The organism is Candidatus Gracilibacteria bacterium (genome assembly GCA_010119145.1).
Lineage (GTDB): Bacteria > Patescibacteriota > Gracilibacteria > BD1-5 > UBA6164 > JAACSU01.
On sequence record JAACSU010000009.1, the window covers coordinates 1 to 57,671 of the forward strand.

The 57,671-nt window shown below is 31.7% G+C and carries 58 protein-coding genes and 2 pseudogenes; 41 read left to right on the plus strand and 19 right to left on the minus strand.

Features of this window, described 5'->3' with window-relative positions; translation table 25 throughout:
* Nucleotides 1-1,190, plus strand: a 1,190-nt coding sequence (locus GW846_05130; GenBank protein NDK10129.1) for a hypothetical protein, incomplete at its 5' end; no start/stop codon positions are given.
* A 102-nt stretch (nucleotides 1,191-1,292) separates the two neighbouring features.
* Complete coding sequence (locus GW846_05135; GenBank protein ID NDK10130.1) at nucleotides 1,293-2,912, plus strand: hypothetical protein; 1,620 nt, start codon at nucleotides 1,293-1,295, stop codon at nucleotides 2,910-2,912.
* A 49-nt stretch (nucleotides 2,913-2,961) separates the two neighbouring features.
* On the opposite strand, the gene GW846_05140 is transcribed toward GW846_05135, so the two are convergent.
* Complete coding sequence (locus GW846_05140) at nucleotides 2,962-4,017, minus strand: hypothetical protein (protein ID NDK10131.1); 1,056 nt, start codon at nucleotides 4,015-4,017, stop codon at nucleotides 2,962-2,964.
* Nucleotides 4,018-4,110: 93 nt separating this feature from the next.
* Nucleotides 4,111-4,728: a hypothetical protein gene (locus GW846_05145; protein NDK10132.1), complete on the minus strand. Its 618-nt coding sequence runs from the start codon at nucleotides 4,726-4,728 to the stop codon at nucleotides 4,111-4,113.
* Between the two features lie 378 nt (nucleotides 4,729-5,106).
* Here GW846_05145 and GW846_05150 point away from each other — a divergent pair, with 378 nt between their 5' ends.
* From GW846_05150 to tsaD, 4 genes are read left to right on the plus strand one after another with little or no spacing between them, the layout of a single operon-like run.
* Nucleotides 5,107-6,231 carry a prepilin-type N-terminal cleavage/methylation domain-containing protein gene (locus tag GW846_05150; protein NDK10133.1) on the plus strand — a complete coding sequence of 375 codons (1,125 nt, stop codon included), beginning with the start codon at nucleotides 5,107-5,109 and terminating at the stop codon, nucleotides 6,229-6,231.
* Nucleotide 6,232: 1 nt separating this feature from the next.
* Nucleotides 6,233-7,129, plus strand: coding sequence for a hypothetical protein (locus GW846_05155; GenBank protein NDK10134.1), 897 nt, complete (start codon nucleotides 6,233-6,235; stop codon nucleotides 7,127-7,129).
* A 6-nt stretch (nucleotides 7,130-7,135) separates the two neighbouring features.
* Nucleotides 7,136-8,140, plus strand: coding sequence for an RluA family pseudouridine synthase (locus GW846_05160; GenBank protein NDK10135.1), 1,005 nt, complete (start codon nucleotides 7,136-7,138; stop codon nucleotides 8,138-8,140).
* Nucleotide 8,141: 1 nt separating this feature from the next.
* Nucleotides 8,142-9,146: a tRNA (adenosine(37)-N6)-threonylcarbamoyltransferase complex transferase subunit TsaD gene (gene tsaD / locus GW846_05165; protein ID NDK10136.1), complete on the plus strand. Its 1,005-nt coding sequence runs from the start codon at nucleotides 8,142-8,144 to the stop codon at nucleotides 9,144-9,146.
* Between the two features lie 40 nt (nucleotides 9,147-9,186).
* Here tsaD and GW846_05170 read toward each other — a convergent pair whose 3' ends face one another.
* Nucleotides 9,187-9,789 carry a hypothetical protein gene (locus tag GW846_05170; GenBank protein ID NDK10137.1) on the minus strand — a complete coding sequence of 201 codons (603 nt, stop codon included), beginning with the start codon at nucleotides 9,787-9,789 and terminating at the stop codon, nucleotides 9,187-9,189.
* A 67-nt stretch (nucleotides 9,790-9,856) separates the two neighbouring features.
* Nucleotides 9,857-10,252, minus strand: a complete 396-nt coding sequence (locus GW846_05175) for a hypothetical protein (protein NDK10138.1) — start codon at nucleotides 10,250-10,252, stop codon at nucleotides 9,857-9,859.
* Between the two features lie 78 nt (nucleotides 10,253-10,330).
* Here GW846_05175 and GW846_05180 point away from each other — a divergent pair, with 78 nt between their 5' ends.
* A complete protein-coding gene (locus tag GW846_05180; GenBank protein NDK10139.1) occupies nucleotides 10,331-11,608 on the plus strand; it encodes a tyrosine--tRNA ligase in 1,278 nt (425 codons plus the stop codon).
* Between the two features lie 42 nt (nucleotides 11,609-11,650).
* Here GW846_05180 and GW846_05185 read toward each other — a convergent pair whose 3' ends face one another.
* Together GW846_05185 and secA are read right to left on the minus strand one after the other, a co-directional pair.
* Nucleotides 11,651-12,898: a PKD domain-containing protein gene (locus GW846_05185; protein ID NDK10140.1), complete on the minus strand. Its 1,248-nt coding sequence runs from the start codon at nucleotides 12,896-12,898 to the stop codon at nucleotides 11,651-11,653.
* Nucleotides 12,899-14,533: 1,635 nt separating this feature from the next.
* Nucleotides 14,534-17,173: a preprotein translocase subunit SecA gene (gene secA, locus GW846_05190; protein ID NDK10141.1), complete on the minus strand. Its 2,640-nt coding sequence runs from the start codon at nucleotides 17,171-17,173 to the stop codon at nucleotides 14,534-14,536.
* Nucleotides 17,174-17,303: 130 nt separating this feature from the next.
* Here secA and GW846_05195 point away from each other — a divergent pair, with 130 nt between their 5' ends.
* Genes GW846_05195 through GW846_05205 form a run of 3 tightly spaced genes read left to right on the plus strand, consistent with a single transcriptional unit; the run spans nucleotide 17,304 to nucleotide 18,999 of the window.
* Nucleotides 17,304-17,687, plus strand: coding sequence for a hypothetical protein (locus tag GW846_05195; protein NDK10142.1), 384 nt, complete (start codon nucleotides 17,304-17,306; stop codon nucleotides 17,685-17,687).
* The gene (locus tag GW846_05200) at nucleotides 17,680-18,375 is read left to right on the plus strand and encodes a hypothetical protein (GenBank protein NDK10143.1); all 696 of its coding nucleotides are present in this window, start codon (nucleotides 17,680-17,682) and stop codon (nucleotides 18,373-18,375) included. Before GW846_05195 ends, GW846_05200 begins: the two co-directional genes overlap by 8 nt.
* Nucleotides 18,376-18,384: 9 nt before the next feature.
* Nucleotides 18,385-18,999 (plus strand): histidine phosphatase family protein, encoded by a 615-nt coding sequence (locus GW846_05205; GenBank protein ID NDK10144.1) that lies wholly within the window; start codon nucleotides 18,385-18,387, stop codon nucleotides 18,997-18,999.
* On the opposite strand, the gene GW846_05210 is transcribed toward GW846_05205, so the two are convergent.
* Complete coding sequence (locus tag GW846_05210) at nucleotides 18,996-19,736, minus strand: TrmB family transcriptional regulator (GenBank protein NDK10145.1); 741 nt, start codon at nucleotides 19,734-19,736, stop codon at nucleotides 18,996-18,998. The two genes, GW846_05205 and GW846_05210, sit on opposite strands and share 4 nt — an antisense overlap.
* 160 nt (nucleotides 19,737-19,896) lie before the next feature.
* Between GW846_05210 and GW846_05215 the strand changes: the two genes are divergently transcribed.
* A complete protein-coding gene (locus GW846_05215) occupies nucleotides 19,897-20,892 on the plus strand; it encodes a hypothetical protein (protein NDK10146.1) in 996 nt (331 codons plus the stop codon).
* Here GW846_05215 and GW846_05220 read toward each other — a convergent pair.
* Nucleotides 20,881-21,999, minus strand: a complete 1,119-nt coding sequence (locus GW846_05220) for a glycosyltransferase family 4 protein (GenBank protein ID NDK10147.1) — start codon at nucleotides 21,997-21,999, stop codon at nucleotides 20,881-20,883. The genes GW846_05215 and GW846_05220 overlap by 12 nt on opposite strands.
* A gap of 79 nt (nucleotides 22,000-22,078) precedes the next feature.
* Between GW846_05220 and GW846_05225 the strand changes: the two genes are divergently transcribed.
* From GW846_05225 to GW846_05240, 4 genes are all read left to right on the plus strand, one after another.
* On the plus strand, nucleotides 22,079-22,369 hold the full coding sequence (locus tag GW846_05225; GenBank protein ID NDK10148.1) for a hypothetical protein: 291 nt from the start codon (nucleotides 22,079-22,081) through the stop codon (nucleotides 22,367-22,369).
* A 79-nt stretch (nucleotides 22,370-22,448) separates the two neighbouring features.
* On the plus strand, nucleotides 22,449-22,763 hold the full coding sequence (locus tag GW846_05230; GenBank protein ID NDK10149.1) for a hypothetical protein: 315 nt from the start codon (nucleotides 22,449-22,451) through the stop codon (nucleotides 22,761-22,763).
* 144 nt (nucleotides 22,764-22,907) lie between these two features.
* Complete coding sequence (locus GW846_05235; protein NDK10150.1) at nucleotides 22,908-23,537, plus strand: hypothetical protein; 630 nt, start codon at nucleotides 22,908-22,910, stop codon at nucleotides 23,535-23,537.
* Between the two features lie 110 nt (nucleotides 23,538-23,647).
* The gene (locus tag GW846_05240) at nucleotides 23,648-24,034 is read left to right on the plus strand and encodes a hypothetical protein (protein NDK10151.1); all 387 of its coding nucleotides are present in this window, start codon (nucleotides 23,648-23,650) and stop codon (nucleotides 24,032-24,034) included.
* 74 nt (nucleotides 24,035-24,108) lie between these two features.
* Here the strand turns inward: GW846_05240 and GW846_05245 are convergent, their stop codons facing one another.
* Nucleotides 24,109-24,291 (minus strand): hypothetical protein, encoded by a 183-nt coding sequence (locus GW846_05245; protein NDK10152.1) that lies wholly within the window; start codon nucleotides 24,289-24,291, stop codon nucleotides 24,109-24,111.
* 79 nt (nucleotides 24,292-24,370) lie between these two features.
* Here GW846_05245 and GW846_05250 point away from each other — a divergent pair, with 79 nt between their 5' ends.
* From GW846_05250 to GW846_05275, 6 genes are all read left to right on the plus strand, one after another.
* Nucleotides 24,371-25,216, plus strand: coding sequence for a WecB/TagA/CpsF family glycosyltransferase (locus GW846_05250; GenBank protein ID NDK10153.1), 846 nt, complete (start codon nucleotides 24,371-24,373; stop codon nucleotides 25,214-25,216).
* Nucleotides 25,200-26,264: a prephenate dehydrogenase/arogenate dehydrogenase family protein gene (locus GW846_05255; GenBank protein ID NDK10154.1), complete on the plus strand. Its 1,065-nt coding sequence runs from the start codon at nucleotides 25,200-25,202 to the stop codon at nucleotides 26,262-26,264. The genes GW846_05250 and GW846_05255 overlap by 17 nt, the downstream gene beginning before the upstream one ends.
* 2 nt (nucleotides 26,265-26,266) lie before the next feature.
* Nucleotides 26,267-27,082 (plus strand): hypothetical protein, encoded by an 816-nt coding sequence (locus tag GW846_05260; protein NDK10155.1) that lies wholly within the window; start codon nucleotides 26,267-26,269, stop codon nucleotides 27,080-27,082.
* Between the two features lie 168 nt (nucleotides 27,083-27,250).
* Entirely contained in the window at nucleotides 27,251-29,329 is a 2,079-nt protein-coding gene (locus GW846_05265) for a BspA family leucine-rich repeat surface protein (protein NDK10156.1), read from the plus strand.
* Nucleotides 29,330-29,331: 2 nt separating this feature from the next.
* Nucleotides 29,332-29,784 carry a 23S rRNA (pseudouridine(1915)-N(3))-methyltransferase RlmH gene (locus tag GW846_05270; protein NDK10157.1) on the plus strand — a complete coding sequence of 151 codons (453 nt, stop codon included), beginning with the start codon at nucleotides 29,332-29,334 and terminating at the stop codon, nucleotides 29,782-29,784.
* 23 nt (nucleotides 29,785-29,807) lie between these two features.
* On the plus strand, nucleotides 29,808-31,874 hold the full coding sequence (locus GW846_05275; protein ID NDK10158.1) for a M3 family metallopeptidase: 2,067 nt from the start codon (nucleotides 29,808-29,810) through the stop codon (nucleotides 31,872-31,874).
* A 41-nt stretch (nucleotides 31,875-31,915) separates the two neighbouring features.
* Here the strand turns inward: GW846_05275 and GW846_05280 are convergent, their stop codons facing one another.
* Nucleotides 31,916-32,368 carry a DUF2127 domain-containing protein gene (locus GW846_05280; protein NDK10159.1) on the minus strand — a complete coding sequence of 151 codons (453 nt, stop codon included), beginning with the start codon at nucleotides 32,366-32,368 and terminating at the stop codon, nucleotides 31,916-31,918.
* Nucleotides 32,369-32,437: 69 nt separating this feature from the next.
* On the opposite strand from GW846_05280, the gene GW846_05285 reads away from it, so the two are divergent.
* The gene (locus GW846_05285; GenBank protein NDK10160.1) at nucleotides 32,438-34,435 is read left to right on the plus strand and encodes a M3 family metallopeptidase; all 1,998 of its coding nucleotides are present in this window, start codon (nucleotides 32,438-32,440) and stop codon (nucleotides 34,433-34,435) included.
* 9 nt (nucleotides 34,436-34,444) lie between these two features.
* Here GW846_05285 and GW846_05290 read toward each other — a convergent pair whose 3' ends face one another.
* Nucleotides 34,445-34,951 (minus strand): hypothetical protein, encoded by a 507-nt coding sequence (locus GW846_05290; GenBank protein ID NDK10161.1) that lies wholly within the window; start codon nucleotides 34,949-34,951, stop codon nucleotides 34,445-34,447.
* 135 nt (nucleotides 34,952-35,086) lie between these two features.
* On the opposite strand from GW846_05290, the gene GW846_05295 reads away from it, so the two are divergent.
* From GW846_05295 to GW846_05310, 4 genes are read left to right on the plus strand one after another with little or no spacing between them, the layout of a single operon-like run.
* Entirely contained in the window at nucleotides 35,087-35,638 is a 552-nt protein-coding gene (locus GW846_05295; protein ID NDK10162.1) for an RNA polymerase sigma factor, read from the plus strand.
* Complete coding sequence (locus tag GW846_05300; GenBank protein NDK10163.1) at nucleotides 35,639-36,460, plus strand: hypothetical protein; 822 nt, start codon at nucleotides 35,639-35,641, stop codon at nucleotides 36,458-36,460.
* A 24-nt stretch (nucleotides 36,461-36,484) separates the two neighbouring features.
* The gene (locus tag GW846_05305; protein ID NDK10164.1) at nucleotides 36,485-38,752 is read left to right on the plus strand and encodes a hypothetical protein; all 2,268 of its coding nucleotides are present in this window, start codon (nucleotides 36,485-36,487) and stop codon (nucleotides 38,750-38,752) included.
* 9 nt (nucleotides 38,753-38,761) lie between these two features.
* Entirely contained in the window at nucleotides 38,762-39,721 is a 960-nt protein-coding gene (locus GW846_05310; protein ID NDK10165.1) for a PrsW family intramembrane metalloprotease, read from the plus strand.
* Here GW846_05310 and GW846_05315 read toward each other — a convergent pair.
* Entirely contained in the window at nucleotides 39,699-40,727 is a 1,029-nt protein-coding gene (locus GW846_05315) for a TraB/GumN family protein (protein ID NDK10166.1), read from the minus strand. The genes GW846_05310 and GW846_05315 overlap by 23 nt on opposite strands.
* 76 nt (nucleotides 40,728-40,803) lie before the next feature.
* Between GW846_05315 and GW846_05320 the strand changes: the two genes are divergently transcribed.
* The 10 genes from GW846_05320 (at nucleotide 40,804) to GW846_05365 (ending at nucleotide 47,063) form a co-directional block, all read left to right on the plus strand.
* Entirely contained in the window at nucleotides 40,804-41,229 is a 426-nt protein-coding gene (locus GW846_05320; GenBank protein ID NDK10167.1) for a hypothetical protein, read from the plus strand.
* 16 nt (nucleotides 41,230-41,245) lie between these two features.
* Nucleotides 41,246-41,773 (plus strand): hypothetical protein, encoded by a 528-nt coding sequence (locus tag GW846_05325; protein NDK10168.1) that lies wholly within the window; start codon nucleotides 41,246-41,248, stop codon nucleotides 41,771-41,773.
* Between the two features lie 19 nt (nucleotides 41,774-41,792).
* A complete protein-coding gene (locus GW846_05330) occupies nucleotides 41,793-42,359 on the plus strand; it encodes a hypothetical protein (GenBank protein NDK10169.1) in 567 nt (188 codons plus the stop codon).
* Between the two features lie 11 nt (nucleotides 42,360-42,370).
* Nucleotides 42,371-43,447 carry a type II secretion system F family protein gene (locus GW846_05335; protein ID NDK10170.1) on the plus strand — a complete coding sequence of 359 codons (1,077 nt, stop codon included), beginning with the start codon at nucleotides 42,371-42,373 and terminating at the stop codon, nucleotides 43,445-43,447.
* A 9-nt stretch (nucleotides 43,448-43,456) separates the two neighbouring features.
* On the plus strand, nucleotides 43,457-43,981 hold the full coding sequence (locus GW846_05340) for a prepilin-type N-terminal cleavage/methylation domain-containing protein (GenBank protein NDK10171.1): 525 nt from the start codon (nucleotides 43,457-43,459) through the stop codon (nucleotides 43,979-43,981).
* Between the two features lie 5 nt (nucleotides 43,982-43,986).
* The gene (locus GW846_05345) at nucleotides 43,987-44,598 is read left to right on the plus strand and encodes a prepilin-type N-terminal cleavage/methylation domain-containing protein (GenBank protein ID NDK10172.1); all 612 of its coding nucleotides are present in this window, start codon (nucleotides 43,987-43,989) and stop codon (nucleotides 44,596-44,598) included.
* 8 nt (nucleotides 44,599-44,606) lie between these two features.
* Nucleotides 44,607-45,233, plus strand: a complete 627-nt coding sequence (locus GW846_05350; GenBank protein NDK10173.1) for a type II secretion system protein — start codon at nucleotides 44,607-44,609, stop codon at nucleotides 45,231-45,233.
* A 1-nt stretch (nucleotide 45,234) separates the two neighbouring features.
* Nucleotides 45,235-46,017, plus strand: coding sequence for a hypothetical protein (locus tag GW846_05355; GenBank protein NDK10174.1), 783 nt, complete (start codon nucleotides 45,235-45,237; stop codon nucleotides 46,015-46,017).
* A 135-nt stretch (nucleotides 46,018-46,152) separates the two neighbouring features.
* Nucleotides 46,153-46,425: an HU family DNA-binding protein gene (locus GW846_05360; protein NDK10175.1), complete on the plus strand. Its 273-nt coding sequence runs from the start codon at nucleotides 46,153-46,155 to the stop codon at nucleotides 46,423-46,425.
* 95 nt (nucleotides 46,426-46,520) lie between these two features.
* Entirely contained in the window at nucleotides 46,521-47,063 is a 543-nt protein-coding gene (locus tag GW846_05365; GenBank protein ID NDK10176.1) for an ATP-binding protein, read from the plus strand.
* Here GW846_05365 and GW846_05370 read toward each other — a convergent pair.
* The gene (locus GW846_05370) at nucleotides 47,029-48,000 is read right to left on the minus strand and encodes a hypothetical protein (protein NDK10177.1); all 972 of its coding nucleotides are present in this window, start codon (nucleotides 47,998-48,000) and stop codon (nucleotides 47,029-47,031) included. The two genes, GW846_05365 and GW846_05370, sit on opposite strands and share 35 nt — an antisense overlap.
* Before the next feature lie 4 nt (nucleotides 48,001-48,004).
* Entirely contained in the window at nucleotides 48,005-48,346 is a 342-nt protein-coding gene (rbfA, locus tag GW846_05375) for a 30S ribosome-binding factor RbfA (GenBank protein ID NDK10178.1), read from the minus strand.
* 121 nt (nucleotides 48,347-48,467) lie between these two features.
* Between rbfA and GW846_05380 the strand changes: the two genes are divergently transcribed.
* The 5 genes and pseudogenes from GW846_05380 to GW846_05400 all read left to right on the plus strand — a co-directional run bounded on the left by GW846_05380 (nucleotide 48,468) and on the right by GW846_05400 (nucleotide 52,712).
* Nucleotides 48,468-48,668, plus strand: a complete 201-nt coding sequence (locus tag GW846_05380; protein ID NDK10179.1) for a hypothetical protein — start codon at nucleotides 48,468-48,470, stop codon at nucleotides 48,666-48,668.
* 128 nt (nucleotides 48,669-48,796) lie between these two features.
* Nucleotides 48,797-49,999, plus strand: coding sequence for a prepilin-type N-terminal cleavage/methylation domain-containing protein (locus tag GW846_05385; protein NDK10180.1), 1,203 nt, complete (start codon nucleotides 48,797-48,799; stop codon nucleotides 49,997-49,999).
* 5 nt (nucleotides 50,000-50,004) lie between these two features.
* Entirely contained in the window at nucleotides 50,005-51,294 is a 1,290-nt protein-coding gene (locus GW846_05390; protein ID NDK10181.1) for a prepilin-type N-terminal cleavage/methylation domain-containing protein, read from the plus strand.
* Between the two features lie 10 nt (nucleotides 51,295-51,304).
* Nucleotides 51,305-51,406, plus strand: a pseudogene (locus tag GW846_05395) (prepilin-type N-terminal cleavage/methylation domain-containing protein).
* Nucleotides 51,407-52,616: 1,210 nt separating this feature from the next.
* Nucleotides 52,617-52,712, plus strand: a pseudogene (locus GW846_05400) (prepilin-type N-terminal cleavage/methylation domain-containing protein).
* A gap of 1,268 nt (nucleotides 52,713-53,980) precedes the next feature.
* Here GW846_05400 and GW846_05405 read toward each other — a convergent pair.
* From GW846_05405 to rpoD, 5 genes are all read right to left on the minus strand, one after another.
* On the minus strand, nucleotides 53,981-54,163 hold the full coding sequence (locus GW846_05405) for a hypothetical protein (protein ID NDK10182.1): 183 nt from the start codon (nucleotides 54,161-54,163) through the stop codon (nucleotides 53,981-53,983).
* A gap of 76 nt (nucleotides 54,164-54,239) precedes the next feature.
* Nucleotides 54,240-54,785, minus strand: coding sequence for a ribosome recycling factor (gene frr, locus GW846_05410; GenBank protein ID NDK10183.1), 546 nt, complete (start codon nucleotides 54,783-54,785; stop codon nucleotides 54,240-54,242).
* 52 nt (nucleotides 54,786-54,837) lie between these two features.
* Nucleotides 54,838-55,347: an adenylyltransferase/cytidyltransferase family protein gene (locus GW846_05415; GenBank protein NDK10184.1), complete on the minus strand. Its 510-nt coding sequence runs from the start codon at nucleotides 55,345-55,347 to the stop codon at nucleotides 54,838-54,840.
* Nucleotides 55,347-56,279, minus strand: a complete 933-nt coding sequence (locus GW846_05420) for a manganese-dependent inorganic pyrophosphatase (GenBank protein NDK10185.1) — start codon at nucleotides 56,277-56,279, stop codon at nucleotides 55,347-55,349. The genes GW846_05415 and GW846_05420 overlap by 1 nt, the downstream gene beginning before the upstream one ends.
* Before the next feature lie 24 nt (nucleotides 56,280-56,303).
* Nucleotides 56,304-57,377 carry an RNA polymerase sigma factor RpoD gene (gene rpoD, locus GW846_05425; protein NDK10186.1) on the minus strand — a complete coding sequence of 358 codons (1,074 nt, stop codon included), beginning with the start codon at nucleotides 57,375-57,377 and terminating at the stop codon, nucleotides 56,304-56,306.
* Nucleotides 57,378-57,671 lie beyond the last annotated feature (294 nt).

The following is a 57,671-nucleotide window of genomic DNA, read 5'->3' on the forward strand; positions in this document are numbered from 1 at the left end:
ATATTTGAGATGGTTCAACTATTACAAATATTGATGGAGCAAATATACAAAATGGAACGATTACTTGAAACAAGATTGCGAATAACTCAATCAATTCAAACCATATAATTGATAGAGCTATAGCATCAATCGATATTGCACTGAATGCTATTACAAATAGCGAATTAGCTCCAAATTCAGTAAATAGTTGAAATATTATTGATGGACAAGTAAATTCAGCAGATGTAGCAACAAATGCTATTTGAAACAGTGAACTACTTAATACAGACACATTTGATGTAAATTCAATCAGAGCATCAAATGGAAGATATAGAATGTGAAGTTGAGATCAACAACTTGCGTGAGACAATAATAGTGCTATTTATGCAGATTCAAATAATGACACAAATACTCAAATGGTATTTAGAGATAGACAATGAACGCAATATGGGAGAGTGTTTTGATCATGAGATGGAAGTACTTTCTGACTCTTAGATGGAGATGGAAACTGGAGTTATCAAGCAGAAAAAGATACCTTTACTTGATTTAGGGTTAATAATGATGAAAAAATGAGAATTCTTTCAAATGGAAGAATTGGTATAGGAACAAATAATCCAAGCCAAATGCTTGAGGTAAATGGAAATGTACAAGCAATATGATTTAGAGGAGATGGTGCAAATGTTACAAATATAAATGGTGACAATATTCAAGATGGAACTATAGATTCAAGTGAAATCGAAAATAATTCTATAACATGAAATGATATTGCTCCCAATGCAATTAGAAATAGTGAACTTGCTACTGGAGCTGTTGAAAGTATAAATATACAAAACTACTCTATAGAAGGTATTGATATAGCTGCAAATACTATTACAGCTTGAAAGATAGCAGCCAATAGTATTAGAGGGAGTGAACTTGATAATACTTCTGGTTTTACTATGGCAGGTCTCACAGTTACTGGGACTATAAAATGAAAGTTTGCTTGTAGAGTAGTAGATTCAGGTTGGAACTTCCCTGGAAATTCTACAGCTTCATGTGCAGCAAATGAATTTGTAATGTCATGATGAGCACAGTGTTATGTTGCTCGAGATGACATGATTTCTTTGAGTCAACCACTCTCAGATTTATCTTGATGGACTGCAGATTGTAGTACATATTTATGAAATAATGCTTCACAAAGAGCCTACGCAGTATGTTGTGATAAAAATTAATAATATTAAATCCCCATCAGTGGGGATTTTTTTGTGCAAATTTGATTTAAGTCTCATTAATATGATATACTTTAAGTAAGTTTATATATTTACATATTTTATATGAAAATTATTATCTCGATATTTGTGCTACTTTTTGTTTGTACAAATACTATCTACGCAGCGACTGATGCTGAAGTAAATACAAAGATTCAAAAAGTACAAGCTGTTGCTACTTGAGTTCCTGCAGCCCCAACGTGAATGGATCAAAAAGGTTTTGTCTGAGAAATTATAGCAAATATATTTGATACAAGTGCTGGAGTCAGAGCAATAAAAAATGTTTTTATTGCAGCCCTCCGAAATCTCTGAACAGGACTGAATAACAATGTCCCAAAATGGAATGGAAATGCTTTTGCTCCTGGTATTATTACTGATACCTGAACAAGAATTGGTATAAATGATACGACTCCAAGTTTTGAACTGGATGTGAATGGAAGTGTGAGAGCAATATGAAATATTACCGCAGCAAGATATATTTGAGATGGTTCAACTATTACAAATATTGATGGAGCAAATATACAAAATGGAACGATTACTTGAAACAAGATTGCGAATAACTCAATCAATTCTAATCATATAATCAATAGAGAAATCGCTACCTTAGATATAGCACTGAATGCAATTACCAATAATGAACTTGCGAACAATTCTGTGAATAGTCTCAATATTATAGATGGACAAGTATCTTCAGCAGATGTCGCATCAAATGCTATTTGAAACAGTGAAATAAATAACACTGCTACATTTGAAGTAAATTCTATAATTGCAGCTAACGGAAGATACAGAATGTGAACAGGAAATCAGCAAATCGCATGAAACAACGATAACAAACTCTTTGTGGATTCTAACAATGATACTAATACTCAGATTGTACTGAGAGATAAACAAAGTACTCAATACGGAATAGTTTACGGTTCAAATAATGGTTCAAGTTTTTGACTATTGGATGGAGATGGAAACTGGAGTTATCAAGCAGAAAAAGATTCTTTTACTTGATTTAGAATAAATAATGATGAAAAGATGAGAATCCTCTCAAATGGGAGAATTGGTATTGGAACAAGTAACCCAAACCAAATGCTTGAAGTAGCCTGAAGTATTCAAGCTGTTTGATTTGTGGGAGATGGTTCAAATATTACAGACATCAAAGGTGATAATATTAGAGATGGTACTATAGATACTTCAGAAATCAAAGATGGTACATTAACATGAGTAGACATCAAAGATGGTACAATTACCTGAGCAGATATTGAAGCTGGATCAATTGGGGGAGGAAGACTTGATAGTGATTCAAACTTTAAAATGAATATATTGACACTTACTTGAACTCCAACCAATGGAAATCATGCTGTTACAAAAGGTTATGTTGATAGTTTAGTATCTTGAAGAGTAGATTATTGACAAGTTATTAGAAAATCTGATTCCCCTGAAAGATATGAGGTAACATTTTATAAACCTTTTGAATCTATACCAGAAGTACAAGTTATGATATCAGACATGACTTTTGATTGAAAATGTAAGAATTCTGGTTTTAGTTTAAATCCAATAGCTACATCGATAACTAAGACTAAATTTAATATTGAAATTCCATATCGAGTTGAATGATGTGAAACATATTATTTAACAAAACTAAGTTGGGTAGCTGGGGAAAACTTGGATAAAAGTAAGATTAAAAAACTTCCATAATTCAAAATACAAAAAAAAATCTTACAGTAAAGTAAGATTTTTTTTTGTATTATGATTTTGCTGCGTAGAAGTTACGACCTACTCTTTCTATAGCTTTTTTATTTTGAAGATTCATATAGATAGTAGTCTTCTTAACGTTTCGAACTTTTAATACTTTTTTGATGATATCTTCTGTATTCATAGGTCCTCCGTTTTTAGAAAGAATATCAAGAATAACATCAAGTACTGTTCCTGGTTTGAATCACCATTCTTTCAGAGCGTATATACCACGACCGATGAGAATAAACTCTTCGTTTCTGATAAGCTCGTTGTGGATTGTATTAATTTTAACAGCTTCTCATAAATATTCTGAAATCTTATTTGAAATATCGATAAAGTGCATTGGGACTTTCTCTTTTTTCATAACATAGATTACTTTGTCTTTCAGAGTTTTTGGATTGAGAATTTTCCATCTTGTGAGACCGATGAGTACTTCTTCTCATTTTACTATATCTTCAAAAATATCTAAAACACTATCTATAAATACATTTTCTAGTTGAGAGTGTTCTTCTAAAAGAGATTCTTGTATTTCACAGTAGAGCTCAGTTCGCTCCATAACATCTTTTTTTCTCTTGAGTATTTTTACAGCTTCTCTATGAACTGCATCTATAGTTTTTTTTGTAATATCTGGAAGAGTAAAATAAGTTTCTGTTCCAAGTCGTGGTTTTGATTTAACGATTTCAAAGTCAGATTGTACTATGACTTCTAAAATATGAGCGTTAATATCTTTTGAAAGATTGAGTTCGCTTATGAGAGCTCAAATGATTTTTTCTCTTGTGAGCACTCATCCATGATGAGCCATAAGTTCTCGAGCCATTTCTTGTATTTCTGCAAGTTCTGTAGCTTTAATAATTCTACCTACTTTTTTAATTCATGCATCTTCTATTTGTCGTACTCTCTCTCGAGTAATAGCCGGTTTAAAAGAATTTCCGATATTTTGAAGTGTTTCCTTTTCTCCGTTTAATCCTATTCTTCGTTCGATAACCATTCTTTCTTTTTCTGAAAGAGAGCTCAGCACATCAGAAAATGATTTCTCGATTGTATTACGTGTTAGAGTTGCTTGCATTGAATTAATTTAGGTATCTAATGAATAAAATATAATTGTTGTAGAGCAAAAGTCAAAGTTTTTTTCTAAAGTGTCATACTTTGTTCGTAGGCTTTAGAAAGGGAGTTTCATATTATCTCGGTTGGGCTCAAGCTCACTACCATAGTCTTGATTTTTTATTTCACTGGTATAACTTCATTTAATATTTTTTCTATATTCTTTTTTTAGAATAAGCGATCAAATGAGAATCACTATTGCTCCTGTGATACATAGAATTATTCATTTTCAATATCAAATATCACTTGAAAATGTTTGAAGTCCTCTCATATAAAATAATCATTGGAGGCAGAGTATCATAATGAGAATCGAACCATAAAAACAAGCTGCAAAATCATATATGTGGATAAGAGAGAAGGAATGAAACTTTTCTTTTTTTCGAATTGAAAATATGGAGAAACAAATAAATCATAGTATGAGTAAAATAAAAAATCATGTATATCACACCAGTGCAGAAAAACTGTTTACTCACGATATTTGTGTATTTCAAGATGAAACTATACTCACTTCTGAGTTTACCCAAATGATGAAAAGAGATACTAAACTGATTGAGACTCATGCGAGTGAGATCTTTCCTCAATCACTAATATGTGATGTTTTGAAACGAAGTTGTTCTTGAATAATTCAGAGATTTTTTTGAACTGCTCGAATGATTTTTTTATTTTTTGATGCCATTTGCTGAGATATTGAATTAATATTTTATATAAATTGAGTGAATTATCATTTACTCGTCACATCTTTTGTGTATAATGAATCGTGTTAATTTCTATCATATACTGGAGTGATAAAAACTCAAGAAAAAAAAGATATCGATAATATTTTTTTTGATATAATCTGTGTGTTCCTCAGTTTTGCTATGAGTATGTTTCGCTCGATCAAAGTTTTTTTTTGATGAAAGCATCCAAGTCGGCAATCATTTTTTTTTAGAATTTTAGATTTTTTTATTATTCACTGGCCTGCGTACTTTAAAAAACATAAAAATCTCTACAGCGTAAGTCGTTTGCTGTGAGATAGTATTCATCATTTATTTTTACATAAAAAATCTAACAACACATGATTCAATTGAAAAAAATAAATTTGTGATTCAGTCTTGTTGAGGTATTAGTTGGAATACTGATAGTCACATTTGTTATGCTTGCTTGATTTCAAGCACTGGCTTCAGTATGAGTTTGAAAAATTAAACTCATTGAACAAAGTACGATAGAAAAAGAGGCGTTTTATGCAGGTGAAAAGTTTTTTGAAATGATAAAAACAGGTTGAACACTCGATTATGAAGAATATTGGAATAGATTTAGTTACAATACCGTTTTTACGGCAGGGCATTATCAAAATGAAAGTCGTTTCTGAAATGACGGAGTAAGATACTACTGTACGAGTTGAAACTGAGTATCACAAGCATTGACGTGAAGTGGATGTTTAACAAGTTCGACGCGCAAGCGTAATGCAGATGGAACAGTATTCACAAATACTAACTTAAGACAAAGATACGGTCAATACGAAGATCAGTTTATTGATTACAATAGTGATTACGATGCATCTTGAACGGTGCATGGAGACGAAGATGGAAACGGATTTGTGTATGGGGATGCTGATGATTTATTTCTTTGAATTGGTCCTGAAGCTTTTACTAATGGAATCGACGTATGAGAACTGTATCTGATTAATAAGGCCTGAGATGAGCGAACATTTTTTAGATGGAATGTATGACTTGATCCTGATAGACCAACGTGAGCGACTTGTACTGGGACAAAAGTTATGACCTGAACGGGATGTCTTTGAACCATTGAGTTCATCAAGTTAGTAGGTCGTGATTGGTGAGATGATCACAATGCTGCAATTTCAGATATCAGTCAGGGTGATGGTAAAATCGATACGTGGCTCATAGACAATGATTTTACCAATACACCAAATACTCTTGCAAGTGCTGGAACTGATGCATATTGGCAATCTATATTTCCAAACAATATTCATATATCAAAGCTAGAGTTTTATATCGCACCATATAAAAGTTTAGAATATTCATGGAGAGATAGAGATCCGATGATAAAAATTGCACCATACGTTCAATTGCATATGGTAATTCAGCCAAGTTGGAAGGAAAAAAGAAAAATCACTGGAACTACTCCATCTGTAGAACTCTCAACGACTATACAACTCAGTAACTTAAATTTTCAATAATATGAAACATACAGCCTCAAAATCTTGATTTTCAATTGTTCTCGCACTCTGACTTACTGTTTTTTTTAGTTTCATTGGATTATATCTCCTAGAATATATGATTCCTTATAGTCGTAATGTGAGTGGTATAGAAAATGCAAGTAATGCTTTTTATCAATGATATGCTGGACTAGAACAATGAATATATGCACATTCACTTAAAACAGTGACAACATATTGAAATGAAATAAATGCTTCAGGATGAGACTTGAATATAAATTATGCGTATTCTTCTACATCTTCAGGTACAATTATACCAAGTACTGGTCAATGAGATAGTGAATATGATCAGAATTTTAATAGAATATCTCCAGATAATGTAGCTCAATTTCTCGTTGGAAATAATAGAATTAGTGCACCACTTACTCTGAGGGTACAAATTCCCGATTTAGATGGAGTTTGATGATTAAATGAACAGTTTAATACGACACAAAATGATGACATACTTGTATGGCAACTTTCATCAGATACAGCATCTCTTACGACACTTTCTTGATCTTTAATTACAGAAACACAGATTCAATGATGAAGTTCCGGGTATAGTTTCAATATTTGGCCAAGAACTTGAACGAACTTAGATGGGATATCTAATGAAACTTTTTGAAGTTTTTATGGTTCAAATTGTTGATCATGAAGTGAATGTGTTCTGACTCTGAGTATTGTTAATCCATTAGTCCTTATAAACAATCAGACACAACTTTCTTTCTTAGAATATAGACTTACTTCTAACGGAGCTATTCCACTTCCTGCTACTGCAATAGTTTCAGTTTGAAAATCAAGATGATTTGCAAAGAAGCTTGAAGTGCAAGTTCCTCAGCTTTCTACGAATTCAGCTTTTTGATTTACTATTTTTCAATAATTTTTTATGCAGTCTTTTCAAATTTTAAAAAATGATTCAGAGCAACGGCTCGATTCTTTTTTGAAAAAACTTTTTCCTCAGGCGAGTCTGAGTTTTATCTTTAAAAGTATTCGAACTGGAAAAATAAAAGTTATAACTTTAGACGAACAAAAAACGAAACAAAAACCTGAATATAAACTCTCGACATGAGAAACTGTAAATGTATATCTCGGTGAAACAGAAATACAGAGTTTGAGAGAAAATATAAAAGATAATGTTGTAGTATCTCAGGATAAAAAACTTCATAAAAAAGATATAATATTTGAAGATGAGTATCTTTTAATACTCAATAAAAATCCAGGAATCAATGTACATCCATGAGACCATAAATCAGAGGAGGTATCACTCATTGAGCAAGTTCAGGATTATTACGCTCAAAAACTTGATAGTCTGACCTTTAGTCCTTCACTTGCTCACAGAATTGATCGTGATACCTCATGAGTTATTGTCATCGCAAAACAAAAACAAGCACTCGTGCAAATAGTCCAGGATTTTAAAGAAAAAAATGCCCTTAAAAAAATGTATTTTACTGTAGTAATTGGCAAACTCTCTCATCAATCGTGAACGATTAAAAAATCACTCGCTCGAAGAGAAAAAGCTCATAATGAAAATAAAATACATATTTCAGAAAGCTGACAAGAAGCAATTACGCACTACAAAGTTTTAGATGAATATATACTCCAACTTCCAGAATGAGAAGTTACATTATCAGCTGTAGAGGTACAAATCGAAACTGGGAGAATGCATCAAATTCGAGTCCATATGGCACATATTTGAAACCCAATTTTATGAGATAAGACGTATTGAGACAAGAAACTTAATAGTTATTTTGAAAAAAATTATTACATTCAAAGACAAATGCTTCATGCTTGGAAGTTAGAGCTCATGCATCCTATAAAAAAGAAAGCACTTAAAATACAAGCTCCTCTCAAAGCTGATATGCAAAAATTTATAGATAGTATTAAAAAATAAAATGAAAATCTTAGCATTTGAGACATCATGTGATGATACGAGTATAGCTCTTTTTGAAAACGAGGTGCTTATTTGTATGCACACAAAATCTCAAATAAAAATCCATAATCTCACAGGTTGAGTTGTTCCAGAAGTTGCGAGTCGGGAACATGCAAATGTTATTTTTGACGTACTCGCGCACGTTCTGAGTGAAGCAAATACTGAACTTAGAGATATAGACTATATTGCAGTGACGACGCATCCGGGACTCGTCCCATCACTTCTTACAGGTATTACGGTTGCTTCCACTCTCTCAGAAACCCTTCAGATTCCTATACTTCCCATTGATCACATTCAGGCACATATATTTTCTAATTTTTTAGAGAGAAAAGAATCACAAATTTCTTTTCCACTTGTATGTCTCACGGTTTCTGGCTGACATAACGAAGTGTATTATATGTCAGATATGTGGACACGAGTGAAACTTGGGCAAACCCAAGATGATGCAGCTGGAGAAGCGTTTGATAAAGTAGCGAAAATGATGTGACTTGAATATCCAGGTTGACCTATTATTTCAAATCTCGCATCTCAGTTTACACAAGAATGAAAAAATCTCTTTCCAAGAGTATTTTTAGAAAAATCTGCATTTTGATTTAGTTTTTCAGGTCTGAAAAGTGCAGTAAAACGTGAAGTAGACAAAAGAGGAGTCCTCACGCAAGATGATAAAATAGAATTATCATTCGAATTTCAATCAGCCGTGAACGAAGTACTCAGCTACAAACTCATTGAAGCTGCTCAGCAAAAATGAGTATCTACTGTCATGCTTGCTGGATGAGTCAGCGCAAATGATGATTTGAATCAGAGAATACAATCATCATCTCAAAAATTATGACTAAAATTTTATGCTCCAGTGAAAAAGCTCTATTGTATGGATAATGCTGCGATGATAGGAATACTGGCGTATTACAAAATAAAATACTGAGAATTTGAACATCATATAGGTTCTGTTGAAGTGGGGAAATGGTAAAAAAATAATTTAAAAAAAACTCAAGTTCGCTTGAGTTTTTTTAATCGAGTTTTTCTTTCACTTTGAGAGTATCTTTGATAAAGATATTTCATTTTTCCCTGAGTATATTATGTATGAGTTTATCTCAATATGAGAGTCTATTGAAAAAATCCTCTGTAGAGATAATCGCAAATTTCACTTTTCTATCAAAGAATATAGATTGTAAAAATTCTGAAAATCATTCTCTCTCTATTTCTCCAATCATAAATATATCAAGTATAGCTTTGCCATCTTCAAAGAGTTTTTTTTCAATACTCTTATTTACGATGACGACTTCAAGTAGATTTTGAGTTTTGAAATACTTCTTTACTTCATCGAGTGGATTATAGGTCTTGAGAAAAATATTCTCAAATTCATCAATGAGATAAAAATTGGTATTGATAGTAAATATTTTTTTTCTCAGTTCGGTTCGTGACCGAAGAACTCACAGTTCTTCTAAGTTATCAAGTTCTCTTTTTACAGAATTTATTTGTTCATCCAATTCTCTTGCGAGTCCTCGCATATGGTATCACTGGTTTCCTCATGCATAGTAATCTAAAAAAAACTTCTCAAGAAGTTTTGCTCTACATTTTGATCAGAATATTTTCCAAAGATCGATTTTCATCGCGTTGTTCTAAAAAATTGTATGCTTGTAATATAGCATAAATATGATTACTTGCAAAAGATATGTTTTAGAATGCCTGCTTTTGCAACATAGATTCAACATCTTTATACCAAATTTGTCATGGAAGAAAATGGTAATGTAGATGTTCTAAACTTCTTCCCGAAAGAGACTCCCTCATAAAAGTGAAATAATCAGAGTTTTTAAAATAACTAAACATATAATGCTCTACATTTTTATAGTCTAGATACTGAACATCTGAAAGATCTTTTGCAAATATAACATGCTCTTTAGGAATCGCCATACAGTGATTATCTAGACCAAGAATTGGATATTTATTTTTTATTATTTTCCAATGTTTTGTTTCATAGAGTATATTTTCTGCTTCCTGACACAGTGGACAATTTGAGGCTCATAAATCTGTAGGCTTATTTTTTTCCCAGTATTCTCGACTTTGCGTATTCATAAATTTTAATGCTTAGTTTGCGATAGTATTATTTTTGTTTATTATAAGAGAAATACTTTTAACTCGCAAGAAAATATTATGAAACTCAAAGAACATTTACAAGAAAGGGGATATTTATACCAATACTCTAGCGATGATATATTTGAAAAATTAGAACAATGATCTGAAAAATTTTATGTGTGATTTGATCCAACAGCTGATTCGCTTCATATGTGAAACTTTATAGGATTTATGACTGCTGTGCAACTCATGCTTAAATGAAACAAATATTATGCACTTGTTGGTGGAGCTACAGGTATGGTATGAGATCCAGGAGGAAAAGAATCTGAGAGAACATTTCTCGATGAAGCAACTCTGGAGAAAAATGTCGCTGCTATATGAAATCAATTTACAACTATTTTAACAAGACTTTCAGAAAATACTGGAAAAAAACTCGATTTTGAAATTGTAAATAATCTTGATTTTTACGTGTGAGTATCATATCTAGATTTCCTCAGGGAAGTTTGAAAATTTCATACCGTGAATCAAATGATGTCGAAGGATACGGTAAAAAAACGTATAGAGGATCCAACAAAGTCTATTTCTTATACTGAGTTTTCGTATATGTTGTTGCAAGGATTTGACTATTATTATCTCCATAAAAACATGTGAGTGAATCTGCAAATGGGAGGACAGGATCAATGGGGAAATCTGGTAACAGGGATTGAACTCATTCGTAAAAAAACAGAAGACGAAACCTACGTCTTTACTTGGCCACTTATTACTGATGCCAGTTGAAAAAAATTTGGAAAATCTGAATGAAATGCACTTTTTTTAGATAGAAATAAAACAAGACCATATGCTATTTATCAGTATTTTATGAATACAGAAGATGCTGATGTAGAACGCTACTTGAAACTTTTGACTCTATTAGATTCTGAGTATATAGCATCAATATTAGAGGAACATTCAAAATCACCAGAGCAGAGACTTGGGCAAAAAAGACTTGCATACGAAGTTGTGAAAATAATACATTGAGAAGAAGAAGCGAAACTTGCAGCAAATATTACTGAATTTTTATTTGGAGAGTGAGATAAAATAGAACTCCTTACAAAACTAAATGCAGATGAACTCAAGAGTTTTAGTACTGAAATAGGATGATTGATATATAGTTCTCAGAATCTCTTTGAATTATTTATAGAATCATGACTTGAAAAATCAGGAGGTAGTGCGAGACAAAGTATTAGTTCTGGGGCATTAGCACTCAATGAACAAAAAATTACAGATACAAATTATGATTTTTCAAATGATTTTATTCATTGAAAATTTTTACTCATTAGAAAATGAAAGAAAAATTATAGAATAATCTTGAAATAATATATAAAAAAACTCTTCAAGTTTGGAGAGTTTTTTTATCTATTATTTTTTTTCTATAATTTCTACTTCAATCGTATCACTAATAGAATTATTATTTACAAAGTCTGCTCGAAGTGTCACGGTATAAAATCAGGCTTTGGTATATGCGTGAGATGGATTAGCATCAGTTGATATATTTCCATCCCCAAAGTCCCAGAAATATTCAATAATCTGTCCAGCACTTTCAGCAGAAGAGAAGTCTATTCATTGGTCTACTGGAGCTCTTTTTAAACTTGGAGATATCTTTACATCTTGAGGAGCTGGTAAGAGTATAAGTTTTTTCTCAAGAGAAAATTCTTTTCCAGTTTGTCAGATAACAGTGAGTTTAATCGTGTAGTCTCAAGCTTTTGCATATCTATGACCTGGATTAATGGCATCTCTCTCCTCCACAATTCAATCTCAATAATCATAGACAAATTTAATAATGTTATCATCTTTTATATAACTCTTTGATGCATCAAATCTCACACTGACTGGAGCATAGTTACTAGAGTTCTCTATTTCTAAACTAAGAATTGCATCTTTTTTAACAGCTTGAATATATATAAATTCAGTGAGAGAAATAATATCATCAGTATTTCGACGATGTTTGAAATTGTAAGTTACGGCGAGGGTATTGTTTCATTCTCGTCCAACTTCTAGGGTATAGTTTTTACCAGTAGATTCTATATCTTTATCATTTCAGACATCCCATGAAACAGTATCGAGCGAATATGAAATATTAGTAGGTCTCACGTATCTCGCATCAAACTTTAGAGTACTTGGAACTCAAATCTCATCAATAAAGTACTCATGAGATCTCGTTTCGTATTTTAGATTACTCGGTTGTTCATTTGTAGCCTCATTTGTAATTATAAGAAACTCCTTGAGTTCTACATCTTTTTGGAGGGTGATGGTACTATTTAAAGTAAATGTTTTTCACAGAGAATCAGTCATCACGACAGATACATTTTTTTCTCAATAATTTTGAAATACATGTGTGAGAACGGGAGCTTGATTAGATTTTTCTAAATTTGAAGTCAACGAATAACTTCTATCTCATATTTTCCAATCATATTTTTCAATAAATCAGTTAGAGAAACTTGTTTGAGGATTGAGAACGCTAAATTCATATTCTAAGTCATTTTCGAGTGAAGCTTCATAAGATATTTCTCAGCTCATTTCTCCATCTATTTCAGCTTGAATTACAAATACTTTATCAATAGATTCTTCATCACTTCCATTTCTGAGAACAGAGAGTCAAATGTACATAGTTTCAAAAAATATTTTACCCGGGATAAATTCAAATCCATCATTATTGTAGGACCATTCTTCATATTCGACAGTTTCGTTATCCGTTTTTGGACTTTTAAAATACCATTTTACAGATCATATGTCTTTTATACTTGAGGCATCAAAGGCTACTTTTTTTCATCAGTTGTTTGTGATGGTTTCTGTATATTTTACGATATGAGAAATTGAAACGGTTGGAATACTTGTGAGCTCTTGAACCACTTCCTGTCCATTTCTATCTATTCCTATTGCTTCTACACGTATTTCATAGTTTCAAACTCTGTCAAAACTCTGAATAACAACTGGAGTAAATGACTCAACTACTGTCCCTCAAAAGTTCCATACATACTTATTTATAGTGAGACCGCTTCGTTCTTGGTTGTTTTGAAAATTTGTAAGATCAAAATTTAGATTTACAGGTCAGATAAGATTTTTAGTTTCGCTTAACAGTGCTTCACTGTCACTGAAATCTGGACTGACGAGTAAAGCATTATCAAATATTTTGAGATCACCGTAGGCTTGTTCTTGCCAGTTTGGAAGTTGTTTGATTTTTTGATCAACATACATCCAAGCTGTTGCCGTTGAAAATGTGATAATGAGTAAAAATACTGAAAGTAGAGCGTAGAGTATTTTCTTTCTTTTAAATACTTTTTTAGTCAGAAAGAATTTAAACAAACATACTGATAGAATCAGTGTGAGAATAAATAAGAGAATAGAAAATATAATGGTAACAATTTGAGATATAAATGAGTTTATATCATTGAGACTTATCCCAAGACTGGAAAAGAACTGTACATCGTCAACGGTTTTAGCGTTTATAACAATAAAACTTATAAAACTTCATCCTAAAATGAGCATTACAAAAAATATTGCTGCAAAAAACCACAAAATAGTAGAAAGTGGAACTTTCTTTTTTACTTCGTTACTCGTTTGAGTATTAAGTTTCGTTTTAAGCCATATTCTCTCTCCATTTTTTCATGGAACTGTTTTAGTTAATAAGATATAGTTCTTTTTTCAAATGGTGAGTTTTCATTTTCACTCTTGAGTATTTCATGTATTTTCAACTACTAGCCCTGCAAGTTGTTTTATTTTAAGTAAAATATTGGTATAGGTCGCAAATTTAATGTAGGTCGTAGCTTTATTACTATTATTTTCTCTAAATGTTACTTTTACTTTTGTTTCTTCTGGTTCTATGAGTACATAGTCATATTCTTTATCTTGAATTTTTGATACTATATCTTCTAAACTCAACAAGTTTATCTCTTGATTTTCTCCTAAGTTGAGAGTTTTAGAATCGTCTTGTATGATATTGTTTATTGAGATTCCTTCTTCCGCTCCTTCCTCCCAAGGAAGAGGAGCTACTTTTGAAGGATCTTGAACTGGAACAAGAATAGTTTCTTGAGATTCTTTAGAATTTGCAGGACCTTCGACTTCTAAAGCCTCAAGAATATCTGTTACTTCAGGAATTGAATTGTTGTTTGTATCTTTAATATCAGCCATAAAAAAAGTATAATAGTAAGAAATTCTGCATTTATAACAGACTTATTTATATACTATCATACTTTTTCCAATATAAACAGAAATTTACTTGACTCTAACAGCTTTATTGAGCAATTAAACGCGTATTTTTTTCCGAGGAGTTGTTTGATTCCTATTTTGAGCAAAGATAGGATTTCACTGGCTCGTATTTCAAGAGTTTTTAGGTGAGTCTGATTGTCAAACTCCCATATTTTCTATTTCACTTGAAGACACTTGAAGTGTTGAGTCATCCACTCGAGCTATCTGAACTTCTGTTGCTGGAGTAATAGCGAATACTGACTTCACAATTCGAAGTTCAATTTCATCAACAAGTCCTTTGAACTTTTTGAATGCCTCTTCTTTATACACCATAATTGGTTGTTTTTGAGCATATCATACAAAAGCTACTTGTTCTCTGAGTTTACTCATTCAGTCGATATGATTCATCCAGAGTCTATCTATAGATTGAAGCATTATTTTCTTTAAAAGACTATAATATGCATCATTATCTGGAGCCTCGCTTCGTATCATTTCAAGTTCAGCAACAGCTCTATGTGCTATATAATCAGCAAGAGTGAGATCTCACGTGATAGCTGTGATATCTTGTTTTTCTAAAAAATCATCTATGATAGGTCGACCGAGATACTCGTGTACTCTTTTTACAAGTTTATTTTTATTTACTGCTTCACCTTGTTTTGCTTCTTCAGCTAAAACAAGATTTTTAACTCTGTTGTACACCATTTCTGAAATAGTTTTTTCAATTTCTGGGCTCGCTTCTACGTGAGAGAGAACAGCATCTCTTCTCTTATAGATAATTTCTCTATGTTTATTAATCACATCATCATATTCTAATACATGTTTTCGAGCATCAAAGTGGTGACCTTCGACTTGTTTTTGAACTCAGGTAACTTTTTTTGTGAGCATACCACTTTGCGCGAGTGGTTGGTCATCTGGAAGACTTGCAAACATTGCTGAGTTGAATATTCAAAAGAGTTTATCTCCTCCAAAAATTCTCATAATATCATCGTTTGGAGATATCAGAAACTGTGTAACTCCTGGATCTCATTGTCTCCCAGCTCGACCTCGAAGTTGATTATCAATTCGTCTCGTTTCATGTTTTTCTGTCCCGAGTATAATCAGACCTCACAGTGCTATAACTCCTTCTCAAAGTTTAATATCTGTACCACGACCTGCCATATTAGTAGCTATCGTTACAGCTCATCTTTGTCCAGCAGCTGCAACCGTTTCAGCTTCTGATTCGTGTTGTTTTGCGTTGAGGACTTTATGAGGAACTCACACTTTATGAAGCTCTGCAGAGAGATATTCTGACTTATCAACTGACACGGTTCAAACAAGAATAGGTTGCCCAGTTTTATGGAGTTCCTGAATATAGTTTACAACATATTCAAATTTTCATTTTTCATTTTTAAACAGCAAGTCTGCTTTATCCTCACGGGCGATTGGTTTGTTCGTTGGGATTGCAAGTGTTTCAAGTCCATACACCTTGTAAAATTCTTCTTCTTCAGTTTTTGCCGTTCCTGTCATACCTGCAAGTTTCCAATACGTTCGGAAATAATTTTGAAAAGTAATACTGGCAAGGGTTTTTGATTCTTGTTGTATTTTTACTCACTCTTTCGCTTCAAGCGCTTGATGGAGACCATCACTGTATCGACGTCCAGGTAATACTCTACCAGTATGTTCATCTACAATCATAACTTCCTCATTTCGGATGATATAGTCTTTATCCTTTAAATACACACTACTCGCTCTCAGAGCATTTTCTATATGATGAATGTCATTATATCTATCAGAAACATATATATTTTCAACTCAAAGCATCGTCTCTACTTTTTTGATTCACGCTTCAGTGAGTGTTGAAGCTTTTTGTTTTTCATCAATTTTATAATCTACTCCTTTTTCAAGTTTCTTTGCAAGTGCTGAAAATCTTAAGTATTTCTCAGTAGGTTCATTATCTGGTTGTGAGATAATCAGAGGTGTTCTTGCTTCATCTATTAGAATTGAATCTACTTCATCGATAATCGCATAAAAACGAGGATTCATAACTTTGTTTCCCATTTCACTTGCCATATTATCTCGCAAGTAATCAAATCCCAGTTCATTATTTGTAGCATAAATGATATCACTTGCATAGTTTAGCTTTTTTTGATCTCGTGATTGATTATGTGTGATAACTCATACTTTGAGTCAAAGTGCAGTATAGAGGATTCACATCTCTTCAGCATCTCTAGAAGCAAGGTAGTCATTTACTGTAACTATATGAACAGCATTTCCAGATAATGCATTGAGGTAAGCAGGGAAAGTTGCTACAAGAGTCTTTCATTCTCATGTTTTCATCTCAGCTACATTTCCTTCGTGTATTGCGAGTCATCAAATTACTTGAACATCATAGGGAAGCATATTCCATGTGACTTCTTTTCCACTTTCTGTTGTAAATGTTTTTCCAAATAAAAGCTTACACGTTAAAATCCATAAAGCTGCTGCTTCATGTTTCACACTTTCAAGTCACTGACTCAGTGCTTTTGAATCTTCTGGATTTTGAAAGTCTAAATGTGAGAAACTTGCTTTAATTTCCAAATTTCTTTTTTCAATATCCTCCAAAGTCATGTCTTGAAATTTTGCTTCAAGTTCTCTTACATGCTTGAGTTCTCTCGTGAATTTTTTTATTTTCTTTGTATCAATATCTCAAAATATTGCTTTAATTATCTTTTCAATCATAAGTTTTGTATCTTTGTATAAATTAACCTGTGTATTATATGAAAAAATATAATATTTCAACACGAAAAAACTTGCATTGCATCGTATTTTTTATACTATTTTTATGAATTCTTTTTTTTAAAAACGTAGTATGAAATATATATCTATTATCGCTATCATCCTACTGAGTATTGTACTCAGTTCTTGTTTTGAGCAAAAACCAAATGAGGAAGAAAATACGCTCTCTTGATCAACAAGTACTTGAGTGACTTCCTCAGGCACATTATTTCAAGACACAATGACGTGATCACAAGATACAATCTTTGATGATGAATTAGAAAATACTGATGAAGCTAATATAGATACTCCTGCAGAGTCCAATTCTCAAAATACCAATACTGTACAAGCTCAGGGGTCTTGAAAAGTAAATACTCAAGCTGATACACCAACTATGACACAGGATGAAAATGAAGTATTGCAAGAATATGAAGCTGATTTAGAAGCCCTTTTCCAAGATATACTTAAAGATGAATAATAATTTTTCAGAGGTAAAAAAACAGATACTAGCATGAGGTGAGATATCACCTTTTTTGTTTCTTGAAAACAATATGCAGCTCATGCATCATGAGATTTATAGTTTTATTCTAGAAATCTTGAGAGAGAATGAAATGGATAAACAGAGTCTTTTTCATCTCGTTGATACTTGAGAATCTCTCAAAATTGATGAGATGAAACGATTTATGACTCAGTGAGATGTAAAACCTAGATTCGCGTTTCAAGTTTTTTTTATAGAAAATATTTCTCGTATGACCCTTCAAACGCAAAATGCTTGCTTGAAGTTTTTTGAAGAACCATGAGCGTGAAATATAATATTTCTCTCAAACGCTTCAGAGTCTGGAGTTATTGATACTATCCTATCAAGAGTGCAAAAAAGAGAGCTTAAATTAGGATGACATTCACAGGAGAATAGTTTCTATAGTTCAATTTTTGAGTGACTTATTGTATGAGAATCACTTGAGTGTATTACATATTTTTTTAGTGCAAAGCTTGAAAAAAATGAGTATTTAATAGCACTGAAAACTCTCATGCAGGTACTTATGTCATCGGGATGAAAGTATATTAAAATACTCTCAAAGTTAGAGAAAGATATAAATGGAGTAGAAAAAAATAATCTTAGTCCGAAATATATTTTGGATAGCTATATAGTTTTATTATCCACATAAAAATAAAATATGATAGATGTATTTCTTGTAAGACACGGACAGTCTGAATCTAACGCACAATGAATCATCGCGTGAATTACAGATGTTCCATTATCAGAAAAATGAAAACAACAAGCTCAGTTATTAAAAGAGTATCTTATATCTCAAAATCTTAACGTAGATAGGATCTATTCAAGCCCTCTTATTCGAGCCTATGATACTATTTCACCTTATGTAGACTCTCAAAATATAGAAATAACTCAAGATGATAGGCTTAAAGAAAAATACCTTTGAGTCCATGAGTATAGACCAGCCTCAGAATTATTCAATGATTGATTTCATGCAGATCCATATAACTATAATGATCCAGAATGATACGAAAGTTATGCTGAGTGTGTTGAGAGATTACGATGATTCTTTGAAGATAAAATATTTTATGAAAAAGATTCTAAAATACTTATAAGCTCCCATGCATGAGTCACTCGCGCTATGATTGCAGTCCTTAAAAATCTCACACACGAGATTCCATATTTACGAATTCAAAATGCTAGTTTTACGCACTATAGAATTGATGAAACAACACTCAACGCAGAGTGTGTTACATTTGCATATGATATGTACCTGAGAGATAAGAATTTGATTTAATCATTTCTCAAATATTTAAATAAAAGCTTAAAGATTTTCTTTTCAAAATCTGCGAGTTTTTTATTTTCGATTATAAATGAAGTTTCTGATTCATAATCGATGATTGCTACTTTATTTGCATATATTATCTTAGATATATTATCTTCAAATAAATCATAAAGTTTGGGAATACTCACTATTTCTCTATTAAGTTTATTGTTTCATTTTTCTTTAATTTTTTTTAGCTCATCGCTGGTTATAATCATTCTTTGAATTTCTTTCATATCTCTTTTTTTCTTATAGTCTTCAGATAGAAATCACCTGAGATTATCATGCTTTCTTGAACTATATCTATAGTAGGTATCTCAGGTATTGAGCGTCTCTACCACATCATAAAAAATATGCTTCATCGCATCTTTTGTATAAAAAGTTCTGAGTTCAGGTTTCGCTTGTTTCTTTTCGTACTTTGATTTTAAGAGTGAGATAGTATTTTGAAATAAAAGCTTTTTTTCATAAAAAATATTCTCAAGATTTTCTGGATTTTCTGCAAAATAATATTTTCTTTTTCATCGAACCGTTTCTCAAATCAATTTATTCTCTGTAAGCCTTGGTATTGATGCATAGACTTGCATTCTATTGCATCACGATACAATCGAAATACCTGAAATGCTTTGAGTTCATTTTTCTAGTAAGGAAATATAAATTTTTGCTTCCGTTTCACTGAGTCCTATATTTTCTAATATTTTTATATCAATCATAAAGTGTAAATTATTTTTACAAATATTTTCTCTCTAAATAATAAGTATATCAGTGAAAAATAGCAATAAATAATTTATTTATTTTACATATATGACATATAAACAAATAAAGCTAGGTGAGCTGTATAAAATGTAATTGTTAATTTTTAATTATAGAGCTATGAAAAATATTGAAATGCATTGTCACTCTACGAACAGTGACTGAAGGAACTCTCCCGAAGAAGTCGTTTGAGAAGCGAAAAGGCTTTGACTTGATTTCCTAACACTTACAGATCATGATTTTATATCTCCGAGTGATTTTAAAGATTCACTGAGAATCAATGGAATAGAAACATGTGATTCAGTAGAAATTTCTGCAAGAAATTATGATGTAGATAAAAGTCTTCATCTCGTCAGTTATGCAGCTATATTGAGTGAATCACTCCAAGATATATTAGAAAACACTCGATTTAAAAAAGCAAATATCTATGATTGACAGATTTCTAAACTTTGAGTATTTTGAATAAAGTGAGATGTGAATGATTTTGAAAACTATATGCAAAGAAAATATCAGAGAGGATTAAAGTCTGCAAACAAATGGTTTTTAGCTTATTATTTATATTCAATTCCTTGAAACAAGGAAAAAATGAAACACATTTTATGAGATAGATTTGATGGAGATCAGAACTTAATTGAAGTTTTTTACCTCGAATGTCTCAAAAGAGAATGATCACTTTATGAGGAATATTGATATGAAATTGAGGAATACGAACCAAGTGTTGAGACAACAGTTCATGAAGTTATCCACAAAGCTGGATGAGTCGTTTCTATGGCTCATCCAAACGTTACCTTTTGATGAAATAAATGATGAATTGCAGAATTTGAACGAACTATATGAAGCTATGTCGACCAATGAATAAACGCTATTGAGATTAATACAAAGGCATCATATGAATGGGTACAAGCTATTTTAAAAGTGAGACGAGAATTTGACTTGATTCTTACATTTTGAAGTGATTGTCATCAAATTGGATATGATGGCAGAGACGGAAAGCATGCTACAATTTGAGAAAGAAATCGAGATATGTTTTCTTTAGATATATGGAAGTCATTTTATAGATGAACTTCAATAACTGATATTGAATTCGCAAAATTTAAGGACAAATTATGAATCTAGTTTCTCTTCAATAAATCAAAGTAACTCATTTTTAAAGATTTTTTTATCAAATTTCTCAGCGTGTTTTCGAATAGTAAATGCATCAAAAGTCATGGATTCAAATTGGTCTATGGCTTTTTGTAAGCTTTGATAAGTTTGTGTTTCGAAAAAAACTCACGTTTTTCAATCTATTACTGTTTCAAGTGCTCCTCATTTTCCGTAGGCAATTACTGGTGTTCCGCTTGCTTGAGCTGCAATAGGCACCAGTCAAAAGTCCTCTTCAGGAGGGAATATAAATGCTTTTGCTTTTGAGTGCAATATATTGATTTTAGTATTATCTGTTTCATATATCCACTCTATGTTCTCTTTTGAAATGCTTTTAAGATATTCTGATAATTTATTTTTTGTATTTGCTACTATTTTAAGAGGGAGTCAGTTTTTATTAAAAGTCTCTACTAATAGATCAAATTTTTTATAGGGAATCACTCTTCCAGCATAAAAATAATAATCTTCTTTTTGAGAACTAAAGGGAATACTTTGAATCTCGAGACATGGATAGAGAACAGTGCTCTCACGGTCATAATATTTAGAAATTCTAGATTGTGTATTTTTTGAGTTTGCGAGAAAATAGTCCGGTCGTTGTGCAGCTACAAAATCCCATAATCTGAGTTTATGAATCATTTTTGGCATAAGCCACTTTGCGAGTGGATTAAGCAATCCAAATTCCATCATAGAGAGATACTCATGATAGTGACTCCAAAAATAGCGTGTTGGAGTATGACAATAACAAATTTGTAGACAGTTAGGTTTTGTAATTACTCATTTACTTTCCGCACTCGTGCTAGAAATAACAATATCATATTTAGACAAATCAAAGCTCTCAAATGCAAGAGGTCGGAGCGTAAGCGCGAGTTTATGAGACTTATTGAGTACAGGTATTTTCTGAATATAACTTGTTGTTATTTTTCGTCACTCAAAAAGGGGATTATCTTGTTGCCAAAATACGCTCGTAAATATATCAGCGTCTGGGAAAATCTCAAGGAGTTGCGTGAGTACAATTTCAGCTCACCCCCAATCTTTTATCCAATCACATACTATGGCTATCCGTTTATTTTTAAGACTTGTCATTGTTTTATCGTAAAGTATATTTTTGCAATGTATTATTCTTATTATAATGATTACTCATACATTTTAAAACAATTTAATTATGAGTACTGAAATGATAGAAAAAACTATTGATAATGCTGGAGAAATATCAGCTCAATTATGAAAATTTAAAGAAATAGAAGGTCCTGCAGTTATAACGGCAATAGAATGAGAAATAAATAATATTTTCACAATACTTGAAGGTTCATTTGTTCGAGCTTCAAAGGTACTTGATAGAGAAAGACAACCACTTCGAGATGAAGAAGAAAATCCTGTATTTAGTTTAGAGGTTGATGAGCTTGTCAACGGTGTTAGAGAAGTAACTAAAATCATGGAATATAAATCAGAATAAACTTAAAATATTGTATAATATATTTGAAAAAGAAATATTATTAGCTAATATATATTCATTAATACATAATAATTAACTTATGAAAAATACAATTTATAGAAGTTACCTGGGTGATCAAGATGGAGTAGATTTCACTTTTGAAAATATTGGATTAGAAGATAGTGTAACTATTCAATGACAATGAGGTTCATCAACTTCACAATTCAAACTTAGAGGAGAAGATTCTTTAACTGCTTATTCACCAATTGACTATAAGGATGACATAGTTGTTCCTGCTAATAATAATGTGCAAAATCCTATGATTCTTGTAGCTGTTTCATCCGTTAAAGATTGAACACAGAAGTTAATCAGTCCAAGTACATATGCAATGGGTTCTTCAAATTTTCATAGCTAAGATTTTTCAAAAATTACAGAAAATAAAAAACTCCTACTTTTAGGGAGTTTTTTAAATTTTTACTTATTTATTTTAATTAGTTATTTTCATTTTGAATATGAATTCTTTTAAATAATATTTCCTTCAAAAATAATTTAAAAATACATGCAGGAAGAAAATAATATTATATGAACCGATGACGAGAGAAGTAAAGTTTTAGTTGCACTCGGATACAATAACTCTGAATTAAGGAGAGAAGTTGCCTTAAGTATTGCTCGGATAATTCAACTTCAAAAGAGAATACATGCAGAAAAAGGAGTCGATATTGATAGAATAAGTCAGGTTATTTTAACATGATGAAATCCAAGTGGTGATACTGTTTCAGAGGCAGAACATATGAAAAATATTTTGGAAAAATGAGAAATTTGAAAAATCATGCAATGAGTGGACATAGTCTTAGAAGACCAATCTAATACCACTCAAGAAAATGCCGAAAGAGTAAAACAAATATTAGCTCATGATACTTCTATCACATTAGTCTGAGAGAACTCTCATGAAGCAAGAGCTACTCAAAAATTCGAAGAAGCTTGAATTGAGGTAGAATCATATATCTCAACTCAAAGCGTGCTTCCCAGATGATTTTCTGAAAGTACATCACTTGCAAAAACTTACATATGAAGATTTTGATACATAAAAAGGCATGGAATGAGAAGTATTCAAGAAAGATGAGCAGCACTACAAAGTATAATTCCTCAGAGAGTAATTAATTTCTTAAAGAATTTTTTATTAAAATAATAAGAATATAGGCTCATTCTCAATACTTTTTAACATAAAAATAAATACAGATTGTTGTTTTTATTGTAAATATATACAATTGCATAATATCTTTTTTAAAGATGTATTAGATGACTAGAGAGATTTCAAACTTTTCAGAAGTTTCAAAATGAAATGAAAATAAACGAATCTTTGTTGCCAAGGATATAATTTCTCGTATTAAAGTGATGAAAAATTTTGATACTTGAGGTACTAACATTCAGTTTTCATTTCAGAATGAGTCTAATACCAAACTGTATTCAAAGACATTTTTATTATCAAGGCACGATTGAGAAGTTGATTGTTATGAGTCAGATGATGGATGATTAGTTCTTATGTCTCGTGGGAAAGAAGTAAATATTTCAGATAAAATACCAGTGCTCCTTGATTTTCCAGATTGGGTATTTCGCTCTTTGTCACAAGAAGTAGTAGTGAGTAATACTCGAGAAAGTGTTTCTGAACTTATAAAAGTTCTATAAAAAAATCCTTTTTAAAAAGGATTTTTTGATAACTCAAAGGGGCGCAATTTTTGAGTTAAGGGTTTAACCGTGTATTAAGCTGCTATTGCAAGTCATCTTTCAATTGCGTTATATTGATACTCAGAAAGTTGGGTAGTAGTAGGAATCTGAAGTTTTTCCACATCTGCCAAAACTGAATCCACTAATCAAGCTGCTACAGAGTTTGTAGTCAGTCACATTGCTTCTTGTGTATGCTCTGGGAGTTTGAAAAAAGACATAACTTGTTTTTAAGATTTAATTTCTATAATAAGAATATCATACATATATCTTACAGTCAAAAATAGAGACCAACTTTTTATGAAAATATTTGAACTAGAAATACACAGATACCGATATCCGAAGTTTTTTAATGAGATAACAAAGTATCTATCTAAAAAGGACATTAAAAAAGGAAAGTCTATTTTTACTCCAAATCCTGAAATGTGTCTCGCTACACTTCAAGATGCTGAGTTTTTACATATTCTACAAGAAGCCGATTATCTCACGAGTGATGGTATAGGTTTGTACTTGGGATACCAAATTCAATGAAATAATTATCCAAAAATAGTGAATATTATTTTGTTTCCGTATTACTTCTTGAATCTCTTTTTTTGAAAATTTGCTCTGTATAAAAAATACTGAGATAGAATCTGTTGAAGCGATATTACAGAGGACCTCGTGTATTTTTGTGAAGCTACCTGAATCAGTATCGCTATTTTAGATCCATTTTTCCCAGAAGATGAGGCAAAGTGTATGGCTCAAAAACATTTTTCCAAAAATCTCAAAAAAGTATTCCCCAATCTAAAATTTGATCACTATGTGTATAGTGAAAAAAATAAAAATGAAATATTTAACAAAATAGCTGATTCAAAAGCAAAAGTCCTATTTTCTACTCTCGGAATGAAAAAACAGGAAGTTTCTGTTTTAGAGTGACTGCAAAAATGTAAAAATCTCCATCTTGGTCTTTGAGTTGGTTCATCCTTTGATTACTTCGTTTGATTTCAAAAGAGAGCACCAGAAGCTTGGAGATCTGCTTGATTTGAGTGGCTCTATCGTATATTCACTAGTCCAAATAAACTTAAGAGACTCAGGAGAATATTTCAAGCAGTAGTAGTATTTCCATTTACCGTTATTTTTTACAAGAGTCATGACAAAAGTATATAAAGTAAGTATTCTGTGATGAACCGATGGTTTTTGAAAATGGTTAGCGACGTATGCCCTTAAAAACTTTTGAGATTGTATTCATCTCACGATTACATGAAATAATGTAGAAAAATGACATTGAGTTTCACAAGAGCTATGATGTATTTTTTTAAACAACAACATTGAGGCTGTTAAAGATGCTGATATTGTCATATATAGTGTTCCAATTTCTCGAACACTTTCAATTATTGAAACAACGCTTCCATATTTGAAATCTGGAGCTATTGCAGCTGATGTGACGAGTATTAAAAAATTTCCATCCAAAGCACTTCAAAAACGGGATGATATAATCGTGATTCCGAGCCATCCTATGTTTGGACCATTTTTAAGCTCAATTGCAGGACAGGTTATTGTGCTCACTCCAGATGAGAATGTTAAAAATGAGCAAAGTTATAAGTATTTGAAAGATTTTCTCATTTGAGAGCATGCAAAAGTTATAGAATCCACTCCAATATATCATGATAAAATGATGGCAATAGTTCAGTGACTAACTCACTTCAATATGTTTGTTGTGTGAGAAACGATGAAGCGACTCTGATGCAATATTTGAGATTCGATGGATTTTGTTTCTCCCATTTATAAGCTCATGATATCAAGTGTAGAGCGATACCTTGGTCAAAATCCAGCACTCTACGCAGATATTCAAATGTTTAATGATGAAATTCTTGAAGTACATGAAAAGTTTCTCGATACAGCTCAAAATTTTCATACATCTGTAAAGTCTGGGAATAAAGAAAAATTTTGCTTAGATATCGAGTCAGCTAGAGACTTTTTAGGTATAGAGAACTGCGAAATAGGTCAAAAATATACTGATAAAGTTATTTATTTGATGTGAAAACAAATAGATATATTGAAAAACAGTATCTGAAAAGAAATAGTAGCTCACAACATATATAGCTGAGATAAAATTTCATGAGTTCTAGTTTCCTTTGATTCTCAGAGTTTTACACTCGCAACTTATTGAGAATGTGTACTTGATGAGTACGATATAATTAATACAAATAAATAACTATGAAAATCTATTACCAAGGAGAGCCTGGTTCATACAGTCATCTTGCTTCTAAAAATATTGTTTCTCATCTCTCAGTTGATATTGAGGATATTATATGACAGGTTGATTTTGACTGCGTTTGGGAAAAAATAAGTGCTTGAGATATTGGTGTTCTTCCAATAGAAAATTCTTATGCTGGAAGTATACATGCAAACGTGTACCATTTCTTAAGTCATAATCATACCATTATTGGTGAATATGACTTCGAAGTTCAGCATTGTTTACTGAGTTTAGAAGATGATATTTCTAATATTTCTGAAGCCTATTCTCATCATCAAGCACTGAGTCAAACACATCAATACTTAAGAAACAAAAATATTACTCCAAAACCATTTGGAGATACAGCTTGAGCAGCGAAAATGATATCAGAAAAACAAAAAAGATGAGTAGCAGCTGTTGCTTCTACACTTGCAGCTGAGCTCTATAATCTGAATATCTTAGATGAAAATATTCAAGATCAAGAGTGAAATACTACTAAATTTTTGATAGTTATCAAAAAATGAAATGATGAAATATCATATACTCCAACAAAAAATAAAATATCATTTCTTTTTGAAAGTAATCATATTCCTGGTGGTTTATATAACTGTCTAGAAGTATTTTCAAAGTATTCAATAAATATGACAAAAATTGAGAGTATTCCACTTGGAACTGGACATTTTACCTATGGATTTTGGACAACAATAGAATGAAGCCTCAACGATACAAATGTACAAGAAGCCCTGGATGATCTTCAAGCAAAGAGCCAGTTTTTTAAAATATTATGAGCATATTAAATAAAATGTGTTTAATTTTAAATTACATAATTATTTAGCTTATAATGTTTTAGTAATTTTGATAAGCCAAAAGTTTAAATTTTATTAAGTCAATGTACTATCCTTGCAAGAAGCCTCTTAATCCTTATAAATGTAGTATAATTCTATCTTTTAAGGTCATATTCAAATATGTTATATAATATTAAGATACAAGCCTTTACACTCGTTGAACTCATAGTAGTGATAACAATCCTATCGATTCTTTGAACGATAGGATTTATTAGTCTTCAGTGATTTGCTGTTTCAGCAAGAGACAGTGCTCGATTAAGCGATATAAATACTATTTCGCGAGGTTTAGAATATTATCAACTCGAAACGGGAAGGTATCCAGATCCTGATGATAGTGTTGAGTTCTCAAATAATTGAAATGTTCTTTGGATTCAGTGAACATTTTGAGAAGAAGCTAAAAATACAGTTCAAAGGGTCTCTGAGATTCCTCTTGACCCTGTTTATAAAACACAGTACCAATATGCTGTGACTCAAACAAGGAGAGAATTTGAACTAGCTGCTCTCATGGAAAAACAGAGCATATTTTGAGTTGAGTCTTCCATTTTTACTCAAATTCATGCAGACAACCCATTTTCTGTATATAGTAGTTGAAACTATAATAAAAAATATATATCAGATATCCAAAATGGTAATATTCAGATTTTTTGAGTTCCTACTTTGATCACAAATACGAATCAAGCTACTGATATCTCTTCACTTATATCCCAAAATAATTTTTCACTTCCAGGATGAAATAATCTTCCTGCAGTATATGCAGGTAAATTAAAATGAGAAAATTCACATACTTGAACCGTTAATTTTATTCCTGGAAGTGTTTCTTGATATACAATTCCACTCGTTTACTCTTGAAGCTTACAGTGACTCTCATGAATCGGTGGAAAAGTTAGTTTTTGAACGAATTTGCGAGATTATTATGTTGATTCTAATGCATCTAGCATTAATGATTATAATAGTTTTAGAACGTATAACACTCAATCAAAGATAGTTTGATTTGTAAATTCACTCATTCAATCTGAAAAATGATGACTCAATACTGATTTAATCACTATTTCTGAAATTATAGATGTCAGTTCTGTTGTAGAAGCTAGTTATCCAGCGAATACCTTTGTGTCAATTTGGGATTCCTTATGAACCTCAACTCTCACAATTCCAGTTGCTGGTTGAGGAGCAAATTATAATTTATATTATGAAAAAATCACTGATAAAACTCAGACATGAAGTTTGACTTGACTTACAGCAGCTGCAAATATCAACCTCCCAAGTCCTTGAAAATATAGAATTGAAATTACGTGAAATATGCCTCAGCATCTTTGTAATTCAAACGTAGCTTGTGAAAAAATTGAATCGGTTATCCAATGGTGAAATGTCTGATGGACATCTGCGTGATCATCATTTTTTTGAGCAACGAACCTTCTGAGTGTTCCAAACAATACCATCTGACTTGAGTCGGTTACTAACATGTCTCAAATGTTTAGAAATGCTTCCAGTCTCAACTCAAACTTATCTGCGTGGAATCTATGAAGTGTTACTAATACCTCAAATATGTTTTTTTGAGCAACTGCGTTCAACTGAGATGTTTCCTGATGGAACATGTGAAGTGTCGTAAATATGTCTCAAATGTTTAGAGATGCAGCTAGTTTTAATTCCAGTTTATCTGCGTGGAATATTGCAAATGCTACGAATACTTCATGAATGTTTTTTGCTGCAAGTAACTTTAACTCTGATTTATCCTCTTGGAATCTTACCAACGTTACAAATACTAGTCAGATGTTTAGAAATGCTGTTACATTCACTTCTGATCTCTCAAATTGGAATGTATCTAATGTTACAAATATGTCTTACATGTTTAATGGAACTACACTCTTCACTTCTGATTTATCATCGTGGAATGTTTGAAAGGTTACTAATATGCTTCAAATGTTCAGATCAGCCAACAATTTTAACTCCAATCTCTCAACTTGGAATGTTATAAATGTGACCAATATGTATCAAATGTTTTTCGCAGCAGTAGCGTTTAGCTCTGATTTATCATCGTGGAATGTTAGCAAAGTTACTTCAATGCAGCAAATGTTTAGAGGGGCTACAATTTTTTCTTCAAATTTATCATGATGGAATGTAGCAGCAACTGATGTGGCTAATAACTATGATTTTGATTATAATACATCTTGACTTACTGCTGATCAATACCCGATTTGGTAATTATGATTAAAATATATATATTCGCCGATTCACATAAGCATTTTAAAGATGCTATTTTAGAGTATCAAAAAAGACTGTGAAAAACAATAGAGCTCATAGAGTTGAAACCAGTAAAAAGATGAACTCCGGAGCAAATTATTGACTCTGAGAGCAAGATTTTAGGGGGTAAACTTGAGAAAGAATCTTGATACAAGATAATACTTTCTCCAAATGGGAATAATATTTCAACAGAAGATTTTTGAAATATTATTGAGACTCAAAAAAATTCTGGAAAAAAAATAATATTTGCTATTTGATGAGCAAATGGACTTGATTATAGTGTACTTAAAAATGCTATTGATCTTGAGCTATCATTTTGAAAAATGATTCTTCCACATAGTTTAGCTCTTACAGTTCTATTAGAGCAAGTGTATAGATGTAGTGAAATAGAAAGAGGAAGTAGCTATCATAAATAAACAAAAGTTGATTAATATTATTTATGCTACAACTTCGAGAATCTTGAATAATAGAAAATGATGGTATCTTACAAATTTGAAATACTTATCAAGCTGCTTGAGAAGTTATAAGTGTATTAGAGTTGAAAGATAGAATAATAAGTGAAATTAAAAAGGAATGTTTTCCAGATTTAGAATTTTTATTCTCTGCTCAAGCTCTCTCAGTTTCTATTGATGCTTTTAAATTAATTCTCGCTGAGGAATCTGAGGTTTTTGAGACAGTATTACAAAAGAATGTAAATGACTTAGAGTTTGAGAATTTTATATATTTCAGCTATGCAGAATGTTTTTATAACTTTTTGTATCATATTAAAAATTGTAGAAAAACTGAGATAAATGAAGATGTACTTAAAAATATTGAATGAATTTTTATAGAATTTCAAGATAGAAAATACCAAAGCTATAGTTATTTTGAAAGAATTTGTTTCGTTTTAGCTCATAGAGAATTAAACTCAAGTCAAACAAGAGTACTTAATTTAGAAAAAGAAAAATGTGAACAAAATGGAGTACATCTCAATGATCAACAAAAGACAGACTATCTAAAGCATAAAAAAACTTTATGAAGCCTGTCACAAGAATATATGAGTAATATTACGAATAGTCGAAGTGAAATTTCATTTCATATTATTGATGATAGTGTTTTATCTGATATGCCGGAACATCTTATAAAAGAGGCTCTTATGCTTGCTGAAAAAGAATGAAAAAAAGGGTATATTTTTTCATTTAATATGGCAAATCAATGAGCTTTACTAAAATTTTGTGATGATGAAAATATTCGTAGAGAGGTGTATATTGCAGGAGCAACTCTTTGATGAGATAATAATGCGGAAATAGCTCTAAAAATGATTCAGCTCCGATCTGAAATAGCCCAATTAATGTGAAAGAAAAGATACTCTGATGTTTCTTTTTCTACAAAGATGGCAACTAGTCCTGAAGAAGTTGTTTCAATGTATAGTGAATATGCTCTTGAATATAGCGAGACGGGAAAAAATGTTGTAAAAGAAATATGTAGTTATTTTAGCTTGAATGAGTTGAATGTCGTTGATTATCAGTATTATTTTAGAAAATACAGTGAAGATAACTATTGAATTGACCAAAAAGAGCTTCAAAAACATCTAGAATTCGAAAGTATAATTCAATGAATTTTTGAAGCCTTGGAAGAAGTTTATGGTGTAAGATTTGAGAAAACAGATATACGTACATACGATAGAGATGTTCAGGTATTTAGTGTTTCATATCAGTGAAGAAAACTTTGATACTATATGCCTGATTTTTTTGCTGATTCTGGGAAAAGACCTGGTTGATGGGCTGATGCATTAAAAAAATCTACTGATTGACATAAGATAATGACAAATGTATGTAATTTTTCTAAATCTACACATGGAAAAAACTACCTCTCAGCTTACGATGTACGAGTAATATTTCATGAACTTGGACATATGCTTCATGAATTTTTGTCACCTCAAAACTACTCTCAGTTATCTGGATTTGAAGTAGAAGCTGATGCAATTGAACTCCCAAGTAAATTTAATGAAAATTTAATTTTGGATAGATGAGTAGTTAATCTTTATATGAGACATGAAGATACTGGTGAGTCTATATCTGATGAAATATTGTCCTCTCTCCAAAAATCAGCGAGTTTAGGGAAGGAAATATCATTTTTAGATGGAATACAGCGATCACTTTTTGATTTAGAAATTCATTGAGAATTTCCTCCAAAGAGTATAGAAGAACTTCGTAAAATAGGATATCGTTATTATTCTCAGCTAACTCCACTACAGACAGTAGACAGGACTGATTATGATTTAGCAAGTAATTTTTATAACTTATTTCATAGTCCTCTTTGAACCTATGTTGCTTGATTTTATAGTTATATTTGGAGTGATATATTACAGGAAAAACTGTGGAATAAAGTTCAGCAATCAGGAGGGATTATAGAGAGCCCAGTTATGAAAAAATACATTGGTGAGATGTTATCTAAATGAGCAAGCAAGCCAAGTATGGAACTTTTTGAGGATGTGATGCATAGTTCTATTAGAGCAAGTGTATAGATGTAATGAAATAGAAAGAGAAAGAAGCTATCATAAATAGTCTAAAATTTATTTAGTATTTTTTTGTACTCTTTCCAAATAACCCAAAGCAAGAGAGAGTCAAGAAGTATAAATCATATAATATAGAGAGAGTGTCATGTAATTAATAGATAAACTTGATAAAGTATAACTAAGCCGAAAATAATAAATGCAATTGGTATAATAATCTTATTTTCCTTATACACTCCCCAAATAAGTAAGAGCTTTGTGGCTCACTCCACTATAATATAGAGTGCTATAAATGTCCCTACACTGAGTGATATATTATTCGCAAAATCGAGCATATGCAGGGCTATAAAGTCAGTTGAATCTTCACTTAATTCTCTTCACGCTATAAATATGAGAAATGATTGAATTTTCTCAAAACCTATAAATAGAGCAAGTACTCAGGTTCAAATTTGAACAGCACTAAAAAGTCATTTGAGGAAGAGAATTGCCGTATCATTTTTGTGCATAGAGTGAATTGAGAAACAAAAAAAACTGAGTAGACTACCACTATTATATTATTCAAACTATTATTAGCAATGCTCAGTCTTAAACAACAAATAAGAGATGAACTCAAAAATACAGATTTTCCTAATCTGAAGTTTTTTTATACTAAAGAAGCTTTACTTTGTGCTCCAGAAATACTTCAAGAACTACTTGAAGAAGAAAAACAGGATTTTGCCATTAAATTAGCGACTCCTGATACTGAAATAACATATGAGTTATTTGAAGAGTTTTCAGAACTTGGGTATTATTTTAGTATTCTTGGTCACTATCAAGGAGTGAATAATGATGAGCAGATTCGAAAAATAATTGAAGATTTTGAACCTGAATATATAGACTTTGGAAATGAAATTTCTTATTCAAAGAGATATTTCGAGATGGTGAAGATTGTACGAAATGGTACTGATTTAAGCCAAGAACAAATAAAAATCCTAGATCAAGAGATAGAATCATATGAAGTCAGATGAATAGCGCTTGATCAAACGAAGCAAGAAATACTCAAAAAAATAAATAAAGATCTCTCAGAACTTTCACAAAAGTTTTCCAATAATGCACTCGATTCACAAAATGAATTTGAATACATAATTACAGATGAATCTATTATTTCAGAAGTTCCAGATGACGATAAGGCAGTGGCACAGAAGAACGCTGAGAATAAGAAAGTAGCATGATACCTCTTTGATGCTTCTGGATCTTCCTATGGTACTATTATGAAATATTGCTCTGATAGTTCCGTGAGAAAGCACTTTTACGAGTCTCGAAATAGTTTTGCTACTACAGGGAAATACAACAATAATCCGATAATTTTAGAAATACTGAAACTACGGGAACAAAAAGCAGTGCTACTTGGTTTTAAAAACTACTCTGAACTATCGCTTCATTTTAAAATGGCAGAATCACCAGAACAAGTTAAGAACCTATTTTGAGAAATAGCTGAACAAGCACGACCAAAAGCTATACTAGAATTACAGGAAATACGAGAATATTTCAATCTTAAAGAACTGGATATATGGGATTTAGGGTATTACGCAAATAAACTCAAACAAGAAAAATATACCTTTGATAGTAGAGAGCTCAAGAAGTATTTTGTGTATGAAAATGTACTCGCTGGACTCTTTGAAACAACTCAAAGACTCTATAATATAGAGATGAAAAAAACTGATATAGTCAGTTATAGTGAGGATGTAGAAATATATGAAGTATACAGAAATGGAACATTTCTGTCTTATTATTTTACAGACTTTTTTTACACTCCACTTAAGAGACAAGGGGCTTGGGCTGACCTATTAAGAGAGAAACATGGAGCATATAAAAAGATAGTTTTAAATACCTGTAATTTTCAAAAATGAACAGATGGAGTTACACTTCTTACTCTCTCTGATGTTGAAACACTATATCATGAATTTGGTCATGCTATTCATGAAATGCTTTCTATTTCTGAGCATTCAGAACTTTCTGGATTTCATGTAGAACATGACTTTGTGGAGCTCCCAAGTCAGCTTCTTGAGAACTGGGCACGCGATGAAGTAGGAATGAAACTCTTTGCAAAACACTTCGAAAACTGAGATGAAATACCAAAAGCTATGTTAGAAAAACTTAAAATTCTTGAGATGTTTTGAAATGCTCAGATGATACTTGCTCAAAATACCTACGCGATGCTTGATATGAGTCTACATAGTGAAGGTATTCCAACTTCTGAAGCTGAACTCGATGCAAGAGTTAGAAAAAATGCTGAACAAAACTCAATATTTCCAGTTTCAGATACCTATTCTCCACACACTACCTTTACCCATATATTTGACTGAGGCTACGCTGCGGGATATTACAGCTACATGTGGGCAGAAATCATCGAAAAAGAAGTGTGGCAAGCATTTAAAAGCTCTTGAGATGTATTTTCACCAGAAATAGCAACTAAATTTCACGACCTCATGCTCTCAGCCGGAAGTACAAAAAAAGCCTCTGAATTATTCCAAGACTTTTTTGGCAGAGAGGTTTCTATTGATGCGTTTTTGAAAGAGAAGGGATTAGTGTAATGTATCTTTTTATTTCGTGAGAAGATTTATATAGATTTCTACTCTCTCTTTACTGAAAGATTTAATTTTTTTAATCAGTTCAATTTCTGTGATTATTGATCAAACTCAAATTTCGATAAGTATGAGGTTTTTTGGTGAACTCATGAGAAGCTTAAGAAGCGTAGCCTTTAGGAGTATTTCTTCTAACTTCTCTTCGTTTCAATGTTCTATTCAGTGAACTCAAAAGTCTACAGCTTTAAATTTTCATAGAAAACTTTTAATCGAGGCAGGGTATGATATATTATTATTAAGACAATAACTTTCTATTAGTTCCAATACAATAGTGTCTGTGTCTCAAATAATTGATACTATAGAATCTTTGTTTTGTGAAGTAGTTACACCGAGTATTGCACTGAGTACCGTATTTTCTTTTCAAGCTCTATCCTGAATTCTTTCAAGATTTATTGTTGGCACATTTTCTTGACTGAGATCTTGTACTGATTGTTGATTGGAAGTTATATTTTTGCTTGTTGTCATATTTTTTATTTATTGAATGATAAATTAATATTAATAAATAATATTATTTGTCAAATATATTTCCTTCTCATTTCTGTGAAATCATTATGATAAGAATGATTTTGTCACTTTATTTGTACTTTTTCGTTGTAATATATGCAAGAGCGAGATTACATAACTAGATATCAGAACTGAGATTTTTCTGCCTTTTGAAGCTTATATGATTTGTATATTGATCAAATATTTGCGTATGTACTGAGAAAAACAAGTCAGAGAGAAGTAGCAGAGGATTTGACGAGCCAGATTTGGATGAAGGCACTGAAATGAATTGAAAACTTTGAGACTCAAGAATGAGCAAGCTTCAAGAGTTGGATTTATACAATAGCAGCTAATATGGTTATAGATTACTATCGCTCTGCAAAAGAACAAGTACAACTGGATGATATCGCCGAGATGTGAATAAGTGAGAATATAGGGAGTCAAATTGACAACAAAGATACACTTGCAAAAGTGTTAGTATTTTTGAAAAATCTGAAACCAATTGAGGAAGAAATAGTTATTTTGAAAGTATGGGATGAACTCAGTTATAAAGAAATTGCTGAAATTACTTGAAAAAAAGAAGATAATTGCAAACAAATATACAAAAGAACGCTTGAGAAGATACAGGCAAATGTATCACTTCTCATAATATTGATATTTTTTATATAAATGAATTTACCTAATAAAATACTCCAAGAATACAAAGAACTTTTTCCAGATATCTCTGAGTGAGATATTTCTCGTGAACTAGAAAACCTTAAGTGACTTCAAAACGATCTGTCACCTAATAAGCAGTTTAAAAACCAACTGAGAAATAAGTTAGAACATTTACATGAACTTCAATCTGATTTAGAACCAAAATGATTCTCGTGGTTCCAATATGCAGGTGTCATATTTACAACTGTTTTTGCATTTTCTCTCTTGTATTCACTCTACGATATTCAAAAAACTTGATTTGACCCATTGAAACGTGCTGAACGATCTAATAGTTTGCAGATTGAAATGAAAGGGTCCCAAGAATTTGATGCTCAATTTGAAGATATAGTTGATTCAAGTATTGAGATGTTTGAGAATGAAATAATGTGAATAGAGAATGATACTCCTCAAGAAAATATTGAAGTTCCCACACAAAAGAAAGTAGCCAAATCAAATCCGAGAAACATAGAAAAACCAAAAGATTCTAATCCAGTTCAAGCGCTCCCTCCTGAAGAAAACAGAGATGAAATAATGAAACCCATTCAAGATGTTTCTAATTCTCCCTCTGCTGCAAGTATGATGGATACTCAAGCTGATGATATGCAAGACACTCCTGCAGAGAATTTAAATATGATGGAGAGCCGTATGATGATGTCAGATGCTCCTCCCCAGTGAGATAATACACTTGTTTGTGAAGAAAATATGTGAGTGGTATCTGATGACGGAAACTATTGTAGTTTCCCAAGTAATAAAGTATGTTTCCTTGAAGAAATAGAAAGTTGTCTCCAGAAATAATTTTATTTTCTCATTTTACTCCTTATGAAAACATTTTTTAAATATATTGTCCTCTTAGCTTTATTCTCACCAAGTGCGTTTGCAGTGAGTGAAAATACATCAGTTATAGATGCATTAGATAATGAAAATACTGAGATACTTTCTCGTGAAATTACACTTGAAAGTTTTGAAAGTTGTCAGGCATTTGAAACAGTGATGCAGGACTATTATAAAAAATATTGGAAAGAAAATCAAAACCCATATCCGATATATAATTATTTTGGTGGTCCAGAAGTAATGGAGTCTATTGCTGACGATGCAGTATCAAGTCCAAGTTCAAAGGATTGACTCTCAAATCAATGATGAGGCTATTCTGAGACAAATACTCAAGTAAAGGGAGTTGATGAGGCTGATATTATTAAAACTGATGGGAAGTATATCTATTATTATAACCAAACAGAAAGCTCAGTTTCTATTATAGAGGCCTGAAATCAAGAAACAACTCCTAAGGTTTTAAATACCATAACACTCCCAAAATCATTTTATAATCCTGAGCTCTATATATCAAATGAGAGACTTATAATTGTCTCATCAGGATATAGTCAGACTGATTTTACAAGTTTTTGATATTATATAAACAGAAATGCTAAAACCTATAGTATCATATTTGATACGAAAAATAAATCTAAACCAGAACTTATAAAACTCTATAGTTCAGACTGAGATTATAAACAATCTCGACTTATAGGGGAAACCCTTTATGTTATTTCAAGCAATTCATTTCAATACCCATATTATAATCTCAATAGTTCAGAAGATATAGATTTTGATGTAAAAAAAATGCTTCCTCAAAAACTAGAGATAACACGAACCCAAGATAGTGCTAAACAAAACCTCATCATTTCAAAAAAATCACTTCCGTTTCAAGCAATTGGTTGAAGTGTCACAAATTGTAATAATATATCATATAGTTTCCCGGATGCAGAGACTATAAAAAATAATGGTTTTAATCCCGGATATAATATTATAAGTACTATCAATATTCAAGATATAGAAACAAAAGTTGAAACTAAAGTTATAGCTTGAAATAATAGTGAAATACATATGAGTCAGGATAACCTCTATATGACAGAGTCTCTGTATTCTGCTTGAGACTTTTCTTGTCCAATAAATGCAATCTGTGCTCGACCATTCTTTTGGGGATGAAATCAAAATACCCTTATTCATAAACTCAGTATCGACCAGCAAAAAATTAAATACCTAGATTCAACGCTCATCCCAGGAGCTCCACTCAGTCAATATTCAATGGATGAATTTAATGGTAATTTTAGGATTATAACAAGTTCATTTTTTCCTGAGCGATCTACTTCACTATATGTATTAAACAAAGATCTCAAGAAGATATCTTCACTGGAAAATCTTGCTCCTTGAGAATGATTTCAATCTAGTAGATTCATATGAGATAAACTATTTCTTGTGACATTTGAACAAATTGATCCACTATTTGCAATTGATATTTCCGACACGCTCAATCCAAAAGTTTTATGAGAATTAAAGATTCCAGGATTTTCTACATATCTTCACCCATATGACGAAAATCATTTGATAGGTCTTGGGTATGATACAGAAACAAATTTGAATGGTTGAACACAAAGTTCTTGAATCAAAGTTGATTTATATACTATTAATTATGATAAAAAATGTGGTGACGCGTGACTGAGTGTTGAGCAAGTAAAAAAATGTAACAATTGAGATTATAAAGGAATCATTGTAGAACAAACTCACACAAAAACTCTTGGTTGAAAATGAAGTTATAGTGAAGCTCTCACTAATCCAAGAATGTTTATATGGAATGATATGAGAAAAACTCTCTTACTTCCAGTTACTCTGAGTGAAAGAGATGATAGTTATACTTTAACTGATTATTTTAATGGTATGTATGCCATAAAAATAGATCTCGAATCTGGTATTGAGGTTCTTGGTAAAACTACTCATATAGATATGACTGGACTAGAGGAGGCTCGAACAAAAGAATGTTTACAATATAGTGCACAAAGTAGCGAACCGATTTGTCGTGAGCTCTTAAATGGGGAAATAGTTTGTGAGTCACCATCAATACGTCAATATGTACCAAATTATTGTTATAAAGATAGTAGTATTTGGCAGTATGTTGGAGATAAATCTTGGGAATTTCAAGATAAAAATATTAAAAGGGCTCTTTATATTTGAGAGAATGTATACGGAGTTTCTGATTCTCAGATTTGATTATATAACTGGAAGCTTGATGAAAAACAATTACAAGATTTTAAATAATAAAACTCAATGGATTTTCTATACTATATTTTAGCGCTTTGAATACTCCTCATGCCTTTGGCTTTTTGGATGTATATATTTGTTTCATTTTTTCAAAATGTATTATCACGACTTCAGTTTTTAATTGGGATAGCGCTATGAGCCATCATGAGTCTTCCGTTACTTTTAAGCGAGTGAAATAGTATTTGACTCCTTTTAGAGCGTTTGTTTCAGCCTATTAGTACCAATATAACATTGATGGGGATAATGCAAATAGGAGTAATTATAGTAGTTTTTTATTTGGTGTTGTGAGTGATAGAATTTATGAGTTCGCTGTATTTTCAAGACTCAAAAAAATTCTTTATATCCAGACAATTGAGAGTATGAATTTGGAGTCTACTTATAGTTCTACTCTGAATCTTGGCAATTTTCTTCTTTAAGAATGTATTCCCAGATATTTCATCTGTTCGTAGCGTGTCATTATGAAACTACGTATTTAGCTGATTGGGGAGTATCGTATGATATTATATTATTGTATCGTTGTTAGAAGAGGGTTCTAAGTATATATGAGCACTTTCATATGCAGGAAAAAAGAATTTTGAATCGTACACTTCTTATATTGTTTTATGTGCTTGTATTGCTCTTGGATTTTCATTTTTCGAAAATATCATCTATAGTTTTTTCCAGTTTAAACAGTTTTGAATCTCTTGAGCTTTTTTACAGTTTCTATTTTTTAGGAGTGTATTTTCTATAGCCTTGCATCTTTTGAGTTCGATGATATTTGCCAGCGCATTTTGGTATATACTACATCCTCAAACCCGTCGCAAAAAAAAATACATACTTTGATTTATAATGCTTGGTTTAGCAGCTATTTTAAGTCATTCACTTTTTGATGTAGCTCTGAGCTATGATAAAGTAGGTCTCATAATTTTGTATGTCATTGCTCTCTATATATTTATGAGCTCTCTTACTCACCAGGGTCAGTGATAATCGTGTACTCTTTTGTGGATGTTATTTTCCAAATTGTATCTGATGCTAAAAGGATGTTGTAAACTCAGTCAAAATGCATGAGTCAATAAATAACAAATATGTTTTTTTCTTCACTATTGATAATAGCATCTGCGAGTACTTCATTTCTCTCGTCAATAATAACTCAAAACAAATCCTGGTTTCAAACAAGTGAGAGCATAGTATTTCTAAATCACTCGTTTTTTATTATAAAATTTAAAAATGCTTGGTTAAAGGATCGTATGACGGTGAGTTCTCGAGGATTGAGTTCGGAAAGTATTTTTATGACATCTGAGTTAATGTCTACGACTTCATCATTTTGCATGAGTCACTTTTTTTGAGAACTCAGTCATTTTTCTTCATATATTTTTATTATATCATCAATGGATAAATCAATATTGTAATCTTTGTTATTTACGAGATCTAGAAACATTTCATTATCCTGTGCTACTACTCAATACAGTTCAGAGAGATTATCATATAATCATGGAGCAAAATCAATTCAAAGTGCTGAGTTAAACTTTTGTTCATTTTCAGCCGTTCAAGGTCTGACTCCTTCAAAAAACAGTACTCAATCATCTTGTTTTGCTGCATAAATATTTGCTTGAACTTGTAGATAAAAAGCACGCGAGGCTATATGACTCATGGTTTGAAATTGAACTGTTTTTTCTCAATTTGTGAGGGTATAGAGTGGAAGAGTTGCAGGATTTAAAAATGTATGATAGGATATAAATGATCCTGTGAGAAGTAGTGCTACTGCAAGTAAAATAGATGTTCTATAGAGAAAATATTCCACGAAATCCTTAAAATTATTTCTTGTTTTATTTCTCAAATAGTACCAAAGTGATTGCAGCGAGTAAAATATTACTGCGTAGAGAGCAAGAAGAATATAAAATTCTAAAAAGCTCATCCAACCAGAGATATAGAAAATAGCGAGTGAAATAGTCAGTAAAATACTGAAAGATATTAGATTTTTAGGTTCATTCATAGGAAAAATTTTAGTGTTTGAATTCCTCTTAATTTATATATAATTTTAGAAAAGTAAACGATAACTTTTTCGCATTATGAAACATGTTTTACAAATCTTCTGTCTTATACTACTTTTCCTTTGAAGTTTTATGGGGGTTGATGCTGCATTTTTTGATCAGTTTAGTGGTCAAGGTTCACCAGAAATAAGATATTGTGATGATCCTGGTGAATGTGGACTTGAGAGAGGAACACAAATTATTCGTGGTGAAGTAGATGGATTAGAGACTGATAGAAGTCTTTCTGAATATGTACAAGATGTTGTTCTTTATCTTTTAACATTTATCTCACTGATTGCTGTTATATATGTTATATATGCAGGATTTCAAATTTTGATTTGAAATGGTGATGAAGAAAAGTTGAAAAAATCGAAACTGACAATTATATATGTTGTCCTTTGAATTGCTGTCATCTGGTTGGCTTGGCCAATAACACTCTTTATTATGAGAGCACTCTCTGCTTAATAATTAATTTAAAAATATGACTACTCAAGTAGATACAAAGTTTTATAAAGATAAAAAATCAATTAATTTTTATCTTTCACTCTGATTTTTAGCTGTTGTAATTCTTGCAACACTTGGTCTTTTCTTTTATAATAATTCTATAGATAATAATATAGTTGAAATGGACGCTGAGATTGCAAATCTGGAAAAGTCTATTGATGATGTACAATCAGACCCACTCGTAATGATTTATGGAATATATTCAAAGCATAAATCCTTTCTTGATGAGAAATCAAAGCAATCACAAATTCCACTTTTTGTTTCTCATTTGAGAAAAAACTTTATCAAGTATTCAATTGATGCTACATGATTTAGTTATTCAGAATGAGAGCTTACTATAGAGCTTTCAAACCAAACCACAGACAATGGTTACGCCTATGAGAAGGTTGTGAAATTTTTGAGAGAATATCCGCAAGATGAAAAATCACTTTTTGATATTGATGATGTTGAAAGTTTTGAGTGATATGATAAAATTGGCTACAGTGCAAATTTTGTTCTTAGATAATATTTATTTATAAAGACCTATGAAAAATCCAGATTATAATCAATATACGAAAAATAATTTTCTACTTTACCTGATTCTCCTTGTTAGTTTCTTTATATTATTGTTTTTTACAAAAAACTTTTATTCAGATTTACAGGTGAAACTTGATACTCAGTCTTTGAAAGAACAACAACTTCAAAAGAAAGAATCGACACTTACTTCTCTCAATGAACTACAAGCAAAACTTAAAGACCCTAAAAGTGAAGCTGTCGAAGAAATAAAATGATTTACAGGAGTCTACAGTGATGAAAATATATTAGAATATATATATATGTACGCTCAAAAAGTAAATCTTACAGATGAAAGACTTGTTGTAAGAGATATGGTTATTGAAAATGAAGGGACCAGTGATATTTGATTTGAAAAAGCCACTGTAACTGTTTCAGCTGTCTTTTCTGCTGAATCAACGATGCTTGATTTTATTACATATTTAACAGATGTAGGAGGAAATTATAAATTTTATATTGATACCTTTGAATATGAAATGAACGCATCTACAGGAAACATTCAAGCAACTATTCCACTTATTTTGTATTACAACAAATAAATTTATATATTATGTCTCAAACACCATTTACATTTCATAGAAAAGTCTCTCTGGTTGATAAGTTCAATTTTTATGAATATTTATCAGTTATGTTAGACGGTTGAGTGACCATTTCTGAAACCCTTGATTCGGTGCAAACTAAAATCAAAAACCAAAATTTTAAGGAAAAAATCAAAGATTTACAAACCTATGTTTCTTCATGAGATTCAGTAAGTAAATCGATGAAAAAAATACCTCAAATATTTTCTAGTTGAGAAATATCAATCATTGAAGCAGGAGAAACAACGTGAAAACTTTCACAATCTCTTGGAAACTTAGCTCAAAACCTCAGAAAGAGTCATGACTTGCGATCTAAAATCAAAGGAGCATTAACGTATCCTGTGATTATTTTCTTATTTTTGATTCTTGCTGTTATTGTGGTACTTGCATATGTTATACCATCTGTAAGTCAATTATTTGAATCAACTGAAGTAGAGCTTCCTGTAGCTACTCAAGCTCTCGTAGCTACTTCTGATTTTGTTATTTATAACTGGGGATATATTATACTTTTTGTGCTTACAGCCTTAGTATTGTTTTATGGATATAAGAATACTGAAAAAGGAAGAGCAAATTTAGATTATTTTATACTAGGACTTCCTCTTATCGGAAAGGTAAACAAAAATTACCTGCTTGCTACTTTCTCAACAAACCTTTGAAGTCTTATTGCTTCAGGTGTACCTGTGGTTAAATCACTTTCTCTTTCATGACGAGCACTGAATAATCTCGTGTATGAGACTCATATAAATGAAGTTATTTGAAAAGTCTCTAATGGTCAAAAAATAGTTGATTCACTTGCTGAGGTTGACCCAGAACACAATCTATTTCCTCTAGATTTTTTACAAATGCTATCTGTGTGAGAAAAAACTGCATCAATAGATACAGTAAGTAAAAAACTGACAGAGCAATATACAAGAGAAGTTAACTACTCTCTTGACAGTCTTACAAAATGGATTGAACCTATTGCCATACTTATAGCTGGGATCTTTGTACTTTGGTTTGCATTTGCAATATTTGGAGCTATCTTAAAGGTAACTCAAACTGTTTCTTAATAGTATATTATGATTTCAAATAAGGGAGGATTTACTTTAATTGAATTGTTGGTTGTTATTACCATACTCTTTATTATTATGACGATGACGTATCTACCATATGCACATCATCAAAAAAAAACACTCTTGAAACAATGAGCAAGAGAAATAAGTCAAAGTTTATCTGAAGCTCGAAACTTTGCCTTACATGGGCTTGATACATGAGCTTGAAATCTTAGTATTTGACTGTACTTTGCTCCTGGAACAACTCAAATTGAATATTACGCGTATCCATTGAACGAAACAATAAATGAGGACTCTTTAAATCAAGATAATCTTTATAAAACTAAAAAACTTCCTAAGTGAATTGAAGTAGATTCTGTTGGATGATCAACAGATGGATATCTATTTAATTTTGAAGCTATTACTGCAAGTGGAGCCCATATGTGAGAATCTGAGATTGATATAATCATTTCATATCAAGGATCAGAAAGTCCAGTGCTACAAAAAAATATCAGCTATTACCCGAAATCATCTATTTCAGATTATAAATAAGATCTATGATATCAATACAAAATACTCATAAAGCTTTCTCCATTATAGAAGTAATGGTCGGGATTTTTATATTTTCACTCTGACTTGTTTCAATATATGCACTCCTCGCTTCTTCACTCAGCGCGAGTAGTTATAGTGAAAATGCTATTGTTGCTTCAAATCTATCACGAGAACAAATAGAACTTTTTAAAAATATTAGAGATACTAATTATAAAAAACTCAATGTTTGGAACAAGGTGAATCCATATACTGATTTTCAAATTGATAATGAAGTATTTGAGTTAGGGAAATATTACACACTTGAAAATAATTTTTGAAATTCTGACTCTTCTATCGATGTTGGTGAGATTACTTGATTTAAACAGTGAGAAGATGAGCTTTTGAGTATGAAAAAATATCAACTTTGTCTCGATGAAAATGAAGTATACACCTATGATTGTGACTCAAATAATACTCAGACGGTGTATTATAGATATCTCTATCTTGAAGAATTAAGAGATGAAGACAACACAGTTATCACTGACGCAGTAAAGGTTACTTCTAAAGTTATTTGGACAAAACGTGGATATCACGAATTTTATATCGATACAATCATTACTGATTGGAGAAGAATTTAACTAAATATATGAAATATAAAAATACTCATCCTTGATTTACACTCGTAGAACTTATTGTTTCTATTACTATTTTTAGTATTATTTTAGTAGCTGTTGTTTCAATATTTTTATTTGCTTCTCAGATGTCTACTCGGGTTGAGCTTGATAGAACCATGCAAGAGAATATAAAAAATATCATGGAGGATATATCTGAGGGAGTGAGAAAAAATACTCTTACTTGAGTGAGTTCTTGACTGGACTCAAAATGTGAAACAATCGAGCCTTGAGTATGAGATAGCATTAAACAAGCAAGTGCTGTGTGTATTTGAGATAGTATCTATACTTTGTGATATGAGAATGAAACTGGTGATGGAAGCTGGGAAAGAAGTAGTGATATAGTAAAAGATTGCCAAGATATTTCAAAAGTGTGTCGTCTTGTAAAAAAAGAAATGGGTTGAGATTATTTTCCTCTTAGTAACAGTTTCATTGCATTTCAAGATGCTGTATTTACTATATCAAATCCTGAGCTCCCAAAACTAACTATCCAACTTGTATATAGACCAGCAGCCTGAAAATGAGTTTCTGCAGCTATTATTGAACAATGAGTACAAAGTATACAGACAACCGTTAGTCAAAAACTCATAAAAACGAATTAATATGAAAAAAATACTTACATCTTCACCTCAATGATATTCTATCATAATAGCAGTTCTTACTATTGGTTTTTTATTAGTGCTAACAACAAGTACTCTCACATTGGCGCTTCAAGAAATGCAAGATTGAAAGGGAAGTCAGGATTATATGAAAGCCTACTCAGCAGCTGAGGGATGACTTGAATTAGCTTTATTAAAGATAAAAGATAACTGATATGGATATTATGGACAACTCAATGATTCTAAAATATTATGAGGATGAAATAAAGATCCAAAGATTTCATATGATTTTGACTCCAAAGTTGAATCCTATTCTGGAACTATAGATTGATTTCAAAGTGATATAGTTCCATTATTCTGGACAGATAACTCTTGAGTAATGCGTTCAACGAATGCTATAACACTTACAAGTACTGATTCTAATCTCATATGGAATATAGTTGGAGAAAAATCTTGAATATCTTGAATATGAGCAATTACAAATTCTACAACAGTATGAAAAAAAGAAATTACGACCGTGAGTGGAAATACTGATTTTACCTTTACACAATCTCAGGGAGTTCAAGATTTCGTTGCAACTAATCCAGAGAGTTATCTGATTATATATAATTCTTGAAATACGGAAATATCCTACACTCTGAATTCTTGAAACGAAGCTATAACTAAACCAAGAGCATTGGTTATTTCATCAGCTAAAGTCGGAAAATATACTCAAAATTTAGAAACAGTGATAGATAATACTGAATTTCTTTGAATTTTAAAGTACTCAATCTATTCTTGAAATTAGCTATTTCAAGCCATTTATATAATTCTATTTTCCAGTAACCGCTCAAACTAGCAAAAAAAAGTAAAAAAAACTTGAAAATGCTATTTATAGAGCTACAATTGACTTGTTTATTTTATATTAATTACTTTTTGTATTATGAAAAAACAAGATTTTATTAAAGCTGTTGCTACTGATGCAGGTCTTTCACAAGATGCAGTTTCAAAAGTTTTAAGCAGTATGATTGATACTATTACTTCTGAACTTAAAAAAGATAACGAAGTGAATATTACTGGTTTTGGTGCATTTAAAGTAGCTCATAGAGCTGCTAGAAGAGGTGTGAATCCAAGAACACAAGAATCTATCCAAATTGGACCTATGAAATCTCCAGTTTTTAGAGCTGGTAAAACATTTAAAGAGTCTATTAGATAAGCTCTTTTTATTAAAAAAGTACACGAAAGTGTACTTTTTTTGATTTCTCTGTTCAATTATGTTATACTCGTGTAGATAGTATATATCTTCTTGTGATGATGAAAGTTGATTTACATACTCTATGAGATATTGAAATTGATGAAAGTAGATTGTGTGAGTACTGTACTGACGATTCAATCCATCTTGAAATTAGCTACAATTCAGATTTTAGAAATGCTGTTTTTCTTCGGAAAATAGCCGATTTTATATGTAAGCATTATTGAGTTCATCCAAAGTGGAGAACGAGAATCGTACTCATCGTTGATGAGCTCAATAACAATGCTATTGAGTACGGTACGTTGAAATGAGGTAGTAATCTATTTGAGTTCCAATTGGTAAAAAATACATGCTGAAATATAGATATTCGTATAAGTGTTACAGATGCTTGAAACGGATTGCATGCTAAAAATGCTGGTAACATGAAAGAACTTAGAGACCAACATAACTCAAAAGATTTTTCAAAACATCACTCTATACGAGGGAGAGGTCTCTTTTTAATTATATCTCGACTGGTAGATAGTCTTGAATTTGAGGATGTAGATAAGAAAGGATTAAAAGTAATAGTTACGAAATCTCTTCAGGTACATTCAGACTCTTAAGTACTGATTCTCAGTAAATAGTATCAATATTTCACCTACAAGAAAACTCTTCTTCTATAGGACATACATATAATTTTTGAGGAATCCGTACATCTATATAGATGTATTTTTTTTCGTTTAAACTTCACGACTCTTTTTGAAAAATAGAGAGTTGCTCAATTTGTCTCTCAACACTTGCGTTTATATCAAAAAGATACAGGGTTTGATTTTGGTCAGATATTAAAACTTCTTTTTCAGAAGTGAAATATTGGATAGTATCAATTTCAATTCACAATATATTTTTCTGTAATTCGCTCAAAAGAAGTTTCGTTTTTTGTATTTCTGAAACATTTAAGTTCTTTCAAAAACTGAGATCTTCTTCTATATTGCTTCCTTGAAGTAATATCATCGGTACATCATAAGTCGCTGTAGTTTCTTTTGTAAGCAGGGAACCATTTTCTAAAATCAGTGATTCTGTTAATTGAAATACTGGAGGATATGCTTTGAGTGTGATTTCTATACTATTTGGAAGTTTTACATTAAATCCAATGTTTTGAATTGAGTTTTGGGATTTTTGTAATCGAGCAGCTATTTCTCATGTATCAAGAAAGAGGATGTTTTTATCTCTAATATATTCTAAACTTGAATACGCTTGGTTAATATTGATTATATTATCTTGTCTGGTTACTAAAATAGTTTGTACTTTTAAAAGAGGTCATACTAACAGAAACACTACTGCAAAAGCAACGAAAGCTATTCAAACAAGACTTATAGTTTTAAAATTTTGTTTTTTAAAGGCGTAACTGAGTGATTTCAGATTATTTTTAAATTGTGATTTTTTTCTTTTTTTAAATTTTCGAGAATCATCATCAGAAAAAACGTTCCGAGTCGTATTAGGAACTATTTTTTTTCTTGTTTGTGTTTTTTTCTTTTTAAGAAAAGGAATGTTTGAAAACATAAAATTATTTTATATCTAAGTTTGAAATAGCTTGCGTAATTCAAAATGATATTTCACCACTTTCGTCATATCGAAATCTAATTTTAGGTACTTTTATAAATTGTATTTTTCTTCAAAGCATCCTATGTATTTTGTGGGCATGTTCAGCAAGTTCTTTTGTTATGCCTTCTGTTTTTTTTAAACTACTCACATATACGTCTAAATATGACAAATCTTGACTCATTTTAACGTCAGTGACTGTTACTATTCAATACTCAATACTCAACTCCTGAGCCTCTTCAATTAGGTAATTGGCAATAAGTTGTTGAGTAATTGACTCTGCTTTTTGAATTCGTTCTTGTTTCATATTAGTTTTATTGATGTAGGTGAAATTTAACTCTATAGTATTGAGCTTTTTTTATTTGACAAACAAAAAATAAAGATAGAATACCTGCACTTAATTATTTATTCTTCAGGGAGATAGAACTATGATATACGCAATAAGAAAAGATTCTGAATCAAACGAAAAACTTGTACTGAGATATAAAAAACTATTCTTTCAATCTAGAATTGTTACAAAACTCAAAAAAGAGCGATACGCTGTTAAGGATCTTAAAAAGCGAAAACAACGTGAAAAAGCAATTATCACGAATCATTACAGAGATTTGAATTCAAAAGTTTACTTCTAAATTCATTGACATAAAAAAATACTTTCAACTCCTTGAGCCGAAAGTATTTTTTTATGTCAAGAGGTTCTTCTTTACCAGAATGTAAAAGTTATTACAATAAAGTTATATACCTTATTCTATGTACCTTTATGAGACAAAATAAAAGCGGATTTACGTTTGTAGAACTTATTGTTGTCCTTGTTATTATTGCAATACTATCTACTATAGGTTTTACTGTTTATGAATCCTATCTCTCAACAGGTAGGGATACTAAAAGAATTATTCAGTTAGATTGACTTCAAAAGAGTCTTACGAGTTACGCGAGTCGATCAAAACTTCCGCTTCCTGAAAATAGTTTACAAATTAGTTTCTCAGGAGCTGTATTTATATATCAAGGAGAAATTACGAATGCAATAGCAAAAACCATTTGATTTGATTGAGATGTTGAGGATTCTCACTTAGGTATTAATCCTATATATAGTCTTTCAAGTAATCGAAAAGACTTTCAAATAATGTCATATCTGGAAGAGGGGCTAACAACTCAGAATTTAACTCCAAATTCTTATGCTGCTGTTGGATATGAAAATCTTTATATTAAGACTATTTGAAAACCAGTATGAATTTTACTTGATTCTGATTCAAATTCACCTATTAATACAATTCCACAATACAGTTCGCTATGAATTTATGATATTATTTCTTGAACTTGAAATATTGATGTAGTATTATCTGATTCAAATTATTTTGAAGCTACTTCTGAAAATATTCTCCAATTAATACCAAATCATAGCTGTAAAAGAATTCTTGAAATGTGAAACTCTAGTTGAGATGGGATATATACTATTTCACCAAATTGAAGTAGTAAAATTCGAACTTTCTGTGATATGCGTACTGATTGAGGTGGTTGGACACTCTTATTGAATCATGATGTCAATGCTTGAGTATTTCCAGATAATGCACAAGCACTGAGTAATGATATATGAAATCCAACTAGTTGAAAATATTCTATCTTAGATCAAACACAGTATTTTAAAAAAGATAACATGTTTACTTTTTGGATACATTATCCAGAGTTGGGTGATTCTACCTCATGAAACTTTTGGAGCCAGCAATCTAATCCAACAGTAAACCCTTGAACTTCAACTGGTTGAGTAACTTGATATACTCCAATAAGTATAGATTACTCTTGAAGTTGATGGTGAGGACTTGAATATAATGGTACAAGTACTCTTGCTGATTGAAATGTTAATTCTACGGGTTGGTTTTATGCAATTGGAAATAAAACCTTATGGAATTGATGAACTCCAGGACCCACTGCTGCAGTTAAAAAAGTACAATTGTATATTAAATAAAACTTATGAAACATATAAAAAAAGGATTTACACTTGTGGAGCTTATGGTGGTCGTAGTTATTCTCAGCGTGTTAGCTACTGTAGGTTTTATTTCATACGAAGCGTATTTAGTAGATACGAGAGACAGTAAGAGACTTGCTCAAATAACGGGACTCAGAGATGGTCTACGACTCGCGACGACTAAATGATCACTTCCTATTCCTGATGATGCTGTTGAAATTCGCAATAATAGTACAACTTTTTTGTATCAATGATATGCTTGAGAAGATGTTTTAAACTCTATTTCATATAGTGATAGTACCGTTGATCCTCTCGATGAGACATACTATACTTATATGCTCTCTGATAATAGAAAAGATTTTCAGATTATGTGATTTCTAGAAAAGTATAACCAAGATGTTATATCTCTTAACACTCAAAGCGTATTTGCAGCTGTTAATTATTCTCAGAGGTTTCCAAATACAGTGGGGAAGAAACTTTGAATTTTGTTACAACAACAAACAAATACTCCACTTCAAGAAATACCTGAATATGCAGGAACTGGATTTATAGACTTACAAAATCCAACTACTAATTTATTTGATGCATATATTACTGATACGTATATTATATCTTGAAAAGAGAATGATCTCATTTGAATTATCCCTTATACAACCTGTAAAAAAATAGCTAACAATGGTGGAAGTTATGGAAATGGGATTTACAATATTAACCCTACGGGACTCAACCCATTTGAAGTATACTGTGATATGGAGATAGATGGTGGATGATGGACTTTAATTTGAAGAAGTCATGAATCTGCTGCTCCTAACGACTTTTGATGGCTTTCAAAAAGAGGGACTGTGAGAGATAATAACTCAGCATATTCTCTCTGAGTTGATTCTATAGAAACGAACTTCTCTGAAATAATGATTAGTTCCTACTCAAGTTGAAAAAATATATCCTATGCTGCTAAAACTTCTGTTGATCGAAGTTACTATAAAAATACAGCTAATTATAAAACATTTTCACGTTGAGTATGATGTACAGAAGTCTTTCCGGTTACCTCTTGGAGGAGTCCTTGTGACGCAACATGAGTTGATGGAAAAGCAACTGAGCATAGCGCATTAGTATTTTGGTGATTTTTTAACTATAGTGGATTAGATACCGTAAATGATTCACATTTTTACTTTGATCATTTTGCAAGAAATAGCCCAACCTTATTTTACTGACTTTATGCAAATGGATGGAATAAAGAAACATGAGATGGACTAGGAGAATTGTTTTGAAAACAAGGGATGGTATTTGTAAGATAAAAAATAAATTATGTATAGAAATATAAAGGCATTTACATTTGTTGAGCTCATTGTAGTAATTACAATTTTAGCAGTATTAGCGACTATTGGTTTTGCGAGCTATCAATGATACATATCTGGGAGTTATGATTCTAATAGAATCGTACAACTTAATGATGTACATGATGGATTGGAGCTACTCACTCTTTCAAGCAAACTCCCATTTCCTGCTAACGCAGTAAATATCACAATGAGTGGAAGCTCATATACATTGCAGGGAGATGTCGATGAAAAAATGATTCAGGCTATAGATTATAATGGATGAGGCTTTGATCCTGAGTTTAATATTCCTTTAAGTATTATGTTGGCTGATAATTGAAAAAATTTCCAATTATTAACGTATGTCTCTGACATTCAACTCCTGAGTAATACTCCTGTTTGAAAAGCTAATGCTGCTGTTGTGGAATATTGAAACCTCTTTCCTAAAACAATTTGAAAACCACTATGAATCAGTGTTGATAAACTTACTCAGACACCAGTTCATCGTTCAGATCTACCAGTTAACGATACGTATGATGTGGTAAATGGTCCTTGAGATGTCATTATGTATATATCAGATAAGCAAAAATTAGATTCTTCCAAAGATCTTGTAAGTATTCTTAATACAACATCTAGCTGCAAGAGAATTCAAGATTTATGAAATAGTAAAGGGAGTGGAAAATATGTATTAGAGCTTACAAATGCACTTAAAAAAGAAGTATACTGTGATATGGATTTTGCTGGTGGAGGTTGGACTTTGGTTTGAAGAAGTCATGTTAATGCCGCACCATTAAATTTTGGTTGGATGATTGAATATGGAAGCTTAAATAATGATAATGATAAATATTCACTGTGACCAACGGTTCAGTCTTTGGGTTTTTGAGAAATAATGGTTTCTAGTTATATAAATTCTAAGCGTCCAGATAAGGCAGTTGTCATAAGTGTACTTGATGACTATATTCTAAATCCGAGTAATTTTGCATCATCCAGTATTACTTCAAATTGTAGAGAATTTAGCCAAGATGGCTGAGATTGGAATAGTTCATGTGATTTAGAAGATGATTGACTTAATTATGCACATGCCAACTGGGGATTCATTTCCTACAGAGATACTGAACCTAAAATATGATTTAGAGATGAGGGTTTTTATTTAAGATACTACTGAAATCCCACAAATTCATCGGATGTTACTTCTCTTTATTGATTACAAGTTAATGGATTTAAGGGATGAGTGACTAGTTGAGAGTCAATTTGAGATTTAGCAGGGAAACCAGGAATGATTTATGTACGATAACTATTTTTATATGAAAAAATGATTTACTTTAGTAGAACTCATAGTCGTTATTACAATAGTCGCAATCCTATCAAGTATTGGATTTGTTGCATACACAGATTATTTACTTTGAGTACGAGATTCAAACAGAATTCAACAAGTAGCAAATCTCTACAACGCTTCAGAGCTCTATACAGCACGAAATCAGTTTCCTCTCTCACAGTGAACTAAAACGATTGAATATGCTGGAACTATTGCCTGATATCAATGAGATATAAATCAAGATACTCTTGATGTTATTCGATATTCTGATGGTGGAGTAGATCCCAGGACAAAAGAATTTTTTACATTTTTCACAAGTGTAGATAGAAAGAGTACACAAATTTTAACATTTTTAGAAAATGAAGACTCTCTTAATGTTTGATTCACTCAAAACACGTATGCACTCTGAGAATGATTGTACCCATACGTATATTGAGCTGAACTAGGTGTCCTAATAGATACGAGTACCAGTATTCCCATACATAGAAATCCTAGCTATGCAAGTGCTTCAACTATTGATATAGGAGGAGCATCAAATGATCTTGTTGCAATCCTAACTAATTCAAGGCTTTTAAAAGGTGGGAGTGATGAATTTTTGTGACTCATACCAAACTCGACATGTAAGTCTCACAAGTTATCTCTACCTTCTGCTGTAAATGGACTCTATATAATAAACCCTTCTTGAAAGAAAATTATTCAAGTGTATTGTAACATGGAGCTTGATGGTGGTGGATGGACTCTTGTTGGACGTACAAGTGAAGGTGACTCTCTGTATCAAGATTTTTGATGGATGGTTGAATGAGGGAGTTTAGATAATGAGGTTATTCCATATTCGCTATGATCAGAATCTAAAAATTTAAATTTTTCTGAAATTATGTTAGCTTCTTACACAACAGGAAAAACTATAGATTATGCTTTAAGTGTTGAGATAAGTGATACACTTTATATAAAAGATGCGAGCCAATATGCAAGTGCTAGTTCTACAGTTCCTGGCAGTTGTAGAGAATTATTTCCTGTAACTACTTGGGCTAGTGCTTGTGATAATGAGGGGACAACAGGCTACTATGTCAGTAGATGGGGAAATATTGATTACACAGATAGAGAAATTGCTGATTGAGGGAGAGTGAGTGGACATAGATATGAATGATATTATTTTAGATATTATTCATCTGCTGTGAATTCTTGAATAGATAATGGAAAAAGTTTATATTGATTGAGGTCAGATAAATTTAATAGCTGAGTTGATTGAGATCTAGCTTGAAAAAATGGTATGATATTTGTGAGATAGAAGAGACTCAAAAAAACTCTTCAGCATTGGCTGAAGAGTTTTTTTGTAAGTAGAATCCAAGAAAATTATCCTTTTTTAATTTCTTTCATTTTTAAAACCTCGTGTTTTCGAGTTTTTGGATTATATTTTCTGAGTTCTGGACCTTTTTTACCAGCTTCAAAATTCTTTTTTTGGATATTCGTAGAGTGAACCATATTTCCAGTTTCTGTAGAGTAATATGCTACATAAGTTCTTTTTCCTTTTGCCATTGCAATGATATTAAGATTAAATTTGTTGTAAATCTGCCCGATTATATAAGAAATTGTGTGAAATACAAATATTTTTTTATACTTTCATGATGTCAGATTCTTTCTTTTTTGCGACTTCCTCTACTGTTTTGTTAGCCTCATCGATGAGTTTTTGTAAATCACGTTCTAGATCTCGAGCGACATCTTCAGAGATTTCTTTATCTGTTTCTTGCCTTTTTATCTTTTTAAGATAATCACCTCGTACATTTCGAACGGATACTTTTCCATCTTCCGTAAATTTCTTTACTACTTTTACCATTTCTTTTCGTCTCTCTTCCGTCATTGGAGGTATTCTAATAAGCACAGAGTCAGCTTGTGTTTGAGGGTTTAAACCTACTCAGGCATCTGTTATAGCTTTTGCAATCGCGTGAACGATACTCTTATCCCACGGGGCAATCGAGAGTGTTTGGTTATCTAAAATATTTACAGAGGCTATATTTTTAATTGCTTGTAAACTCCCGTATTGTTCTATCATTATTCATTCTACGAGTGCTGGATTCGCTCTTCACATTTGAAGCTTAGAGAATTCACTCTCTAGGTGTGAAAGAGCCTTTTCTAAATCTTTTTTAGCATCTTGGATCATATATTTTTGTCTATTTATATAAAGTATAGCTGCATTATAGCGAATAATGAGCTTAAATCAATTTTTCTTTTTTAAGAATTTTAAGAGTAGCTTTTCAGAGAAACTCACTGAGTTTAGAAATATTTTTATCTCTTATCCAATCTCGAATCTGTGTTGCAGAAATAGGAAGGATACTTCTAGGTATTTCAAAGATATCTATATCAAATGGGAGGAGGTTTCAAAGTTTTTGTAGTACTAAAACTGCAGAATCATTTTTTTTATCTCAGCAATACACTTCTATATGAGTAGATTCCTTCGGAATGTACTCTAAAATCTTAGCAATCCACTCTGTATCGCTTTTATAATCTGGAAGATTTTGAATAATTAACCCTCTATTTTCATACTCTGAGTTCATTATTTGTTTTCTGAGTTCAAAACTATAGGGATTTTTTTCGTCTAGTGTTTCTGATGAACCAATGAGCACAATCGTTTTTATATTTTGCTCGAGAGATTTTTGAATGAGAAGCTTATGTCAAATATGCAATGGTTGAAACCTGCCAATTATCAGTCAGTATTTTTCCATTACCGTGCGTTAAAATACTCAGTGAGTTGAGGGATAATTTGTTTTTTACGTGACAGTCGAGCTCAAAGATTTGCTTCATTATTTATAACGCTCGAGTCAAAAACCGTTTCAATTATTTCAGAATCTTTTCCATCTAAAACAAGGGTCGTATTTATTTCTTGAATGATATCTACGATACTGAGCATGATGAAATCGAGTTTTTGATTCTCTTTAATATTTTTCATTCAGACAAGTATTTCTTCTTTTCTTGCTAAAATATTATCTGGAGATGTCGTCTCAACTGTTCCACATCCTATATTTGAATCTCATGCTTCAAATATTTTATAATCTGATGTTATTATTTCCTCAGCTGATACATCTCATAAATCAGATTTAGCTTCAAACATCGGCATTGCAAAATCACTGAGGTTTGAGATAGCAGTTATTTTTTGTAATTTTGCAGCAATGACTTTATCCTCTTCAGTCGTTGTTGATGATTTCCAGAGAAGTGAATCAGACATAATACACGCAAGCATCATAGTTGCAATATCCTGCGATATTTCATAACCTGCTTCTATATACATCTTATACAAAACAGAAGCTGTAGAGCATAGAGGCTCAAGTCTCATAAAGAGAGGAGTATTACTTTCAAAATTAATTTTATGGTGATCTACAATATGACTTACTCTCACGTTGGTGAGATTATCAATACTTTGAGACGCTTCATTGTGATCAACGAGACAGACATCAATGTTAGTATCTAATTGTGTAACTATTACAGGCTCTGGTATATTATATTTTTCCAGCAGAAAAAGTGTTTCTTTATTGAGGCTTCCTTGAATATATGGAGTTGCTAAATATCACTTTTTGTTCAAATAATCAGCCATAATGATAGCCGAAAGAGTACAGTCAGTATCAGGATTTTTATGTCCTATAACAGAAATTTGAGTCATAATATTGTGTGAAAAATGTAGTGTTTAAAAGAATTTAATCTTGTCAGCATTTGGATGCTCTTTGAGTTTTTCGAGGGTTTTTGCTTCAATTTGTCGAATACGTTCTCTTGTAACTCCAAACTCTTTTCCAACCTCTTCAAGCGTGTGAACATCTCCTCATTCGAGTCCAAAACGCATTTTGATAATTTTTCTTTCTCGAGGAGTGAGGAAATCTAGCATTTCATTAAGATTTTCTTTTAGGAGATTCATATTCGTTTGCTCATCTGGAGCCATTGTTTTATCATCTTCGATAAAATCACCAAGAGATGTATCTTCTTCAGAACCAACTGGAGCATCAAGAGAGAGAATATCCTGAGAGATTCTCATTATTTGACGAACTTTTTTGATATCCATATCAAGTTCTGTTGCAAGTTCTTCCATAAGTGGTTCTCTTGTGAGTTCTTGAGTGAGACGTCTATAGGTATGTGTGAATTTATTGATGGTTTCGATCATATGAACGGGAACTCGAATCGTTCGAGCTTGATCAGCAATAGCTCGAGTTACCCCTTGTCGAATCCACCATGTCGCGTAAGTAGAGAATTTGAATCATTTTGTCGCATCAAATTTATCTACAGCTCGAAAAAGTCCAACATTTCATTCTTGAATTAAGTCAAGAAGTCAAAGACCTCGACCCATATATTTTTTTGCAATAGAAACAACCAGTCTTAGATTCGCTGCTGCGAGTGTTTTTCTAGCTTCTTGATCTCCTTCCTTGATTCTACGACCGAGTTCTACTTCTTGTTCTCCATTCAGGAGATCAACACGACCGATTTCATTGAGGTACATTCTGATAGAATCGTCTGAGATTTCTGAGAGTGAAACCGCTCCACTATGATTGTCCTTTTTTTCTTTTTTTCAATCAGTAAAGAGATTAGATTTATCTAAACTATCTACAACATCAATTCCAATCGTCATGAGTCGAGAATAGATTTCATCAAGCAAATCAACATCATCCTCAGCATTAGGGATTGCGTTCATGAGCTCATCTTGAGTGATTCTTCCGTCAACTTTTCACTTTTTCATGAGTTCTTGAATCTCTTCAGGCATATCCTCAAGCATATCATCAGGAATCTCATTGTCTATGAATTTTTGCATTCATTTTCACACTCTTCGTTTGTCTTGATCACGTTCTATGGGCATTCTTTTGAGTCCTTTTTCTTTTTTTAGGGCTCAAATCTCTTCGAGTGCTTCAACAACGACATCATCATTTACTTCTCATGATTCGATTTTAACAGCAGCTTCTTCAGCTTCTTTTTGTTGTAGTGCTTCATCTTGGGTTGTAAGACTTTGCATTGCAGCTCAGAGAGTGTCGAGATCTATTTCTTGTATCTTTGATTTGATATCATCTTTTTT